Origin of the sequence: Roseibacterium elongatum DSM 19469 (genome assembly GCF_000590925.1) — a bacterium.
Classification (GTDB): domain Bacteria; phylum Pseudomonadota; class Alphaproteobacteria; order Rhodobacterales; family Rhodobacteraceae; genus Roseibacterium; species Roseibacterium elongatum.
In genome coordinates this window covers 230651-285276 of the sequence record NZ_CP004372.1, presented here as the reverse complement: position 1 = coordinate 285276, position 54626 = coordinate 230651, and the positions used below count along the sequence as shown (strand labels likewise).

54 protein-coding genes and 3 pseudogenes (2 of these 57 running past the window's edge) are annotated in these 54626 nt (G+C 65.5%); 35 read left to right on the top strand and 22 right to left on the bottom strand.

From position 1 onward, the window contains the following. The 4 genes from ROSELON_RS01430 to ROSELON_RS01415 form a co-directional block, all read left to right on the top strand. Positions 1-197 carry the final stretch of a DMT family transporter gene (locus ROSELON_RS01430; RefSeq protein ID WP_025310677.1) on the top strand. Its footprint begins 709 nt before the window's first position, so only the last 197 of its 906 coding nucleotides appear in the window; its start codon lies beyond the left edge, outside the window; its stop codon occupies positions 195-197. A 101-nt stretch (positions 198-298) separates the two neighbouring features. Beyond that, a complete protein-coding gene (locus ROSELON_RS01425) occupies positions 299-2080 on the top strand; it encodes an SLC13 family permease (protein WP_025310676.1) in 1782 nt (593 codons plus the stop codon). Between the two features lie 17 nt (positions 2081-2097). Beyond that, on the top strand, positions 2098-2481 hold the full coding sequence (locus ROSELON_RS01420; RefSeq protein ID WP_025310675.1) for a hypothetical protein: 384 nt from the start codon (positions 2098-2100) through the stop codon (positions 2479-2481). Positions 2482-2564: 83 nt separating this feature from the next. Continuing rightward, entirely contained in the window at positions 2565-3311 is a 747-nt protein-coding gene (locus tag ROSELON_RS01415; protein WP_025310674.1) for a YebC/PmpR family DNA-binding transcriptional regulator, read from the top strand. A 248-nt stretch (positions 3312-3559) separates the two neighbouring features. On the opposite strand, the gene ROSELON_RS18020 is transcribed toward ROSELON_RS01415, so the two are convergent. Next, entirely contained in the window at positions 3560-3730 is a 171-nt protein-coding gene (locus ROSELON_RS18020; protein WP_156945682.1) for a hypothetical protein, read from the bottom strand. Positions 3731-3815: 85 nt separating this feature from the next. On the opposite strand from ROSELON_RS18020, the gene ROSELON_RS01410 reads away from it, so the two are divergent. Together ROSELON_RS01410 and ROSELON_RS17690 are read left to right on the top strand one after the other, a co-directional pair. Next, on the top strand, positions 3816-4406 hold the full coding sequence (locus ROSELON_RS01410) for a BglII/BstYI family type II restriction endonuclease (RefSeq protein ID WP_025310673.1): 591 nt from the start codon (positions 3816-3818) through the stop codon (positions 4404-4406). Then, positions 4406-5068 carry an MT-A70 family methyltransferase gene (locus ROSELON_RS17690; RefSeq protein ID WP_084613589.1) on the top strand — a complete coding sequence of 221 codons (663 nt, stop codon included), beginning with the start codon at positions 4406-4408 and terminating at the stop codon, positions 5066-5068. Before ROSELON_RS01410 ends, ROSELON_RS17690 begins: the two co-directional genes overlap by 1 nt. Here ROSELON_RS17690 and ROSELON_RS01400 read toward each other — a convergent pair. Continuing rightward, positions 5052-5267: a class I SAM-dependent methyltransferase gene (locus ROSELON_RS01400; RefSeq protein WP_025310671.1), complete on the bottom strand. Its 216-nt coding sequence runs from the start codon at positions 5265-5267 to the stop codon at positions 5052-5054. The two genes, ROSELON_RS17690 and ROSELON_RS01400, sit on opposite strands and share 17 nt — an antisense overlap. 114 nt (positions 5268-5381) lie before the next feature. Here ROSELON_RS01400 and ROSELON_RS01395 point away from each other — a divergent pair, with 114 nt between their 5' ends. The 4 genes from ROSELON_RS01395 (at position 5382) to ROSELON_RS01380 (ending at position 8114) form a co-directional block, all read left to right on the top strand. Continuing rightward, positions 5382-5987: a LysE/ArgO family amino acid transporter gene (locus tag ROSELON_RS01395; RefSeq protein WP_038650039.1), complete on the top strand. Its 606-nt coding sequence runs from the start codon at positions 5382-5384 to the stop codon at positions 5985-5987. Between the two features lie 42 nt (positions 5988-6029). Then, on the top strand, positions 6030-6935 hold the full coding sequence (locus ROSELON_RS01390) for a DMT family transporter (RefSeq protein WP_038650036.1): 906 nt from the start codon (positions 6030-6032) through the stop codon (positions 6933-6935). A 152-nt stretch (positions 6936-7087) separates the two neighbouring features. Further along, positions 7088-7780 (top strand): HAD-IA family hydrolase, encoded by a 693-nt coding sequence (locus ROSELON_RS01385; protein WP_084613587.1) that lies wholly within the window; start codon positions 7088-7090, stop codon positions 7778-7780. 94 nt (positions 7781-7874) lie between these two features. Then, positions 7875-8114, top strand: coding sequence for a YdcH family protein (locus ROSELON_RS01380; RefSeq protein ID WP_025310667.1), 240 nt, complete (start codon positions 7875-7877; stop codon positions 8112-8114). 120 nt (positions 8115-8234) lie between these two features. Here the strand turns inward: ROSELON_RS01380 and ROSELON_RS01375 are convergent, their stop codons facing one another. The 3 genes from ROSELON_RS01375 to ROSELON_RS01365 all read right to left on the bottom strand — a co-directional run bounded on the left by ROSELON_RS01375 (position 8235) and on the right by ROSELON_RS01365 (position 11491). After that, positions 8235-8738, bottom strand: a complete 504-nt coding sequence (locus tag ROSELON_RS01375; protein WP_025310666.1) for a CoxG family protein — start codon at positions 8736-8738, stop codon at positions 8235-8237. 72 nt (positions 8739-8810) lie between these two features. Then, positions 8811-10205: a helix-turn-helix domain-containing protein gene (locus tag ROSELON_RS01370; protein WP_025310665.1), complete on the bottom strand. Its 1395-nt coding sequence runs from the start codon at positions 10203-10205 to the stop codon at positions 8811-8813. A 62-nt stretch (positions 10206-10267) separates the two neighbouring features. Further along, on the bottom strand, positions 10268-11491 hold the full coding sequence (locus ROSELON_RS01365) for a multidrug effflux MFS transporter (RefSeq protein WP_025310664.1): 1224 nt from the start codon (positions 11489-11491) through the stop codon (positions 10268-10270). Between the two features lie 238 nt (positions 11492-11729). Here ROSELON_RS01365 and ROSELON_RS01360 point away from each other — a divergent pair, with 238 nt between their 5' ends. The 7 genes and pseudogenes from ROSELON_RS01360 to ROSELON_RS01330 all read left to right on the top strand — a co-directional run bounded on the left by ROSELON_RS01360 (position 11730) and on the right by ROSELON_RS01330 (position 18269). Next, positions 11730-13262, top strand: coding sequence for an acyl-CoA carboxylase subunit beta (locus ROSELON_RS01360; RefSeq protein WP_025310663.1), 1533 nt, complete (start codon positions 11730-11732; stop codon positions 13260-13262). Between the two features lie 16 nt (positions 13263-13278). Further along, the gene (locus ROSELON_RS01355; protein WP_025310662.1) at positions 13279-14067 is read left to right on the top strand and encodes a hypothetical protein; all 789 of its coding nucleotides are present in this window, start codon (positions 13279-13281) and stop codon (positions 14065-14067) included. Continuing rightward, positions 14057-14473, top strand: a complete 417-nt coding sequence (locus ROSELON_RS01350; RefSeq protein ID WP_217520185.1) for a RidA family protein — start codon at positions 14057-14059, stop codon at positions 14471-14473. The genes ROSELON_RS01355 and ROSELON_RS01350 overlap by 11 nt, the downstream gene beginning before the upstream one ends. Then, positions 14470-14931 carry a DUF6497 family protein gene (locus ROSELON_RS17220; RefSeq protein WP_025310660.1) on the top strand — a complete coding sequence of 154 codons (462 nt, stop codon included), beginning with the start codon at positions 14470-14472 and terminating at the stop codon, positions 14929-14931. The genes ROSELON_RS01350 and ROSELON_RS17220 overlap by 4 nt, the downstream gene beginning before the upstream one ends. Before the next feature lie 256 nt (positions 14932-15187). Further along, positions 15188-15561, top strand: a pseudogene (locus ROSELON_RS01340) (hypothetical protein). A 313-nt stretch (positions 15562-15874) separates the two neighbouring features. Then, positions 15875-16078 (top strand): hypothetical protein, encoded by a 204-nt coding sequence (locus ROSELON_RS01335; protein ID WP_025310659.1) that lies wholly within the window; start codon positions 15875-15877, stop codon positions 16076-16078. A gap of 144 nt (positions 16079-16222) precedes the next feature. Beyond that, positions 16223-18269: pseudogene (locus ROSELON_RS01330) on the top strand (acetyl-CoA carboxylase biotin carboxylase subunit). 45 nt (positions 18270-18314) lie between these two features. On the opposite strand, the gene ROSELON_RS01325 reads toward ROSELON_RS01330, so the two are convergent. Beyond that, on the bottom strand, positions 18315-18821 hold the full coding sequence (locus ROSELON_RS01325) for a DUF4174 domain-containing protein (RefSeq protein ID WP_025310658.1): 507 nt from the start codon (positions 18819-18821) through the stop codon (positions 18315-18317). Positions 18822-18991: 170 nt separating this feature from the next. Here ROSELON_RS01325 and ROSELON_RS17215 point away from each other — a divergent pair, with 170 nt between their 5' ends. From ROSELON_RS17215 to proS, 8 genes are all read left to right on the top strand, one after another. Further along, positions 18992-19900, top strand: a complete 909-nt coding sequence (locus tag ROSELON_RS17215) for a hypothetical protein (protein ID WP_025310657.1) — start codon at positions 18992-18994, stop codon at positions 19898-19900. Beyond that, positions 19818-21962, top strand: a complete 2145-nt coding sequence (scpA, locus tag ROSELON_RS01315; RefSeq protein ID WP_025310656.1) for a methylmalonyl-CoA mutase — start codon at positions 19818-19820, stop codon at positions 21960-21962. Before ROSELON_RS17215 ends, scpA begins: the two co-directional genes overlap by 83 nt. 159 nt (positions 21963-22121) lie before the next feature. After that, positions 22122-23231 carry an AI-2E family transporter gene (locus tag ROSELON_RS01310; protein WP_025310655.1) on the top strand — a complete coding sequence of 370 codons (1110 nt, stop codon included), beginning with the start codon at positions 22122-22124 and terminating at the stop codon, positions 23229-23231. Then, positions 23231-23920 carry a P-loop NTPase family protein gene (locus tag ROSELON_RS01305; protein ID WP_025310654.1) on the top strand — a complete coding sequence of 230 codons (690 nt, stop codon included), beginning with the start codon at positions 23231-23233 and terminating at the stop codon, positions 23918-23920. Before ROSELON_RS01310 ends, ROSELON_RS01305 begins: the two co-directional genes overlap by 1 nt. 28 nt (positions 23921-23948) lie before the next feature. After that, positions 23949-26123 (top strand): RNA degradosome polyphosphate kinase, encoded by a 2175-nt coding sequence (locus ROSELON_RS01300; RefSeq protein ID WP_025310653.1) that lies wholly within the window; start codon positions 23949-23951, stop codon positions 26121-26123. Positions 26124-26178: 55 nt separating this feature from the next. After that, on the top strand, positions 26179-27756 hold the full coding sequence (locus ROSELON_RS01295) for a Ppx/GppA family phosphatase (RefSeq protein ID WP_025310652.1): 1578 nt from the start codon (positions 26179-26181) through the stop codon (positions 27754-27756). A gap of 373 nt (positions 27757-28129) precedes the next feature. Next, positions 28130-28339, top strand: coding sequence for a hypothetical protein (locus ROSELON_RS01290; RefSeq protein WP_025310651.1), 210 nt, complete (start codon positions 28130-28132; stop codon positions 28337-28339). Positions 28340-28409: 70 nt separating this feature from the next. Further along, complete coding sequence (gene proS / locus ROSELON_RS01285) at positions 28410-29765, top strand: proline--tRNA ligase (protein ID WP_025310650.1); 1356 nt, start codon at positions 28410-28412, stop codon at positions 29763-29765. 40 nt (positions 29766-29805) lie between these two features. On the opposite strand, the gene ROSELON_RS17210 is transcribed toward proS, so the two are convergent. After that, positions 29806-31032: a trypsin-like serine peptidase gene (locus ROSELON_RS17210; protein ID WP_025310649.1), complete on the bottom strand. Its 1227-nt coding sequence runs from the start codon at positions 31030-31032 to the stop codon at positions 29806-29808. Positions 31033-31282: 250 nt separating this feature from the next. Between ROSELON_RS17210 and ROSELON_RS17205 the strand changes: the two genes are divergently transcribed. The 3 genes from ROSELON_RS17205 (at position 31283) to ROSELON_RS18010 (ending at position 32671) form a co-directional block, all read left to right on the top strand. After that, a complete protein-coding gene (locus ROSELON_RS17205; protein WP_025310648.1) occupies positions 31283-31690 on the top strand; it encodes a BrnA antitoxin family protein in 408 nt (135 codons plus the stop codon). A gap of 86 nt (positions 31691-31776) precedes the next feature. Continuing rightward, a complete protein-coding gene (locus tag ROSELON_RS18015; RefSeq protein ID WP_156945679.1) occupies positions 31777-32283 on the top strand; it encodes a hypothetical protein in 507 nt (168 codons plus the stop codon). Then, positions 32273-32671 (top strand): hypothetical protein, encoded by a 399-nt coding sequence (locus ROSELON_RS18010; protein ID WP_156945676.1) that lies wholly within the window; start codon positions 32273-32275, stop codon positions 32669-32671. Before ROSELON_RS18015 ends, ROSELON_RS18010 begins: the two co-directional genes overlap by 11 nt. Positions 32672-32886: 215 nt before the next feature. On the opposite strand, the gene carB is transcribed toward ROSELON_RS18010, so the two are convergent. Further along, positions 32887-36216 (bottom strand): carbamoyl-phosphate synthase large subunit, encoded by a 3330-nt coding sequence (gene carB, locus ROSELON_RS01270; protein ID WP_025310647.1) that lies wholly within the window; start codon positions 36214-36216, stop codon positions 32887-32889. A 224-nt stretch (positions 36217-36440) separates the two neighbouring features. Between carB and ROSELON_RS01265 the strand changes: the two genes are divergently transcribed. Further along, on the top strand, positions 36441-37112 hold the full coding sequence (locus ROSELON_RS01265) for an HAD family hydrolase (protein WP_025310646.1): 672 nt from the start codon (positions 36441-36443) through the stop codon (positions 37110-37112). Positions 37113-37172: 60 nt separating this feature from the next. Further along, entirely contained in the window at positions 37173-37502 is a 330-nt protein-coding gene (locus tag ROSELON_RS01260) for a DMT family transporter (RefSeq protein ID WP_025310645.1), read from the top strand. A 91-nt stretch (positions 37503-37593) separates the two neighbouring features. Here the strand turns inward: ROSELON_RS01260 and ROSELON_RS01255 are convergent, their stop codons facing one another. After that, positions 37594-38820, bottom strand: coding sequence for an SAM-dependent methyltransferase (locus ROSELON_RS01255; protein ID WP_025310644.1), 1227 nt, complete (start codon positions 38818-38820; stop codon positions 37594-37596). Between the two features lie 182 nt (positions 38821-39002). Between ROSELON_RS01255 and bchE the strand changes: the two genes are divergently transcribed. Both bchE and bchJ read left to right on the top strand, forming a co-directional pair. Further along, positions 39003-40640, top strand: a complete 1638-nt coding sequence (bchE, locus tag ROSELON_RS01250; RefSeq protein WP_025310643.1) for a magnesium-protoporphyrin IX monomethyl ester anaerobic oxidative cyclase — start codon at positions 39003-39005, stop codon at positions 40638-40640. A gap of 6 nt (positions 40641-40646) precedes the next feature. Beyond that, a complete protein-coding gene (bchJ, locus tag ROSELON_RS01245; RefSeq protein WP_025310642.1) occupies positions 40647-41237 on the top strand; it encodes a bacteriochlorophyll 4-vinyl reductase in 591 nt (196 codons plus the stop codon). Positions 41238-41653: 416 nt separating this feature from the next. Here bchJ and ROSELON_RS01240 read toward each other — a convergent pair whose 3' ends face one another. The 6 genes from ROSELON_RS01240 to ROSELON_RS01215 form a co-directional block, all read right to left on the bottom strand. Beyond that, the gene (locus tag ROSELON_RS01240; protein WP_025310641.1) at positions 41654-42772 is read right to left on the bottom strand and encodes a peptidoglycan DD-metalloendopeptidase family protein; all 1119 of its coding nucleotides are present in this window, start codon (positions 42770-42772) and stop codon (positions 41654-41656) included. A gap of 145 nt (positions 42773-42917) precedes the next feature. Then, positions 42918-43556 carry a protein-L-isoaspartate(D-aspartate) O-methyltransferase gene (locus ROSELON_RS01235; RefSeq protein WP_025310640.1) on the bottom strand — a complete coding sequence of 213 codons (639 nt, stop codon included), beginning with the start codon at positions 43554-43556 and terminating at the stop codon, positions 42918-42920. After that, positions 43553-44341 carry a 5'/3'-nucleotidase SurE gene (gene surE, locus ROSELON_RS01230; protein WP_025310639.1) on the bottom strand — a complete coding sequence of 263 codons (789 nt, stop codon included), beginning with the start codon at positions 44339-44341 and terminating at the stop codon, positions 43553-43555. The genes ROSELON_RS01235 and surE overlap by 4 nt, the downstream gene beginning before the upstream one ends. A 265-nt stretch (positions 44342-44606) precedes the next feature. Beyond that, positions 44607-45365, bottom strand: a complete 759-nt coding sequence (locus tag ROSELON_RS01225) for a tryptophan-rich sensory protein (protein WP_245605390.1) — start codon at positions 45363-45365, stop codon at positions 44607-44609. Next, positions 45358-46650: a serine--tRNA ligase gene (gene serS / locus ROSELON_RS01220; protein WP_025310637.1), complete on the bottom strand. Its 1293-nt coding sequence runs from the start codon at positions 46648-46650 to the stop codon at positions 45358-45360. The genes ROSELON_RS01225 and serS overlap by 8 nt, the downstream gene beginning before the upstream one ends. A gap of 161 nt (positions 46651-46811) precedes the next feature. Beyond that, the gene (locus ROSELON_RS01215; RefSeq protein WP_025310636.1) at positions 46812-47090 is read right to left on the bottom strand and encodes a DUF2177 family protein; all 279 of its coding nucleotides are present in this window, start codon (positions 47088-47090) and stop codon (positions 46812-46814) included. Positions 47091-47129: 39 nt separating this feature from the next. Between ROSELON_RS01215 and ROSELON_RS01205 the strand changes: the two are divergent. After that, positions 47130-48196, top strand: a pseudogene (locus ROSELON_RS01205) (IS3 family transposase); the annotation flags it as partial. An 84-nt stretch (positions 48197-48280) separates the two neighbouring features. Here ROSELON_RS01205 and ROSELON_RS18005 read toward each other — a convergent pair. The 3 genes from ROSELON_RS18005 to thyX all read right to left on the bottom strand — a co-directional run bounded on the left by ROSELON_RS18005 (position 48281) and on the right by thyX (position 50264). Continuing rightward, entirely contained in the window at positions 48281-48445 is a 165-nt protein-coding gene (locus ROSELON_RS18005; RefSeq protein WP_156945673.1) for a DUF2177 family protein, read from the bottom strand. A gap of 104 nt (positions 48446-48549) precedes the next feature. After that, positions 48550-49347 (bottom strand): DUF3800 domain-containing protein, encoded by a 798-nt coding sequence (locus ROSELON_RS17685; RefSeq protein WP_084613585.1) that lies wholly within the window; start codon positions 49345-49347, stop codon positions 48550-48552. Positions 49348-49358: 11 nt separating this feature from the next. Next, complete coding sequence (gene thyX, locus ROSELON_RS01200) at positions 49359-50264, bottom strand: FAD-dependent thymidylate synthase (RefSeq protein WP_025310635.1); 906 nt, start codon at positions 50262-50264, stop codon at positions 49359-49361. A 227-nt stretch (positions 50265-50491) separates the two neighbouring features. On the opposite strand from thyX, the gene ROSELON_RS01195 reads away from it, so the two are divergent. Both ROSELON_RS01195 and ROSELON_RS01190 read left to right on the top strand, forming a co-directional pair. Continuing rightward, positions 50492-50920 (top strand): VOC family protein, encoded by a 429-nt coding sequence (locus tag ROSELON_RS01195; protein ID WP_025310634.1) that lies wholly within the window; start codon positions 50492-50494, stop codon positions 50918-50920. Next, positions 50917-51615 (top strand): DUF1194 domain-containing protein, encoded by a 699-nt coding sequence (locus tag ROSELON_RS01190; RefSeq protein WP_025310633.1) that lies wholly within the window; start codon positions 50917-50919, stop codon positions 51613-51615. The genes ROSELON_RS01195 and ROSELON_RS01190 overlap by 4 nt, the downstream gene beginning before the upstream one ends. A 137-nt stretch (positions 51616-51752) precedes the next feature. Here ROSELON_RS01190 and ROSELON_RS01185 read toward each other — a convergent pair whose 3' ends face one another. The 4 genes in view from ROSELON_RS01185 to secD are tightly spaced (at most 42 nt apart) and all read right to left on the bottom strand, a layout consistent with a single transcriptional unit that may run on beyond the window. Beyond that, a complete protein-coding gene (locus tag ROSELON_RS01185) occupies positions 51753-52106 on the bottom strand; it encodes an Mth938-like domain-containing protein (protein WP_025310632.1) in 354 nt (117 codons plus the stop codon). A gap of 42 nt (positions 52107-52148) precedes the next feature. Further along, positions 52149-52904, bottom strand: coding sequence for a sulfite exporter TauE/SafE family protein (locus tag ROSELON_RS01180; RefSeq protein ID WP_025310631.1), 756 nt, complete (start codon positions 52902-52904; stop codon positions 52149-52151). Beyond that, the gene (secF, locus tag ROSELON_RS01175) at positions 52897-53865 is read right to left on the bottom strand and encodes a protein translocase subunit SecF (protein ID WP_025310630.1); all 969 of its coding nucleotides are present in this window, start codon (positions 53863-53865) and stop codon (positions 52897-52899) included. The genes ROSELON_RS01180 and secF overlap by 8 nt, the downstream gene beginning before the upstream one ends. A 3-nt stretch (positions 53866-53868) precedes the next feature. Then, a protein-coding gene (gene secD, locus ROSELON_RS01170) for a protein translocase subunit SecD (RefSeq protein WP_025310629.1) crosses the window boundary here: on the bottom strand, positions 53869-54626 show its end. Its footprint extends 910 nt past the window's final position; 758 of the gene's 1668 nt are visible here — the last part of the coding sequence; its start codon lies off the right edge, out of view; it ends in the stop codon at positions 53869-53871.

Genomic DNA, 54626 nt, shown 5'->3' with positions numbered 1-54626 from the left:
TCTGGCTGGTGGGCCGCGCCGGGGCGGTCTTTGCCGCGCAGGTCAGCTATCTGGTGACGGGCTGCGGCATTCTCTGGGCCAAGCTGATCCTGGGCGAAAGCTATTCGCCCTGGGTCTGGGCGGCGCTCGCGCTGATGATGGTCGGCCTGTTTCTGGTGCAACCCCGCAAGGCGCAGCCGGTCGCAACCGCGGTCTGAGGCCGATTGGTCGCGCCGGGGAAGTCGCGTCTTGCAGCCACGGTTTTCCTCGTCAATGATGCGCGGCGGGTCGGGGGCATCCCCGGTGGCAAGGGACATACATGCTCGATCTCAACCTGTCTCAGACCGGCGAAGGGGTTCTGGCGCTTGTCGTCCTGCTGGTGATGTTCGGCCTGTTCCTGCGCGAAGTCTGGCCGACCGAGGTGGTCGCGCTTGGCGGCGTGGCCGGTTTGCTGACCCTGGGCCTGCTGCCCTATGACGCCGCGCTCGAGGTTCTGGCCAATCCCGCACCATGGACGATTGCCGCCATGTTCATCATCATGGGCGCCCTGGTGCGCACCGGCTCGCTGGACCGGCTGACCAAATTCGCCGAGGCCAATGCAGGCCGACGGCCAAGGCTGGCGCTGGCGACGCTGTTGGGGTTCGTGGCCATTGCCTCGGCCTTCATGAACAACACGCCCATCGTCGTCATCATGATCCCGGTCTTCGTGCAGGTGGCGCGCATTCTCGAACGCTCGCCTTCCAAGCTGCTGATCCCGCTCAGTTATGCCGCGATCATGGGCGGCACGCTGACCCTGATCGGCACCTCGACCAACCTGCTGGTCGATGGCGTCGCGCGGGTGCAGGGGCTGGAGCCGTTCACGATTTTCGAGATCACCCCCATCGGCCTCGTCGTTGTGGCTTGGGGCATGATCTACCTGCTGGTGGTGGGCCGGCACCTGTTGCCGGATCGCAGCTCGATGGCCTCGCTGCTGGGGTCGGGTCGGTCCAAGGCCAAGTTCTTCACCGAGGTGGCCGTCCCCGAGGGATCGGCCCTGATCGGGCAGAACGTGAACGAGGTGGACCTGTTCCGCCGCGAAGGCGTGCGCCTGATCGACGTGCTGCGCGGGGATGCGTCCCTTCGGCGCGACATGACGGGTGTCGTGCTGGAGCCGGGTGACCGCGTGGTTCTGCGCACCGACATGAGCGAGGTTCTGGGCCTGCAGCAATCCAAGGAGCTCAAGACCGTCGACAAGCTGAGCCAGGTGCGCACGACCACGGTCGAGGTGCTGATCACACCGGGCTGCAAGATGGTGGGGCGCTCGCTTGGCAACCTGCGACTGCGGCGGCGCTACGGGGTCTATCCGCTGGCCGTGCACCGCCGGAACCAGAATATCGGGCGGCAGCTCGACGACCTCGTGGTGCGGGTTGGCGACACGCTCCTGCTCGAGGGGGACCCGGCCGACATCCAGCGCCTCGCCGCCGATATGGAACTTGTCGACGTCACCACCCCGTCCGAGCGCGCCTATCGCCGGACCAAGGCGCCCATCGCGGTGGCGGCCATGGCCGGGATCGTCGTGCTGGCCGCCTTCGACGTGGCACCGATCCTGGCGCTGGCCGTCATTGCCGTTGCCGTCGTGCTGTTGACCGGCTGCATCGACGCCGAGGAGGCATTTTCTTTCGTCGAGGGGCGGTTGCTGGCGCTGATCTTTGCCATGCTGGCCGTGGGCGCGGCGCTGGACCACACGGGCGGCATCCAGTTGATCGTGGGCAGCGTGGCGCCATGGCTGCAGACCATGCCCCCGGTGGTCCTGATCTGGGCGGTCTATTTCATCACGACCGTCCTGACCGAACTGGTGTCGAACAATGCGATCGCGGTCATCATGGCGCCCATCGCCATCGCCCTCGCCGAGGCGACGGGGGTCGATCCGCGCCCGCTGGTCGTGGCGGTGATGATCGCGGCCTCGGCCTGTTTCGCCACGCCCATCGGGTATCAGACCAACATGCTGGTCTATGGGCCGGGCGGGTATCGTTTTACCGATTTCCTTCGCACGGGCATTCCGCTTAACCTCAGCCTCGGGGTGGTCGTCTGCCTGACGATTCCCTTGATCTGGCCGCTGTGAGGAGCACGTTCCGCCCCATGGTTCCAAAGCTGTCCGATACCATGCTGATGGGGGTGATCGTCATCCTTCTGACGGGCTGTGTCGCCTCGGGCCCGCGCCCCGTCGCGGTCGAGGTCGGCCGTGCGGCCATTGATGTGCGCCTGTCGGATGGCAGCCGCTGCACCGGCCCGGCCCCGGCGGGGGCGCCGGCCGCATGGTCGGGGCGACTGACGGGATGCAGCGCAAGCTACCCCTACGAGGTCGCGTTCGAGACCAACCCGAACATCCTGCGTCAGGGCGTCGAGGCCGTGGTCGAAGCAATCGGCGCTGACGGCCTGCTCTACCCCATGGCCGAGGTCGCGATCACTGGCCCCGAGGGGCAGACCTGGCGCTTTTCCTCGCCCCCGCCGCAGGTCGACTGACCCCCAGCACATGCAGCGCCTTGCGGTGGCGCGGGCGCACGGGTAAAACCCGCGCGATTGTCAGAACCGACCGGGAGAGACCCATGGCAGGCCATTCCAAATGGGCGAACATCCAGCACCGCAAGGGGCGTCAGGACGCCGCGCGGTCGAAACTGTTTTCCAAGCTCGCCAAGGAAATCACCGTGGCGGCCAAGATGGGCGACCCCGATCCCGACAAGAACCCGCGCCTGCGCCTTGCCGTGAAAGAGGCGAAATCGAACTCGGTGCCCAAGGACGTGATCGACCGCGCGATCAAGAAATCGCAGGGCGGGGATGCCGAGAATTACGAGGAAATCCGCTACGAGGGCTATGGCCCGAACGGCGTGGCGATCATCGTCGAGGCGATGACCGATAACCGCAACCGGACGGCCAGCACCGTGCGCTCGACCTTTGGCAAGCATGGCGGCAACCTCGGCGAGACCGGCTCGGTGTCGTTCATGTTCGACCGCAAGGGGCAGGTCAGCTACCCGGCCACGGTGGGCGATGCCGACACGGTGATGATGGCCGCGATCGAGGCCGGCGCAGAAGATGTGGAATCGGGGGACGAGGAACACATCATCTGGTGTGCCGATACCGATCTCAACGATGTCTCCACCGCGCTGGAGGCCGAGCTGGGCGAGTCCGACTCGACCAAGCTGGTCTGGCGTCCGACCACCACGACCGAGCTGGGGCTGGAGGATGCGCAGAAGCTGATGAAGCTGATCGAGGCGCTGGAAGACGATGACGACGTGCAGAACGTCACCTCGAATTTCGAGATCTCGGACGAGGTGATGGCGCAACTGGCGGGCTGAGCGGGCGACGGGCTTTTCCCGCCGTGCGGGTCGGCGGGACCAGTCCCGCCCTACGACAGCGGCATGTCACACCCGGTGCACAGGGCGTACACAGCCTGTGCATACACGGTTTTCACACACCGCGCGCCAAACCCCGGCACGCGGTGCTTTCATGCACAGGGCGCAACGGGCCGAAACCGGCACGGGGCAGGGCGGCGGCCAAAGGACAGACCGGGGACAGGGCCGGGGACAGGGCCGGGGCAGGGGCGTCAGATATCCAGCTTGCCCTGTGCGCCGCGATCTTCCTCGCGGGCGGCGCGCTTGAACGTGTCGTCGCGGCGGGCGGGCAGGCGCACGGCGCGGTCGCGCAACTCCAACGCGTCTTCGACGGTGACGATCTGGAAGCGCGGCACCGGGTCGAACCCAGTGCGCTTCATCAAGGGAAGGCTTTTGTGTGTTGCTCTTGATGCCCTGAGCGATCACAATGCACAACAAGTGGTACCAAGAGAAGTAAGAAGTTACTAAATGCTGAGTGATCGTCTCCCACCCTTTGTACTGGAAAACTACCATTGCGGCGAGTGGCACCATGCAAGCGCGATTATGGTCGGAGATCATCCCTCAGAATGGGACGATTTGGTTGAAGCTTTGACGAAGTTTCGCTTGAAAAAGTCCCACATAGACGCCGGCGGCGGACGGAAGACAAAACTTGCAGACGATTTCGATGCCCTTTTTTTGCGTCGTGGCTGGAAGGAAACGAAGTTCGATACCCGGGTAGTTGTGGATGACCTCGAATATATCACACCTACTCACAAAATCGATATGTTCAAAAACGGGGTTGCCATCGAGTTGGAGTGGAACAACAAGACCGAGTTCTATGATCGCGATCTGAATAACTTTCGGCTGTTGTATCAGTTGCGTACTGTAAGCGTTGGGGTAATTGTGACACGTGCTGATGCACTTCAAGACATCTTTAACGGTCTTGGTCGAGGATCGTCTTACGGTCCTTCGACTACAATTCTTTCTAAGCTGGTGTCGAAAATCGAAGGTGGCGGCGCGGGCGGTTGTCCCGTCTTGACGTTTGGCATCAAGCCAAGCCTCTACAGGGAGAACGAGTAATGACAAACGCAAGCGATGACCTGTTGCGCGAGCTTGGGGGAAAAAAATTCCAAACCATCCTCGCCGACCCACCTTGGCAGTTTCAAAACAGAACAGGAAAGATGGCGCCGGAGCACAAACGCCTCGCACGTTATCCAACAATGACGCTGGATGATATTTGCGACTTGCCAGTTGAAGCCATCGCCGGCGAGCCGGCGCATCTTTATCTCTGGGTTCCTAACGCACTTCTGCCTGAGGGCCTGAAAGTCATGGAACATTGGGGCTTCAAATACAAAAGTAACCTCATCTGGTACAAAATCCGAAAGGATGGTGGCCCAGATCGGCGCGGGGTCGGTTTTTACTTTCGCAACGTGACTGAGGTGCTGTTGTTCGGGGTAAGGGGCAAAAACGCTCGAACACTTAAACCCGGGCGTTCTCAGGAAAACATCATTTCGGCGCAGAAGAGGGAGCACAGCCGCAAACCCGATCAACAATATGATTTGATCGAGCGGTGTAGTTTCGGGGACAGGCTTGAGTTGTTTGCGCGTGGCCCGCGCAAGGGGTGGACTGTTTGGGGTAACCAGTCTGAACATTACGAGCCGACTTGGGAAACCTACGCAAACCATTCTCAATCCACGGTCGTGCCTTTCGACCGCGCTGCTGTTGTCAAGAAGGGAGCGTAGGTGCCGCATCCGTCCAGTGCCAGGTGTCGTCGAACGCCTCGATCTGGGCCGCAGACTCATTGCCGGACGGCCCCTTGAACAGCAGGTTGTAGGACGCGTTCGAGTTGAAGGGCGGGTCGAGATAGATCAGGTCGACGCTGTCGTCGGGGATGGACTCGCGCAGCACCGCGAGGTTGTCGCCATAGTAGAGGTGGTTCATCGCTGTCTCCGCCCGATGCTCGGCCTTGTGCCGGCCCGCCCGCCCGATTTCCTGTTTGCCAGCGCCACGTTAATGCGGGATTGAGAGGGCTGTCACGCCCCTCTCGAGCCGCCGATGATTGCCGCCTCTCTTGCCGGGTTCGCCCTGTCGTTTTCGCTGATCCTCGCCATCGGGGCCCAGAACGCCTTTGTCCTGCGTCAGGGACTGAGGCGCGCGCATGTGGGCGTGGTGGTGGCCACCTGCTGCCTGTCCGAGGCGGTGTTGATCGCGGCGGGGGTGGCGGGGTTCGGCGCGCTGGCCGAGGCCGCGCCCTGGGCGCTGGAGGCGATGCGTTGGGGCGGTGTCGCCTTCCTGACGGTTTACGGGGTGAAAAGCCTGCGCGCGGCGCTGGTGGTGTCCGAGGCGCTGACGGCGGGAAATGGCGCGGCGATGTCGCGGCGCGCGGCGATCGGCACCGCGCTGGCGATGACCTGGGCCAACCCGCATGTCTATCTGGACACGGTGGGCCTGCTCGGGGCGGTGGCCACGCAATACCGCCCCGATCAGTGGTCGTTCGGGGCCGGGGCGCTGTCGGCCTCGTGCGTCTTTTTCGTGCTGCTCGGCTATGGCGCGCGGGGGCTGGCGCCGGTCTTTGCGCGCCCGGCGGCTTGGCGGGTGCTGGACGCGGTGGTGGGTGCGACGATGCTGGCGCTGGCGGGCAAACTGGCGATCCTCGGCTGAAGGGTGCTTGCGGCGGGGGCGGCTTTGCGGTCTGTTCGCGGGATGGATGCCGACGCACCCCCCCCCAGACTGCCAGCTGTCCGCCCCGTGCTGGGGGTGGTCTGGATGATCGTGACCGGATTGTGCTTCGTCGCGGTGACGGCCACGGTCAAGATGGTGGGATCGGACGTGCCGGCGGCGCAGGCGGCGTTTTTGCGCTATGTGCTGGGGCTGGTCTTCCTGATCCCGATGCTGCCGGCGATGCGCGCCACGCGGCTGAGCGGGCGGGCCCTGCGCCTGTTCGGTATTCGCGGCGTGGCGCATACGGCGGGGGTGGTCTGCTGGTTCTATGCGATGACACAGATCCCCATCGCCGAGGTCACGGCGATGAATTACCTCAACCCGGTCTATGTCTCGGTTCTGGCGGTCTTCGTTCTGGGCGAGCGCATGGCGTTTCGGCGGATCATGGCGGTGGTGCTGGCGCTGGTGGGCGCGCTGATCATCCTGCGTCCCGGCTTTCGCGAGCTCAGCCCGGGCCATTTCGCCATGCTGTTCACGGCGGCCAGTTTCGCGGTGGGCTACCTGATCGCCAAGATCATGGCCGACGAGGTGCCACCGCAAGTGGTGGTCTTCATGCTGTCGGTGACGGTGACGATCGGCCTGGCGCCCTTTGCGGCGGCGGTCTGGGTCGCGGTCAGTTGGGCGAACCTGGGCTGGCTGTTCCTGACGGCGGTCTTCGCCACGGCGGGCCATTACACGATGACGCTGGCGTTTCGGGCCGCGCCGCTGACGGTGACGCAACCCGTCACCTTCCTGCAGCTTGTCTGGGCGACGCTGCTGGGGGCGGTGGTGTTCGGCGAACCGGCCGATATCTTCGTGATCCTGGGCGGCGCGCTGATCATCGCGGCGGTCAGCTACATCACCTGGCGCGAGGCCGTTTTGCGCCGTCGTGCCCAAACCTCTGGCTAGGGGCCGTTTTTTCCTGTCGCCTGCAAATTGTGCAGCGCGGGCCGCGCACGCCCAAGCCTGAGTCAAAGCGTCTTGCTGCACCGCCAAAATCGCCTTGGCCGCGCTTGTGCGGCGCCGCGTCGTTCGGTCCTGCTGGCTACACGGAGGACCCAATGACTTTGGAAGCAGTGATTTTCGGCGGCATGGGCAGTCTTGCGGAATGCGCCGAGATCGATCGGCGGGCATGGAATGCCGCCTTTCGCATCCATGACATTCCGTGGGACTGGTCCGCGGACACTTATGCCGAGCTGATGCGCCCCGGCGGCGATCGTCAGCTGGCGGCGCGCTATGCGGCACATCTGGGAAAGGTGGTCGAAGCCGATGCCCTGGATGTCACGCATCAGCGTCTGTTCGCGGCCATGCTGGCCGACGAGGTGCCCCTGCGCCGCGGTGTGGCGCGGGTGCTGACATGGGCCGCGCGCGGCGGCGTGAAACTGGCGCTGGTCAGCCGCGCCGAGGAAGGCCCGGTGCGGGCGGTGCTGAATGCCACGGCCCGCGCGCGGGCCGGGGTGGCCTTTGACGTCTCGGTCCTGCGGCCGGATGTCGAGCGCATGGCCCCCGATCCGCAGGCGATGGAGCTGGCCGTCGCACGCCTGGGCGTGGGCGCGGCGCGCTGTGTCGTCGTGGCTGACAGCGCCGTCGCGGTTCAGGCGGCGCGGTCGGCCGGTCTGCGGGTGCTGGCCTTTCCGGGCAGCGCGCCCGAGGTCGAGCAAGAGGCCTTTGGCCCCGTCCCGATGGCCAACGCCCTCAGCCCCGAGGCCGTGGTGCGCGCCTGGCGCGGGCCGGTGGATACCGCCGCGGAATAGGGCGCTTGCGCCTGTCGGGTTGATCTGGCTCAAGGTGGATGGCGCATCGCCACCGCTAGGGTCCGGGTCGGATCCGACAGGAAGGGAACACGCAATGTCGAACACACCGCATGAACTGGCCGAGGATTTCCCCAACGACGTGGACAAGATCCACGAGCTGAAGGTCTCGAACCCGCATTTCGCCAAGCTGATGGAAGACTATCACGAGGTGAACCGCGCCGTGCATCGGGCCGAAACGGGGATCGAGCCGGTGGAGCAGTCGGCCGAGAACGAGATGCGCAAGACGCGGATGCGCCTGAAGGACGAAATCGCCTCGATGTTGGCCAAGGCCTGATCGCAGCCCGCCCGCCGATCCGTCACCCTGCGCAGTCGCCTGCGCGGGGCTGTGGCGTGTGACACCGGCGTATCGGCCGCTGCGCCGGATCGGCCCGGAGGGTCCCGTCGCGCGCGGCGCTCAGCCGGTTGCGGGGCGGGCCGCATCCTCGGGATCCGTCTGCGCCAGCGGGTCGTCGTCGCGGCCTTCGACATGGGCCTGGAACCGCTCGAAGAACTGGTCGGCCATCTTCTTGGCGAAACTGTCGATCAGGCGCGATCCAAGCTGTGCCAGCTTGCCGCCGACCTTGGCATCGACGTCGTAATGCAGATCGGTGCCGCCGCCCTCGGCGTCCGACAGGATCACCTGGGCCGACCCCTTGGCAAAGCCCGCAACGCCGCCCTTTCCCTCGCCGGCGATGGTGTAGCGTTCCAGCGGGACGATGTCGCTCAGGGTCACGTCGCCCTTGAAGGTGGCCTTGACCGGGCCGACCTTCTGCTTGACCTCGGCATGGAACCCCTCTTCGGGCGAGCCGTGCAATTCCTGGCAGCCGGGGATGCAGGCCTCGAGCACCCGCGCGTCGTTCAACGCGGCCCAAACGGTTTCACGATCCGCGTTCAGCGTCCGTGTCGCATGCATTTCCATTGGCTGTCCTCCCTGTCCCTCGCGCCCCACAGGTGTAGGGGGGCACCTGTCGGGGCGTCAACGGCTTTGACCTCAGCCGCCGATCTCGTAGGGCAGGGTGCCGCGGTGGTCGGGGTCGACCCGCAGATGGCGTTCGAGCGGCGGAACCGAGCGCTGGTGGCAATGCGCGCGCTCGCAGATGCGGCAGGAGATGCCGATGGGCTGAAACGCCTCGTCCCGGTCGAGGTCGAGTCCGTCGGCATAGACCAGTTTCCGCGCGTGGCGCACCTCGCACCCCAATGAGATGGCAAAGCGGCGCGTGGGCGTGCCCCAGGCCCCGCCCGATTTCGACACGTCGCGCGCCAGGATGACGTAGCGCATGCCGTCGGGCGTCTCGGCCAGTTGGCGCAGGAACCGGCCCGGCGTCTCGAAGGCCTGATGCACGTTCCACAGCGGACAGGCCCCGCCGAAGCGGGCGAATTGCAGCCGCGTCGCCGAGTGGCGTTTCGTGACCGTGCCGGCCTGATCCACGCGGGCGAAGAAAAACGGCACCCCCTTGGCGCCGGGGCGTTGCAACGTCGAGAGGCGATGCGCGATCTGCTCGATCGAGGCGCCGAACTGGATCGACAGGCGCTCGAGGTCGTGGCGGGTTTCCTCGGCGGCCTCGGCAAAGCGGGTATAGGGCATCAGCACCGCCCCGGCGAAGTAGTTGGCCATGCCGATGCGCGCGATCTCGCGCGCGGTGTCCGTCTGGAACCGGGCCAGATCCAGCGTCGCCTCCAAAAGCTGGCTTTGGGCCAGAAGCGCGTATTGGTGCAGCAGTTGAAAGCGCTGCGTTTCCGGGGCGGCGCGCGGCGACAGGGTCAACGTGCGGCTGGCGCGGTCGTAATGGCGCACGCCTTCGCCGGCGGCGTGACGGATGCGGATGCCCATCCCCTCCAGCACGGTTTCGGTATGCTGGGCCAGATCGCCCTGGGCCTGCGCGGCAAAGCGTTCGGCGGCGCGATCCATGGCGTCGATGTAGTTGTCGCAATAGTGGAAGAAATCGCGCACCTCCTCCCACGGGCTGGAGGTGGCGCGCCCCTCGTGCCCCAGCGCCTCGTCCAGAGAGGCGAGGCGTTCATGGGTCTGGCGATAGGCACGGTGCAGATCTAGAAAGGCACGTGCCAGCGCCGGCGCGTTCGAAGCGGCCAGGCGCAGGTCGGCCAGGGGCGGGCTGGCCTCGGCGAAGACGGGATCGGCCAGCGCCTCGCGCATGTCCGAGACGAGGCGTTCGGTGTCGCCCGAGGAGAGTTCCGTGACATCGAGGCCGAATTCCTGTGCCAGGCCCAGCACCACCGTGGTCGAGACGGGGCGGTTGTTGTTCTCCATCTGGTTGAGATAGGGCAGCGAGATGCCAAGCTTGGCGGCGAAATCCTTTTGGGTCAGGCCAAGCCGGGTGCGCAACTCGCGCAGCTTGGCCCCGGCATAGAGTTTGCGGTTGGACATGGGTGCTCCCGGATCTTTGCAAAAGCATTATAGGGTTTTGCAAAGATCCGGAAGAGCGGCGGTCAGCCGGGGTTCACGTAGCGTTCGCGCCGGATCGTGTAGAGGATCGAGATCACGGCCAGGATCGAGGTGGCCAGCATGATCAGGATCAGCGGGTAGGCCCCGTTGCCGTCGGTCAGCAAGGCCCCCGCCAGCGCCGAGAGCGCGGCGCCGCCGCCGATCATGATCGCCCCGCCAAGGCCCGAGGCCGTGCCGGCCAGATGCGGGCGCACTGACAGCATCCCCGAGGTCGCATTGGGCAGGACCATGCCATTGCCCAGCCCGACAAAGGTCATGAAGCCGAAAAAGACGATCGCCGTCTTGAGTCCCAGCAGGAACAGCAGCAGCGACATCAAGAGCCCGACCGCCGACAGGATCGTGCCCCACAGGATCATGCCATTGATGCCGACGCGCACGGAAAACCGCCCCGACAGGAAATTGCCGAAGAAATAGCCCACCGCGGGCGCGCCGAAGTAGAAGCCGACCGCAGCCGCCGACAGGCCGAACACCTCGGAGCCGACATAAGGCGCCCCGCCGAGATAGGCGAAAAACGCGCCCGACGCGAAGGCCGCCGCAAGGCAGTAGCCCCAAAAGCGGCGTGCCGTCAGCAACTCGGGGTATTGCGCGACCTGGTCGCGGAAACTGCCCCGACCGGGGGCGGCCGTTTCGCCCAGGTCGCGCCAGGTCAGCGCCAGCACGGCCAGCCCCAGGATGGCCAAGAGCCAGAAATTCGCCTGCCAGCCCAGGGTTTCGTCCAGCGCGCCGCCGATGGCGGGCCCGATCATCGGAACCACCGCCATTCCCATGGTCACATAGCCGATCTGGCTGGCGGCCTGATCGGCGGGGTACATGTCGCGCACCACCGCACGGCCCAGCACCAGCCCCGCGACGATGACCGCCTGCACCATGCGAAAGGCGAGAAACACCTCGATCGTTGGGGCCAGAAGGCAGCCGATCGTCGCCAGCACGAAGATCACCAGACTGCCCAACAGGACCGGCCTGCGGCCGATCCGGTCCGAAATCGGCCCGATCAGGATTTGTAGAACGGCATTCACCGCCAGATACAGCGCCACGGACAGTTGCATCAGCCGGTAGTCGGTGTCGAAATAACTGGTCATCGCCGGCAGCGACGGCAGAAAGATGTTCATCGACAATGCGCCGATGCCGGTCAACACGATCAACGTGAAGATATGCGGCGGCGTGCTGTGGTCGAGGAACCGAACCGGGGCGGGGGTGCTGGTGGCCATGATCTGGGCTTAGGGCGATGATATGGGCTTGTCCATGTGCATGGCTGCACAGTCACTCATGGCAAGCGTGGGATTTGCTATTTCGCAAATTGCCAAGAAGCGCCGCAAATTGATTTGCAAATATTCCAGTTCGGACTCGCGCCCGCCCGTGCCATGCCCCTATGGTGCGCCGAAACGGCGGCCGCGGCCCGGAGGGGGTGGCGACGCCTTGTGTTTGCCAGCCATGGAAGGGGCCGAGATGAAAGACATCCTGCATCAGCTGGAGGAGCGTCGCGAAGAAGCGCGCATGGGCGGTGGACAAAAGCGGATCGACAGCCAGCACGCCAAGGGCAAGCTGACCGCGCGCGAGCGGATCGACCTGCTGCTGGATGAGGGCAGCTTCGAGGAATACGACATGTTCGTGACTCACCGCTGCGCCGATTTCGGCATGCAGGAAAACAAGCCGCGCGGCGACGGCGTGGTCACCGGCTGGGGCACGATCAACGGCCGCATGGTCTATGTCTTCAGCCAGGATTTCACCGTGCTCGGCGGCTCGGTTTCGGCCACCCACGCGCAGAAGATCTGCAAGATCATGGACATGGCGATGCAGAACGGCGCGCCCGTCATCGGCATCAACGACTCCGGCGGCGCGCGCATCCAGGAAGGCGTCGACAGCCTGGCGGGCTATGGCGACGTGTTCCAGCGCAACATCGAGGCATCGGGCGTGGTGCCGCAGATCAGCCTGATCATGGGGCCCTGCGCGGGCGGGGCGGTCTATTCGCCGGCCATGACCGACTTCATCTTCATGGTGAAGGACAGCAGCTACATGTTCGTCACCGGCCCCGACGTGGTCAAGACCGTGACGAACGAGCATGTCACCGCCGAGGAACTGGGCGGGGCCACGACCCACACGCGCAAATCCTCGGTCGCGGACGGTGCCTTTGAAAACGACGTGGAAGCGCTCAGCGAAATTCGCCGCCTCGTCGATTTCCTGCCGCTGTCGAACCGTGAAAAGCCGCCCGTGCGCCCCTTCTACGACAGCCCCGACCGGATCGAGGAAAGCCTCGACACGCTGGTGCCCGACAACCCCAACATGCCCTATGACATGAAGGAGTTGATCACCAAGATCGCGGATGAGGGCGATTTCTACGAAATCCAGGAGGATTTCGCAGGCAACATCATCACCGGCTTCATCCGGCTCGAGGGGCAGACGGTGGGCGTGGTCGCGAACCAGCCCATGGTGCTTGCGGGCGTTCTGGATATCGACAGCGCCCGCAAGGCCGCGCGCTTCGTGCGGTTCTGCGACTGTTTCGAGATCCCGATCCTGACACTGGTGGACGTGCCCGGCTTCCTGCCCGGCACGGGGCAGGAATACAACGGCGTCATCAAGCATGGTGCGAAGCTGCTCTTTGCCTATGGCGAGGCGACGGTGCCCAAGGTCACGGTCATCACCCGCAAGGCCTATGGCGGCGCCTATGTGGTGATGTCCTCCAAGCATCTGCGCGGCGATATCAGCTATGCCTGGCCCACCAGCGAGATCGCGGTGATGGGCGCCAAGGGCGCGGTCGAGATCCTGCATCGCTCGGATCTGGGCGACCCCGAGAAGACGGCGCTGCACACGCAGGAATACGAGGACCGGTTCGCCAACCCCTTCGTCGCGGCCGAGCGCGGCTTCATCGACGAGGTGATCCAGCCGCGCAGCACGCGCAAACGGGTCGCCCGCGCCTTCGCCATGCTGCGGCGCAAGGAAAAGAAGATGCCGTGGAAGAAGCACGACAACATCCCGCTGTAAGGCGGTGACTGGGGCGATGGGCGCGTTGGGAGCAAAACTGAAACTCGTGAGGAGCTTATTGCTGGTTGCGGCACTGAGCTCCATTCAGGGTGTTCAATTCGCTCAAGGCGCCAATGCGCAGACCTTGGATGGTGCAGTGCGGCTGTGGTCAAACGGGTTCTTTTGGGACATCAGCCAGATCCAATGGGTTGAGTTTCTAGGAACATATGATCTGCGGGTCTTGGCGACATTGGAGAGTCGTGACGACCGCAGTTCGATCCCTGAAGGACTGTCTAGCGAGGATGTCGTCAACGGGCTCTGCGCAACGTTGGTCGGTCACAGGCCCATGGCGCCAGCCGAAGTTTCAGGGCGCGGCGATATTTTCCGTGTCAGTCTGAACGTGGCAAATCATGATGGCCAAGGCGGATTGATGTTTGAACGACCTTATTCTCTGTCGGTGGTCGATGGCCTGTGCTCGCCAGCGCGACACGAGGGTGCACTCCCGTTGCAGTATTCGCGCTCGCTCGCGGGCTGGCAATTTGGAGGGTTTGCCTCGACGGAGATCGAAGCATTGCGGCCATGGAATATCGAAGCGGTGCCGTTTTTCGCTCCGGTTGATGTGATTGGCGGCCCCCCACCGCTCGACTTGTTGTGTGAAGCTGCGGCTTTCGAGGCACGGTTTTGGCGGCGTTTGGGCAGTTTTCGAGAAGGTGCGCGCATGGCGATAGGTCTGCAAACAGGCCCAGATTCGTACGACTTCTTTCTTGCCGTCCGATTTGGCGGGGAGTGCCAATTCCCTTCCGAGGGGGGCTTCGATGACACGTGACCCGACCTTCCACATGATCGCCGGCGGCCCGCGCCCCGTGGCACCCTTTTCCCACGCGGTCGAGGCCGATGGCTGGGTGATCCTGACCGGGCAGATGCCGACTGATCCGGCCGCCCCCGACGCGCCCTTGCCCGAGGGGGTGGCGGCGCAGACCGTGCGGGTGATGGAGAACCTGCGCGTGGTGTTGCGGGGTGTGGGGCTGGACCTGGAGCATGTGGTGCAGGTGCGCGCCTACCTGACCGAATTCGAGCGTGACTACGCCGCCTTCAACGAGACCTACCAGGGGTTCTTCCCGTCAGATCGGCGGCCGGCCCGCACGACCGTGGGTGTCACCGCGCTGGCCTTGGGGGCGTTGGTCGAGATCGACTGTATCGCGCGGCGACCGGAGGGGGCCGATGGTGCATGAGCGTGCTGTCCCGCATTCCGCTCAGCCCGGTGGGATGGGTGGCTTTGGGCGTGCTCGGCCTGGGCGCGACGGGGGCGGCGCTGCTGCTCTGGCCACGCGGCGCGGCGCCCTTCTCCTGCCCGCTGGATGCGGCGCTGAGCTTGCCCTCGGGGCAGGCGGCGATGCTGTGCGAGGTGCTGCCGGAACCGCAGCCCTTCACCGCGGATGTCTGGCTGGTTCTGCGGGTGCTGGTGCCGGATCTGCCGCCTGCGGACCTCGACGGAACCCATGCCGATCACGACTGGATTTGCCGCGACCTGGGCCTGCCACGCGCCGCGGCCATGGACGCGCCCCCCGACCGCATCGTCGTGCAGCTCATGTCGGCCCCGTTCCCGCGTGGCGAGGCCGCCCCCGGCATTCGGCAGTCGATCGAGGCTTATACAATCGCGACAGGCTCCTGCATGTGGGAGCTTTTGTGATGCACCTACAATATTTTGCGATCCATTCTTCATGTGAATGGAAATGTGATGCAGGTCGGTCACAGGCGCGGATTGCTTGTGGAAAAGCCTGTGGAACATTGGCCGCGCAAGGTATCTTGGTTCTCGGCTGCTCAACTGCAGCTGTACCTCGGGACGTGGCCGGGTCTGAGCGCCCGGTCACGCACCCAATGCCCTGTACGCGCGCCTGGGCAAATCGCGATGCGCCGCGCCGCGCCGGACCGATGGGGGCGCGCGCATGATCAAGCATCGCGGTTTCCCCTCGCGCCTGCCGGGCACGGATTCCAGTTCACCATCCGCCGCGAGAACAAGGCCGGGGCCACACGCCTGTCCGCCCGCGAACGCTACGCCGACAGACGGCCCGCCGATCGGCGCGCCGATGCCGCCTTCGTCGAGGCGCTGTGGCTGTTCTTCGGCGATGCGCCGTTTCAGCGCGGCAATCTCGATGCCGGGCGCTTGTCGTGGCTGTTCGGGCGCGAGGTTGTTGCCGCCGAGGACCCGTTCGACCCCGAAAGCTACGACGCGCTGCTGGTGATCGACGAAGCCAGGGCGCGCGCCGCCTTCCCCGAGGCGTTCGACGGCTCGGGCATCTGGCAGGATGGATCGGCATGAATTCGCGCACGCATATCGCGCTTGGGCGGTTTCGCGCGCAAGCGGCGCGTCCGGGCCATTGCCCCCTTTCGCGCCGGGCAGATCGTGTCAACGTGCCCTTGTCGGCTCTTGTCCCCAACACAGTCCGGGCCGACAGTGACAAGACGTGTTACCCTTCCCCTTTGACGCGGTCGGCCAGTTCGCTGTGCCGACCGCCTTTTTTCGCGCGCGCGGGGGCCTGTGCGCGGCGCGGCGCGGGCAAAGACCCTGTCGTTCCCGGTGCCGGGCGGATAGACTGCCGCCCACGAGGCATATCGACAGGAGACGACGCAAAATGCGCGCCAAACTCATTCTACCCACGACCCTCTTCGCCGCGGTCCTTGCGCTTTCGGGCTGCATGGCCAGCGACCTCGAACGCGCCGGCATCGGCGCCTTGGGGGGCGGTGTCACGGCCGCCGCGCTCAACGGCAGTATCGGCACGGGCATCCTTATCGGCGCGGCCGGCGGGGCGCTGTGCGACGACGTCAACCTGTGCTGATCGGGGCCGCGCGGCGCGTCTGACCGCCCGCGGACCCTGTCGCGTGATCCGGGATCAACGGGGCCGCCGCGCCCCGCTGGTCCCTTTTTGTTTGCAAGATGCCGCAGGCGTGCCGCGCCGGGCCAAATGGAAGGGACAGGACGCATGTTCAAGAAGCTGCTGATCGCCAATCGGGGCGAGATCGCCTGCCGCGTGATCAAGACCGCGCGCAAGATGGGCATCGAGACCGTGGCGGTCTATTCGGATGCGGACAAGCACGCGCTGCACGTCAAGATGGCCGACGAGGCGGTGCATATCGGCCCGCCGCCGGCCTCCGAGAGCTATATCGTGATCGACAAGATCATGGCCGCGATCAAGGACACGGGCGCCGAGGCCGTGCATCCCGGCTATGGCTTTCTGTCGGAGAACATGAAATTCGCGCAGGCCCTCGAGGCGGCGGGCGTGGCCTTTGTCGGGCCGCCGGCGGGGGCCGATCGAGGCGATGGGCGACAAGATCACGTCCAAAAAGATCGCGGCCGAGGCGGGCGTTTCGACCGTGCCGGGGCATATGGGTCTGATCGAGGATGCCGACGAGGCGATCAAGATCTCGGGGCAGATCGGCTATCCGGTGATGCTGAAGGCCAGCGCGGGCGGCGGCGGCAAGGGCATGCGCATCGCCTGGAACGAGGAAGAGGTGCGCGAGGGCTTTCAGGCGTCGAAGAACGAGGCCGCCAGCAGTTTCGGCGATGACCGCATGTTCATCGAGAAATTCGTCACCCAGCCGCGCCATATCGAGATCCAGGTTCTGGCCGACCAGCACGGCAACGCGATCTATCTGGGCGAACGCGAATGCTCGATCCAGCGCCGCAACCAGAAGGTCATCGAAGAGGCGCCCAGCCCCTTCCTTGACGAGGCGACGCGCAAGGCGATGGGCGAACAGGCCGTGGCCCTGGCCAAGGCCGTGGGCTATTCCAGCGCGGGCACGGTGGAATTCATCGTGGATGCCGACAAGAATTTCTATTTCCTCGAGATGAACACCCGTCTGCAGGTGGAACATCCGGTGACCGAGCTCATTACCGGCGTCGACCTTGTCGAGCAGATGATCCGCGTCGCCAGCGGCGAACCGCTGTCGATCACGCAAGAGGACGTCACGCTGACTGGCTGGGCGATGGAAAGCCGCCTTTATGCCGAGGATCCCTATCGCAACTTCCTGCCCTCGATCGGGCGTCTGACCCGCTATCGCCCCCCCGAAGAGGTGCAGGCCGGCCCCCTGACCGAGACCGGCAAATGGCAGGGCGAGGCGCCGGTGGGCGAGACCGCGGTGCGCAACGATACCGGCGTCTACGAGGGCGGCGAGATCAGCATGTATTACGACCCGATGATCGCCAAGCTGTGCACCTGGGCGCCGGACCGTGCCGGTGCGATCGAGGCGATGCGCGTGGCGCTGGACAGTTTCGAGGTCGAGGGGATCGGCCACAACCTGCCCTTCCTGTCAGCCGTGATGGATCATGAGCGTTTCACCAGCGGCAACATCACCACCGCCTTCATCGCCGAGGAATATCCCGACGGCTTCGACGGCGTGACGCTTGGCCCCGATGCGCTGCGCCGCGTGGCCGCCGCCGCCGCCGCGATGCACCGGGTGGCCGAGATCCGGCGCACCCGTGTCTCGGGTCGGATGGACAACCACGAACGCCGCGTCGGCACCGAATGGGTCGTCACCCTGCAGGACGCGGCGTTTCCGGTGAAAATCGCCGCCGATCCGGACGGGTCCACCGTGACCTTCGAGGATGGACATGCGATGCGCGTGACCTCGGACTGGACACCGGGCGATGCGCTGGCCACCCTCAGCGTCGATGGCGAGACACTGGTGCTCAAGGTCGGCAAGATCCCCGGCGGTTTCCGTATCCGCACCCGCGGGGCCGAGCTTAAGGTGCATGTCCGCAGCCCGCGTCAGGCCGAACTCGCGCTGCTGATGCCCGAGAAACTGCCGCCCGACACCTCCAAGATGCTGCTGTGCCCGATGCCCGGCATGATCGTGAAGGTCGATGTCGAGGAAGGGCAGGAGGTGCAGGAAGGTCAGGCGCTCTGCACCGTCGAGGCGATGAAGATGGAGAACATCCTGCGCGCCGAGCGCAAGGGCGTGGTCACCAGGATCAACGCCGGTCCGGGCGACAGCCTGGCCGTGGACGAAGTCATCATGGAGTTCGAGTGAGGCCGTGACGGGCCTTGCCGCATATCACGATCGCGGGGCGGCGGGTCACTGCCCGCCGCTGCGCAACTCTTCCTGCCGGAACGAGAAATTGTCGATGCCGCGCACGATCTCGCGCACGTCGCGGGGGCTGGGGCGGCGGAACCCGACACTGCCGTCCTTTTGCATCACCACCAGCGAAAAGCCACGCGGGCGCAGCGCCGTGCGAATGGCCGAGCTTGCGCTCGGGTCGGTGTCGACGATGATCACCACATCGCGTTCCAGAAGCGGGTCGGGCCGGTCGGCCAGCAGCTGCATCTGCTCGACAAAGCGCGGGTCGGCGGGCGTGTCGGCGAACACGATCACCGGCCGCGCGATCCACTGGAATTCCTCCAGCGTCACGTCGGCGGCCGCGCGCGGGGCCGTCGGATCGACGGCTTCGGCCTCGGAGGTTGCGGTCTCGGCGACGGCCACCAGCGCCAGGGCGTCATCGGCCTGTTGGGCCAGTGTCGCGGAAGGGGCCAGCATCACGGCGGCGGCAAGGGTCATGCCAAAGGTCACGGGGATTGGTCGCATCATTCCTCCTGTCCGGCCAGATATAGGGGCGGCGCGCGGAATTGCGAAGCCTTTTGGCCGCTTTCGCCGCGGCAATCCGACCGGCCAACGCCCCCCACTTCACGCGATCTTCACCGCTGTTCGGGCAGCCTGTGCGCCAGGCCCCCCGCACAGCGACCGGAGATCGTGACATGGACGTAATTCTGCACCTCGGTGCCCATCGCACGGCCGAGACCGGCCTTGCGGCCATGGCGACCCACCATGCCGCCGCCCTGTCGCAGGCGGGGTTGGTCTTTTGGGCGCGGGATGAGGCGCGTGCCGGCCTTTTCGACGGGCCTGTGGGGGCGCACCGCGCCCGACGGGCAGGCGGCCGGCTCGCGATGCGCGCCGCCGGGCTCGAGGCGGGCGGGGCCCGGACCCTTGTCGTCAGCGATGCGCGGATGCTGGGCCCGCTGCGGCACTGCGTCTCGCGGCTGCGGCCGTATCCCGATGCCGGCGCGCGGGTGGCGCGCATCGCCGGGGGGCTGGGGGCGCATCGGCTGACACTTGCGCTGGCGATCCGCTGCTATGATGCCTGGTGGGCGTCGGTCCTGGCCCGGCGCGAAAGCCTGCACGCTGACAGGCCCGCGGGCGATCTGGGCGACCGGCTGGTCACGCAACCGATGCGCTGGCGCCATGTCATTGCCGATCTTGCGCGGTCCGTGCCCCAGGCGCGCGTGGTCGTCTGGACGCATGAGGCGATGGCCGCACGCCCCGATCTGGTGCTTGGCCGTCTCGGCGGGGTCGATCCCGCGCTTTTCTCGCGGGCCATGCGCCCCTTATGCGGCGGCGATGGGCCCGCCGCCCCGCAGCACGAAGGGCGCATGCCCTTCGACGCCCATCACCGCGCCGCGCTGCGCGCGCAATATGCAGAAGACCTCGCCTGGCTATCCGCCGGGGGCGGGGGTCTTGCCGATTACATGGATGAGCCCGCCGAACAGATGCGGGCCGTGACAGCCGAAGGAAGAGGACACGCGAATGACCCAGAGCCCGAATGCACCCGGCCTCGACGCGTGGCGCGCGCGCGCCGAAAAGGAACTGAAAGGGCGCGACCCCGATAGCCTGACCTGGGAGACGCTGGAGGGTATCGAGGTCAAGCCGCTCTATACCGAGGCCGATACCGACGGGCTGGCGCATATGGGCACCCTGCCGGGATTTGCGCCTTTCACGCGCGGCCCCAAGGCGACGATGTATGCAGGGCGCCCCTGGACGATCCGCCAATATGCCGGGTTTTCCACGGCCGAGGAATCGAACGCGTTCTACCGCCGCAACCTGTCCGCCGGTCAGCAGGGTGTGTCGGTCGCCTTCGACCTGGCCACGCATCGCGGCTATGACAGCGACCACCCCCGCGTGGTGGGCGATGTGGGCAAGGCGGGTGTGGCCATCGACAGCGTCGAGGACATGAAGATCCTGTTCGACGGAATTCCGCTGGATCAGGTCAGCGTCTCGATGACCATGAACGGCGCGGTCATCCCGGTTCTGGCCAGTTTCATCGTCGCCGGCGAGGAACAGGGCCATGACAAGTCGCTTTTGTCGGGGACCATCCAGAACGACATCCTCAAGGAGTTCATGGTCCGCAACACGTATATCTACCCGCCCGAGCCGAGCATGCGGATCATTTCCGACATCATCGGCTACACGTCGGAAAACATGCCGAAATTCAACTCGATCTCGATTTCCGGCTACCACATGCAAGAGGCCGGCGCGAACCTGGTGCAGGAACTGGCCTACACGCTGGCCGACGGGCGCGAATACGTGAAGGCGGCGATCGATGCCGGGATGGACGTGGACAGGTTCGCCGGCCGGCTGAGCTTTTTCTTCGCCATCGGCATGAATTTCTTCATGGAGATCGCCAAGCTGCGCGCCGCGCGCACGCTGTGGTACGAGATCATGGAGGGATTCGGCGCGAAATCGGACCGCTCCAAGATGCTGCGCACCCATTGCCAGACCTCGGGCGTCAGCCTTCAGGAACAGGACCCCTACAACAACGTCGTGCGCACCGCCTACGAGGCGATGAGTGCGGTTCTGGGTGGCACGCAATCGCTGCACACCAACGCGCTGGACGAGGCCATCGCCCTGCCGACCGATTTCTCGGCCCGGATCGCCCGCAACACCCAGTTGATCCTGCAGGAAGAAACCGGCGTCACCAATGTGGTCGATCCGCTGGCGGGCTCCTACTACATCGAAAGCCTCACCAACGAGTTGATCGAGAAGGCCCGCGTCCTGATGGACGAGGTCGAGGAGATGGGCGGCATGACCAAGGCCGTGGCCAGCGGGTTGCCCAAGCTGCGGATCGAGGAATCGGCCGCGCGGCGCCAGGCCATGATCGACCGCAGTGAAGAGGTGATCGTCGGCGTCAACAAGTATCGCAAGGACAAGGAAGACCCGATCGACATTCTCGAGATCGACAATGACAAGGTCCGCGAAAGCCAGATCGCGCGGCTGGAGAAGATCCGCGCGACGCGCGACGAGGCCGCTTGCGCCGGCGCGCTGGCCGAGTTGGAGCGGCGCGCGACCGAGGGGGGCAATCTGCTCGAAGCGGCGGTCGAGGCCGCGCGTCACCGGGCCAGCGTGGGGGAAATCAGCATGGCGATGGAAAAGGTGTTCGGCCGTCACCGGGCCGAGGTCAAGACGCTGGCCGGGGTCTATGGCTCGGCCTATGAGGGGGACGAAGGCTTTGCCCAGATCCAGCGCGACGTGGACGCCTTCGCCGAGGAAGAGGGCCGCCGCCCGCGCATGCTGGTGGTCAAGATGGGCCAGGACGGGCATGACCGCGGCGCCAAGGTGATCGCCACGGCCTTCGCCGATATCGGCTTCGACGTGGATGTGGGCCCGTTGTTCCAGACCCCGCAAGAGGCCGCGCAGGATGCCATCGACAACGACGTGCATGTCATCGGCATCTCGTCGCAGGCGGCGGGACACAAGACGCTGGCCCCCAAGCTGATCGAGGCGTTGCGGGCCGAAGGGGCGGGCGACATCATCGTGATCTGCGGCGGCGTGATCCCGCATCAGGATTACGAGTTCCTGCAAAAGGCCGGGGTCAAGGCGATCTTCGGGCCGGGCACCAATATCCCCTCGGCGGCGCGCGACATCCTCGATTTGATCCGCGCCGCGCGGGGCTGAGCGGGCCGCCCGCAGGGCGGAGGCGCAAAACCCGGGTTTTGCGGGCAGGAAATCTCGAGATTTCCTGCCCGTTTTCCTTCAGGAAAACGGCCGCGATCCCCCGCTTTCCCCTTGCCCCGTGGCCGTGGCTGCCGCATCTATCCCGACAAAGGAGATGCCATGGCGCTGCCTGTCCGCAAACAGCTGCTCTACTGGGGGATCGCGCTCGGCGGGTTCTTCGCGCTTTTGTATTTGCTGGGCGACGTGATCCTGCCCTTCCTCGTGGGCGGCGCGATTTCCTACTTTCTCGATCCCGTGGCCGACCGGCTGGAAAAGATGGGGTTCAGCCGGGTCGCCGCGACGGTCGTCATATTCGTGATCCTCGTGCTGGTCGTCGTTCTGGCCATGCTGGTCGTCGTGCCGCTGTTGATCCAGCAGACCACCGACCTGATCCAGTCCGCGCCCGAACTGTTCAACCAGTTGCGGGCCTGGCTGACGGAACGCTTCCCCGACTTCATGGACGACACCTCGCCCCTGCGCCAGTCGCTCGGCTCGATCGGCGAGACGATCCAGTCGCGGGGCGCCGAGCTGTTGCAGGGCGTGCTCAGCTCGGCCCTGGGCGTGGTGAACGTGCTGGTCTTCATGGTGGTGGCGCCGGTGGTGGCGTTCTACCTGCTGCTGGACTGGGACAACATGGTCGAGCGCGTCGACCATCTGTTGCCGCGCGACCATGCGCCGACGATCCGCCGGTTGGCGCGTGACATCGACAAGACGCTGGCGGGGTTCGTGCGCGGGCAGGGCACCGTCTGCCTGATCCTCGGGACATTCTACGCCATCGCGCTGATGGTCATCGGCCTGCAATTCGGCCTTGTCGTCGGGCTGTTGGCGGGGCTCTTGACCTTTATCCCCTATGTCGGCGCGCTGGTGGGCGGGGTCTTGTCCATCGGTCTGGCGCTGTTTCAGTTCTGGGGCGACTGGTGGCTGATCGTGGCCGTCGCCGCCGTTTTCCAGATCGGCCAGATGGTCGAGGGCAACATCCTGACGCCCAAGCTGGTCGGCTCGTCGGTCGGGTTGCATCCGGTTTGGCTGATCTTTGCGCTCTCGGCTTTCGGCACGCTGTTCGGCTTCGTCGGCATGCTGGTGGCGGTGCCGGTGGCGGCCGCCTTGGGCGTGCTGGTGCGCTTCGGGATCGAGCGGTATACCGACAGCCTGCTCTACCGCGGGCTCGAGGGACGGCCGATCCCCGAGGAATACCGCGACGACCCGGACGAGGGTGGGGCGCAGCGCTGATGGCCGAACAGCTTGTTTTCGAGCTTGCCCTTCGTCCTGCGATGGGGCGCGAGGATTTCTTCGTGTCCGCGGCCAATGCCGGGGCCGTGGCGCAGATCGACGCCTGGCGGGACTGGCCCCATGGCAAGCTGGTGCTGGCCGGGCCGGAAGGGGCGGGCAAGACGCATCTGGCCCATGTCTGGGCGGGCATGACCGGCGCGGTCCTGGTCGAGGCCGGCGATCTCGACGACAGGGTGGCCGAAGAACATGCCGACGCGCCTGCCCTCGTGGTCGAGAATGCCCATCGCCTTGCGGGCCAGCCCGCGCGCGAGGCGGCGCTGTTTCATCTGCACAACGCCCTGATCCAGCGGGCGGCCCCGACCCTGTTCACCGCGACGGACGGGCCCGAACGATGGGGGTTGGGCCTGCCCGATCTGGACAGCCGGATGCGCCAGGCCGGGCTGGCGCGGGTGGCGCCCCCCGACGACGCGCTGTTGATGGCGGTGATGATGAAGCTGGCCCATGACCGCGCCCTGCCGCTGACGCCCAAGACGCTGGCACATGTCGCGCCGCGCATCGAGCGGTCCTTTGCCGCCGTGCGGGCCTTTGTCGACGCGCTGGACGCGCGCGCCCTTGCGGCGAAACGCCCGCCCCGGTTCAAGGATGCCAAGGCCGTTCTTGCCGAGATGAAACAGCCCGTGTCACGCTGATGTCACAGGTCCCACCCAGGTTACACCCATGAGCTTTGCCGATTTCCTTTCTGCCCCGATCCCCGAACCCGTCGATCTGCCCGAGGCGCAGGTCAGCGGGCCGCGGCGGTTCTTCAATCGCGAACTGTCCTGGCTGGCCTTCAACTGGCGCGTGCTGGAAGAGGCGGGCAACCCCCGCGTGCCCCTGCTGGAGCGGGTGCGCTTCGTGTCGATCTCGGCGGGCAATCTCGACGAGTTCTACACGGTGCGCGTCGCCGGCCTGCGCGAGCTGGCGCAGGAGGGCAACACCACGCCGTCCGACGATGGCCGCACGCCCGCCGAACAGCTCAAGCTGATCAATGCCGACGCGCGCAGCCTGATGCAGCACCAGCAGGCGGCCTGGGTCACTCTGCGCAAGGAACTGGAGGCCGAGGGGATCACCGTCGTCACGCGCTCAGGCCTCAAGGCCGCGGACAAGCGCCACCTCGAAGAGGTGTTCCTGAGCCAGGTTTTCCCGGTGCTCTCTCCTCTGGCGATCGACCCCGCCCATCCGTTCCCCTTCATCCCGAACGAGGGCATCGCCCTGGCGCTGCACATGAAGCGCGAGCGGGACGGGCGCGAGTTGCATGCGCTCTTGCCGATCCCCAGCCAGATCGACCGCTTTCTGCGGCTGCCCGCCCCCGAGGGGGAGGCGCGGTTTCTGCCGTTGGAAGAGCTGTTGCTGACCCATATCGGCGCGCTGTTTCCGGGCTACAAACTGGCCGGTCATTGCGCCTTTCGCGTGTTGCGCGACAGCGACCTTGAGGTCGAGGAAGAGGCCGAGGACCTGGTGCGCGAGTTCGAAACCGCGCTCAAGCGCCGCCGCCGGGGCGAGGTGGTGCGCCTGCAGATCAGTGCGGGCGCGCCCGAGGATCTGCTGGCCGAGATCGTGGACCAGATGCATGTGACCGGCGACGAGATCGTGCAGGTCAAGGGCATGATCGGTCTGGTCAGCCTCAAGGAACTGGTGATCGATGAGCGCCCCGACCTGCTGTGGAAATCCTTTACCCCGCGCGTGCCCGAACGGGTGCAGGACCATGACGGCGACATGTTCGCGGCGATCCGTCAAAAGGACATGCTGCTGCATCACCCCTACGAGACCTTCGACATGGTCATCCGGTTCCTCGCGCAGGCCTCGCGCGATCCAAACGTGGTGGCGATCAAGCAGACGCTCTACCGCACCAGCAACGAGAGCCCCATCGTCGAGGCGCTGTGCGAGGCCGCCGAGAACGGCAAATCCGTGACCGCGCTGGTCGAGTTGAAAGCGCGGTTCGACGAGGCCGCCAATATCCGCCAGTCGCGCAAGCTGGAACGCTCGGGCGCGCATGTCGTCTATGGGTTCATCACCTACAAGACCCATGCCAAGATCAGCACCGTGGTCCGGCGCGAGGGCGACCGGCTGGTGACCTATACCCATTTCGGGACAGGAAACTACCATCCCATCACGGCGCGCATCTATACCGACCTGTCGCTGTTCACCTGCGACGATGCGTTGGGACGCGATGCCACCAAGGTCTTCAACTACGTGGGCGGTTATGCCGAACCCGAGGGGCTGGAAAACCTGTCGATCTCGCCCCTGACGTTGAAGTCGACGATCATCGAGAACCTGCGCGCCGAGGCCGAGCATGCCCGCGCCGGCAAGCCCGCGATGGTCTGGGCCAAGATGAACAGCCTGATCGAACCCGACGTGATCGATGCGCTGTACGAGGCCAGCCAGGCGGGCGTGAAGATCGATCTGGTGATCCGCGGCATCTGCGGCATCCGCCCCGGCGTGAAGGGGCTGTCGGAAAACATCCGCGTGAAATCCATCGTGGGCCGGTTCCTCGAACACAGCCGCATCGTCTGTTTCGGCAACGGCACAGGGTTGCCGTCGAAAAAGGCGCGGGTCTTCATCTCGTCGGCCGACTGGATGGGGCGCAACCTCAACCGTCGGGTGGAAACGCTGGTCGAATGCACCAACAACACGGTCAAGGCGCAGATCGTCAGCCAGATCATGGCGGCGAACCTGGCCGATGTGGCGCAATCGTGGGTGCTGCAACCCGATGGCAGTTTCCTGCGCCCCGACCTGTCGCAGCTGGACAACCCGTTTTCCTGCCACCGTTTCTTCATGGAAAACCCGTCGCTGTCCGGGCGCGGGTCGGCCGGGGCCAAGGATGTGCCCGAATTGACGCATGGAGAGGATTGAGGCGCGCGCGCGTGACGATTGACGCGGTCCATGGCCCCGTGCAAACACTTTGCCCATGACGCAGCGCGCGATGGCTTCGGGCCCCACGAGCCCGGTTGGACTGCATCCCGAATGGGGGCCGTTCGGCGTGCCCCTGTTCGATGCGCCCGAGGCGCAGGCGCTCAAGCGGGTGGGCGTGATCGACATCGGGTCGAACTCGGTCCGGCTGGTGGTGTTCGACGGGGCCGCGCGCAGCCCGGCCTATTTCTACAATGAAAAGATCCTGTGTGGTCTGGGTGCGGGCTTTGCGCAAACCGGTCGGCTGAACCCCGAGGGGCGGGTGCGCGCGCTGGCCGCGCTACGCCGGTTTGCCGCGCTGACGCGGGGCATGGGGGTGGCGCCGCTCTTGACCGTGGCGACGGCGGCGGTGCGCGACGCCGAGGATGGCCCCGCCTTCCGCGCCGAGGTGCAGGCCGAAACGGGCCTGGACATCCGCATCGTCGATGGCGCGGAAGAGGCGCGGCTGTCGGCCCAGGGGGTGCTGGTCGGCTGGCCGGGGGCCGAGGGGTTGATCTGCGATATCGGCGGCTCGTCCATGGAACTGGCGCAGCTGACCGGCGACGGGCGGGTGGGCACGCGCAAGACCTCCGATCTCGGGCCGCTGAAGCTGATGGGGATCAAGGGCGGCAAGAAGGCCGTCCGCACCCATATCAAGGCCCGCGTGGGCGAGTTGGCGTCGCATTTCGACACCAAACCCAAACGCCTGTTCCTGGTGGGGGGCAGTTGGCGGGCCATCGCGCGGGTCGACATGGAACGCCGCGGCTACCCGCTCAAGGTGCTGCACGAATACCGGATGAAGCCCAAGGCCATCCTCGACACGATCAAGTTCATCGCCAAGACCGACCCCGATGCGCTGCGCAGCCGCACCGGCACCTCGGCCGAACGGATGCGGCTGGTGCCGCTGGCCTCCGAGGTGCTGAAACGCCTTGTGCGGGAACTCAGGCCGCAGGAGGTCGCGATTTCCTCTTACGGGATCCGCGAGGGGTTGCTTTATGAACAGATGACGCCGGCACTGCGCCAACGCGACCCGCTGATCGAGGCCGCGCGCCATGCCGAGGCGTCCTCGGCCCGGATGCCGGGGTTCGGCCGCGCGCTCTATTATTTCGTCGAGCCGCTGTTTCCCCGCGCCCGCCCCGAGAAACGCCGCCTGATCCGCGCCGCCTGCCTGCTGCATGACGTCAGTTGGCGCGCGCATCCCGATTACCGCGCCGAGGTCTGTTTCGACAATGCCACGCGGGCCAACCTGGGCGGGATGACCCATGCCGAACGCGTCTTTCTGGGGCTGGCCCTGCTGCACCGCTACAAGGGCAACCGCGCCAATACCAGTTTCGACGAGGCGCTGCTGGCGCTGCTGCCGGCCGCCAAGGTGACCGAGGCCGAGATCCTCGGCCGCGCCATGCGCTTCGGCGCGATGTTCACCGTCGAGAAACCGACCGATCACGGGGCGCTGCGCTATCGCCCGCAGCGGCACGAGTTGATCCTGACGTTGAAAACCGAGCAAGGCCGCGCCCTGTTCGGCGAGGTGACCGAGGCCCGGTTCAAGGCGCTTGCCGGCGCGCTCGGGGCCGAGCCCATCGTCGAAGGCGGCGCTTAACCGGGTGGTAGGGATTCCCCGCATAGTGTGCCCCGGCGCGCTGGCCTAACGTAAGGTCAGCACCTGGATTTGCACCAGTGCCGGAAATGATGCCATGACCTTGCTGAACTACCTCGCGTATTCCCTCGTCTTCGTGATTGTCGTGATGTTTTCGGTCATGGTGTTCGGCCCCTCGGCCGTTTCGGCGATGTCGATCTAGGTGTGTCTCTTCCGGGGCTGGCCGCTGTCCCCTTTCCCCTTTCACATGGCCGGCCCCGGATCCCCCTGCCTGATCCTGCGGGCCCGCTTTTGCGGCTGGATCGGGTTTGCCTGACTGTCGACGGATGGTCGTGCGGCGCAGGATCGGACCGTTCCTGAGAAACAGGAGGCCGCCATGTCGGTTCTGAAGACGCTTTCGATGGCCTTGATCGCCCTGATCGTCCTGGTCGCCGCCACGCTGTGGATCGGGATGCGCCCGGCCGAGGCCGGTGTGTATGGCACCCCCTCGGGCGGCTGGGGAATCGACCGCCCCCCGTCGCGCCCCGCGCCGGGACCGCGCGGCGGCGGCTCTGCCGCCCCGTCCGGCGGGGCGCCGAATGTCTGAGCACCGCTTGTGAGCGGTTTCGCCTTGGCTTAGACCCGTCTGGACACTCAGGTTTCAAAGGGTTCGCCAGATGCGCCTTTCCCGATACTTCCTTCCCGTTCTCAAAGAAACGCCCGCCGAGGCGCAGATCGTCAGCCACCGCTACATGCTGCGCGCGGGCATGATCAAACAGGCCAGCGCCGGGATCTATTCCTGGCTGCCGCTTGGCTACAAGGTTCTGCGCCGGATCGAACAGATCGTCCACGAGGAACAGGTGCGCGCCGGTCACATCCCGATGCTGATGCCGACCCTGCAATCGGCCGACCTGTGGAAGGAATCGGGCCGCTATGACGCCTATGGCCCCGAGATGCTGCGCATCCGCGACCGCCATGATCGCGACATGCTCTATGGTCCCACCAACGAAGAGCTGATCACCGATATCTTTCGCAGCCACGTGACCAGCTACAAGGATCTGCCGCTGACCCTCTACCACATCCAATGGAAATTCCGTGACGAGATCCGCCCGCGGTTCGGCGTGATGCGGGGCCGCGAGTTTCTGATGAAGGATGGTTACAATTTCGACCTGACCAAAGAGGACGCGCTGCACGCCTATAACCGCCACCTCGTCAGCTACCTGCGTACCTACGAGCGCATGGGCCTTCAGGCGATCCCGATGCGCGCCGACAGCGGCCCGATCGGCGGCGACGACACGCATGAATTCCTGGTGTTGGCCGAGACGGGCGAGTCCGAAGTGTTCTATGACAGCGAGATCACCGATCTGAAATTCGGCGACCGCACGATCGATTATGACAGCCACGACCAGTGCCGCGCCGTGCTGGAGGAATTCACCAGCCGCTACGCCCGCACCGACGAAACCCATGACGAGGCCGTTTGGGCCGACGTTCCCGAGGAACGCCGCCGCGTTGCGCGCGGCATCGAGGTGGGCCAGATCTTCTATTTCGGCACCAAGTATTCCGAGGCCATGGGCGCCGTTGTCGATGACGGGCAGGGTGGCCGCGTGCCGGTGCATATGGGGTCGCACGGGATCGGCGTCAGCCGCCTCGTCGGGGCGATCATCGAGGCCAGCCATGACGAGAACGGCATCATCTGGCCCGAGGGCGTGACGCCCTACCAGGTGGGGATCGTGAACCTCAAACAGGGCGATGCCGGTTGCGACGCGGCCTGCGAGGACCTGTACAAGGCGGTCACGGCCAAGGGGCTGGAACCGCTCTATGACGACCGCTCCGAACGGGCCGGTGCGAAATTCGCCACGATGGACCTGATCGGCCTGCCCTGGCGCATCACTGTGGGGCCGCGGGGCCTCAAATCCGGCATGGTCGAGTTGACCAGCCGCCGCACCGGCGAAAGCGAAGAGATGACACCCGAGGCCGCCATCGCCCGCCTCGCCGGGATCTACGCGCCGCATTACCCGCAGATCGCGGGGTAACCCGACGCTGGCCCGGCGCTGGTGACGCCGGGCCGCGGCCTTACTTGGTTTCGGGCGGGCGCGTGCCGCCACCCGACCCCGTCTGCGTTATCAGCGCCTGCAACTCGGCCAGCACATAGTCCGTGTGCATCGCGACGTTGCGGTCGAACTGCGCGCGCGGCATCGCGTCGGTGCGCGACTCCACCCCGATGATCCGATAGCGCCCGCCGGTTTCGATAAACAGCGGCGAGCCCGAGTCACCTTGCAGCGTGTCGCATTGGTGGATCAGCGTGTTCTGTCCGCCGAGTTCGATGAACGGGCAATCGAGGTTGCCGGTCAGCACGCCCTGTTGGTCATAGCTGTAGCCGGCCTGCATGATGTCGGGGCCGGTGCCCGCCAGTTCGGCGGCCACGTCCTCGGGCGTCAGTGGCCCGACATCCATCCAGCCGATCTGTTCGCCAATGGGATCGGCCAGGTACAGGAAGGCGAAGTCGTAACCTTCCTGTTCGCCCATCATCCACGAGGCTGGCACATGGTAGCCCGTGATGGCCGACCGGGCGACCGCGTCGCCCCGGTCATACCCGGCCAGGAACTCGACCGGCGTGCCCGTGATCGCGCCCTGGTCGGCCAGGCAATGCGCCGCGGTCAGCACGGTCTGCGGGCCGATCAGGGCGCCCGTGCAACTGGAGTCCGACAGATCGACGAAACCGATCATGTTCCAGGGGCTTTGGGTGGCGTCCATCACGATGCGGTCATCCTCGCCGAAGAAGGCGCGGGCGAAGGTGTCGGCAAAGGGCTCCAACTCGGTGATGCCGAGGATCGCGGCGGGGTAGGTGCCATTGCTGGCCTGGTAGGTGCCGACCCAGATATCGTATTGGCCCGGCTGCGGGCTGTCGAAGGTCAGTGACGGGTTCAGCCCCGAACTGTCATCGTTGCAATGCCACTGCGCGTCGGGGGTGTTGACGAGGAGGACGGTGTCGTCGCGGGATTCGACGTAGAAGGAGAGGGGGAGGCCGGAGCCGGGCTCGAAGAAGATGCGGAAATCGGGCGCCTCGGCGAAATGGCCGGCGCAGCGGTTGCCGGTATTGGCGTCGGGAAACTCGCGCAACGCCTCGCCGCCCGCGAGCACGTGAACCCAGTTGGGATCGGGCATGAACCCCGCGCTGACCGAGATTTCGCCGAAGGTCGACGGCAGGCTGAAATCCTGCGAAATCAGTGGCGTAGCGGAAATGGACAGGCCAAGAACAAGGCCCGTGGCAAGGGCGTGGCGGGCAAGGGGCAGGGGCATCTGGACCTCCGGGAGATGCGAGGGACAAGCGGCATGATCCAAAGCGTAGTCGCCGCACCCGGACCTGTCCACGACGCTGTGCGGGGAAAATCCGCCCGCCACGCACGCCGCCCGACGGGGCCAAAACCACTCGTCACACCCGGTACACAGCCTGTACACAGCCCGTACATACACGCGCCCTTTACCCGCCATTAACCGGCCCACGGCAGACTGGCCGCCTTCCACATCAGAGCGACAAGGGGGCCCGGAGATGACGACTCTGGACGAGGCCATGCACGGCAAGCCGCTGGGCATGGCGCAGCGCAAACACCACTTCTACCTCGCCGACGCGCTCAGGCGGTTCGAATGGGACATGCACTCGGCCATCTTCATGGACCAGCGCATCCCGATGGAATGGCGCGAGATCGCCACACGCCGCGAAAGCGCCAAGACGCGGATCACGGTGCGGCTGGACGAGGACGTGGTGAAATGGTTCCGCTCGATGGGGCCGGGCTATCAGCCGCGCATGAACGACGTGCTGCGGGCGTTCATGCACGCGCGCCTGGGCGGGCTGATCCGCGGCCACGACACGATCGAGCCGTTCAAGGAGACGGTGAAGAGCCAGACGCCACCCCCGCAGTGGGGCGAGGCGGCAAGGGTGATGGGGGAGGAGGAGTGAGGGGAAGACAACGAAAGTCTCTTGTCCTTCAATGAATATCCGATCAGAATAAGCAAGCTAAGGTATAGATTCCTGTCGGAGAGAAATTGGATTTCTGGACTCTTTTCTCCATTGCTGATGTTGTTGGTATTTCGGTGTCGATATTTGGTGCCGGAGCCACAGTATTTTTTTCTATACGAGCAAAAACCTCTGCAGATGCTGCACGTGTCGCTGCGATGGCTGCGCGGGAAAAATACTCTGGAGTGACAGTTCTTTCATCGCTAAATATTGCCGTAACTTTACTCAATGATCTAACAAATAGACTTTCGAGTGGTTCGTGGGAGTTGGCAGAAGAACGAAGTACGGCTCTTAGGACTATGATTGCACCTATTGCGATCAACCAGCGTGAACTTTTCTCGGATCAAACGCACAGGAAATTACTCGAATTTATTTCAAAGATGAAAAGTGTCGCCGAAGCATCGGATCGAGCGCAATTCACAAACTCCAGCCAGCCGAGCAGGCCTCGGCTTCTGGGAATTGTGCGTGAAGAAAAGCAAACGCTTGCGATCGCCATTGATGAAGTAAAGGAAAGGTTGGCGGCTGATGAACAATGATGCGCAGAAAAAATTAATCGAAAAGTGGTCGAAACTAGTTGACAAGCTCGTTGATCAAACAAGATCTGGAAGCTTGCAGTGGGCAGAGTCTGCGAAAAGTAATGAGTATATTCTAAATGTTGGTGACAACAATATTAAACTGGGTTCCGCGCAGAATCGAGATGAGCAAGTTCTTTACTATGTGAGAATTGAAAACGGCTTTGGGGAAGTGGTTGAGCAATTTGACGATGAGGATCTTGATGGGGTCATGGCGAAACCCTACCCAGAGAATTATTTTGGGAAATTGGAAGATCTACATTCAAAAGTCCGACGTCAAGTGACTGGCGCAGACGAAATCCTAGATGAAATTCTGGAATGGCTTCAAGAAAACGAACCCATTCCTTTCTAGATTGGTTCTATAATTCGGTATCAGAACGGAGCGCGACCACGAGACCCAGTTCTTGCACTTGGCATGGGGGCTTTGAGGCACGTTTTGCGCAATGTGCTTGAAGCTATAGCTCATCAAAGACCGCGCCGACGTGGGGACAAACTTGGCATAGTAGCTTAGTGGAATTGCGGATTGGAGGGTGTCCAAGTCTTAGGTTTGGCGGGACAAGTCCCGCCCTACGCCTGCAATGACCGCACGCCCAGCTTGCCGTCCTTGGCGGCGACCATGGCTTGGGCGGCGGCATGTGACCCTGCCAGCGTCGTGAAATAGGGGATCTTGTCGGCCAGCGTGACCGCGCGCATGGAGCGGCTGTCTTCCACCGCCTGTGCGCCCTCGGTCGTGTTCAGGACCAGTTGCACGCCGCCATCCTTGATGATGTCGACGATGCTGCGCCCGCCCTCGTAGGCCTTGTTGACCACGGTGCTTTCGATGCCGTGATCCGACAGGTAGGCCGCCGTGCCGCGCGTGGCGATCAGGGCAAAGCCGAGGCCGGTCAGCATCTGCGCCGTCTCGATCAGGATCGGGCCCTTGTCGGCGTCACGCACCGAGAGGAAGACCGTCCCGTCCTGCGGCAAATGCGTGCCCGCGCCAAGCTGCGCCTTGAGGAAGGCGCGGGGGAAGGTGCGGTCCCAGCCCATGACCTCGCCGGTCGAGCGCATTTCCGGCCCCAGCAGCGTGTCGACGCCGGGGAAGCGGGCGAAGGGCAGTACGGCCTCTTTCACCGAGAACCAGGGCGTGCGGAAATCGGCCAGCGCCATCGGGTCGCCGGGGATGATGGGCGTGTCGTCATCGACGGGCTGGTGCGGCGTGGCCATCGGGAAATCGGCCAGATTCTCACCCGCCATGAGGCGCGCGGCGATGGAGGCGATGGCGCTATCGGTGGCCTTGGCGACGAAGGGCACGGTGCGCGAGGCGCGGGGGTTGACCTCGATCAGGTAGATCTCGTCGTCCTTCACCGCGAACTGGACGTTCATCAGGCCGACGACATTCAGCGCGCGGGCGAGCGCGTGGGTCTGTTCGATGATGCGGTCCTGGATCGCGGGGGGCAGGGTGTGGGGCGGCAGGGAACAGGCGCTGTCGCCGGAATGAACGCCCGCCTCCTCGATATGCTGCATGATGCCCGCGACATGGACGGCCTGCCCGTCGCAGAGGGCGTCGACATCGACCTCGGTCGCGCCGTCGAGATAGCTGTCGAGCAGCACCGGGCTGTCGCCCGAGACGACGACGGCGTCGCGGATGTAGCGGTCGAGCTGGGCGGTGTCGCGGACGATCTCCATCGCGCGGCCGCCCAGCACGTAGGAGGGGCGGATGACCAGCGGGTAGCCGAGCGCCTCGGCCGCGGCCTTGGCCTCGGCGTCGGTGGTGGCGATGGCGTTCTCGGGCTGTTTCAGGCCGAGCTTCTGGACGAGTTGCTGGAAGCGCTCGCGGTCTTCGGCCAGGTCGATGGCGTCGGGGGTGGTGCCAAGGATCGGGATGCCGGCGTCATGCAGCGCATTGGCCAGTTTCAGGGGCGTCTGGCCGCCGAACTGGACGATGACGCCGTGCAGCGTGCCGTTATCCTGCTCGACGCGCAGGATCTCCATGACGTGTTCATAGGTCAGCGGCTCGAAATAGAGGCGGTCCGAGGTGTCGTAATCGGTCGAGACCGTCTCGGGGTTGCAGTTGACCATGATGGTCTCGTAACCCGCGTCGCTGAGCGCGAAACAGGCGTGACAGCAGCAATAGTCGAACTCGATCCCCTGGCCGATGCGGTTGGGGCCGCCGCCGAGGATAACGACCTTCTTGCGGTCGCTGGGGCGCGCCTCGCATTCCGGTTCGCCCATGACGGGGGTCTCGTAGGTGGAATACATGTAGGGCGTCTGCGCCTCGAACTCGGCGGCGCAGGTGTCGATGCGCTTGAACTGCGCGGTGACGCCCAGGTTCTTGCGGGCGCGGGCGATGTTGGCCTCGGACCGGCCGGTCAGCTTGGCCAGCCGCGCATCGGTGAAGCCCATCATCTTGAGGCGGCGCAGGCCGTCCTCGGTCATGGGCAGACCGTCGCGCCGCACCTCGTCCTCGGTGGCGACGATCTCGCGGATGCGCGACAGGAACCACTGGTCGAAATGGGTGACGGCCTGGATCGTGTCGTCGCTGAGTCCGTGGCGCATGGCCTGCGCGATCACGCGGATGCGGTCCGGCGTTTGGCGGCTGAGCGCCTTGATGATTGCGGCCTCGTCCGGCGCGCCCTCGATGGCGATCTCGTCGAACCCGGTCAGGCCGGTTTCCATCGAGGCCAGCGCCTTTTGCACCGACTCGTGGAAGCTGCGGCCGATGGCCATCGCCTCGCCCACCGATTTCATCGCGGTGGTCAGGTGCGGCTCGGACCCCGGGAATTTCTCGAAGGCGAAGCGCGGGATCTTGGTGACGACATAGTCGATGGTCGGCTCAAAGCTGGCCGGCGTGACCTTGGTGATGTCGTTGTCAAGCTCGTCCAGCGTGTAACCCACGGCCAGTTTCGCGGCGATCTTGGCGATCGGAAAGCCCGTGGCCTTGGAGGCCAGCGCCGAGGAGCGGCTGACACGCGGGTTCATCTCGATCACGACCATGCGCCCGTCGGCGGGGTTCACGGCCCATTGCACGTTGGACCCGCCGGTTTCGACCCCGATCTCGCGCAGCACGGCAATGCTGCCATTGCGCATGATCTGGTATTCCTTGTCGGTCAGCGTCAGCGCGGGCGCGACGGTGATCGAGTCGCCCGTGTGCACGCCCATCGGATCGACGTTTTCGATGGAACAGACGATGATGGCGTTGTCGGCGCGGTCGCGCACGACCTCCATCTCGAACTCTTTCCAGCCGAGCAGCGACTCGTCCACGAGGATTTGCGCGACGGGCGAGGCCTCCATGCCTGTGCGGCAATAATGCTCGTACTCTTCGCGGTTATAGGCCACGCCCCCGCCGGTGCCGCCAAGGGTGAAGGCGGGGCGGATGATGGCAGGCAGGCCGACATATTCGATGGCCTCGATGGCCTTTTGCAGACCGGCGGCGATGTCGTATTTGCCATCCGCACCCTTGGGGGCGCTGACGATGGTGGCCTTGGGGTTTTCCAGACCGATCCGGTCCATCGCCTCGCGGAACAGCTTGCGGTCCTCGGCCATCTCGATGGCATGGCGCTTGGCGCCGATCATCTCGACTCCGAATTTTTCCAGCACGCCCATCTCTTCCAGGGCGAGCGAGGTGTTCAGCCCCGTCTGCCCGCCCATCGTCGGCAACAGCGCGTCGGGGCGTTCCTTTTCGATGATCTTGGCAACGACCTCGGGGGTGATCGGCTCGATATAGGTGGCGTCGGCCAGTTCCGGGTCGGTCATGATCGTGGCGGGGTTCGAGTTGACCAGGATGACGCGATAGCCTTCCTCGCGCAGGGCCTTGCAGGCCTGGGCGCCGGAATAGTCGAACTCGCAGGCCTGGCCGATGACGATGGGGCCGGCCCCGATGATCATGATCGACTGGATATCGGTTCTTTTCGGCATGTCATTCCCCAGGGTCATCCGGCGTCGGTCGGGGACCGGGCCGGGGCAGCGCGCAAATTGGCTGCGTTATAGACAGGCAAGCGTTGCGCGCAAGGGGCGATGCGGCGGACGATGGGAGGGGGCGCGCTGTCCGCCCGTCGCGCCGCGGCGGGGGCGATTGTGAACCGTCGTGCAATGCGGGCCGTATCCCTGTAGGATGGACGCGAACCAGAAAGGGGTCGGCCATGGGTATCAAGGGAATTTTTTTCGGGGCCATCGGCACCTTGGCCGAAACCTCGGAGGTGCAGCGCGAGGCGTTCAACCTGGCCTTCCGGCAATCCGGTCTGGATTGGGTCTGGGACCAAGACAGCTATTTCCGGATGCTCGAGGAGCCGGGCGGTGCGCGGCGCATCGCCGATTACGCGCGCCAGACCGGGGACGTTGTGGATGCCCCGGCGATCTATTCGCGCAAGGTGGCGAATTTCCGGGCGCTGGTGCTGGACCGGGGCATTGCCCCGCGCGCCGGCGTGGTCGCCGTGATCGAGGCCGCGCGGCAGCAGGGCGTGCGGGTGGGCTGGGCGACCTCGACCTATCCCGAAACGGTGGATCTGATGCTGGCGGGGTTGGCGGGGGCGATCCCGCGCGCGGCCTTCGACTATATCGGGGACGGCACGCGCGTGAAGGCGCGCAAACCGGCGCCCGACATCTACCGGGACGCGCTGGCGCAGACGGGCGTTGCGGCTGCCGAGGCATTGGCCATCGAGGATACCCCGGAAAGTGCCGAGGCCGCCCTGGCCGCTGGCCTGCGCTGTGTGGCGTTTCCGGGCGAGGCGGCGCGGGAGCGGACCTTTCCGGCGGGGTGTCCGTTGCGCGATACGCTGTCGGCAGACCTGCTCAAGACCCCGTTGGCCGCCTGAGGCTTGCCGCCCGGCGCACGCCGGTCTAGGTCGGGCCTTGAACGGGCGCGGGGTGGTTTCATGATCTGGCTTTATCTTGTCATCGCGATTGCCGGCGAGGTGGTCGCCACCACCGCGCTCAAGGCCAGCGACGGGTTCACCCGTCTGGGCCCGGCGGTCGTGGTGGTCGCGGGGTACAGCGTGGCCTTCTACTTCCTCGCGCTGGTGCTGCGCAGCCTGCCGCTGGGGGTGACCTATGCGATCTGGTCGGGCCTGGGCGTGGCGCTGGTCACGCTGATCGGCTGGCTGGTCTATGATCAGCGGCTGGATGGCGCGGCGGTGCTGGGCATCGGGCTGATCGTGTCGGGGGTGCTGGTGCTGAACCTGTTTTCGGGCACGACGCCGCATTGATCGCGCGGGGCTGCCGGGGCATCGCCCCGGCCGGAAAACGCGCGTTTTCCGGCCCGTTTTCGCCGGCGAAAACGATCCCGCCCAACTCGGCCTATTCCGCCGCCATCCGTTGCGGGCGGTCTGCGGGGTAGAGGTAGTCGCGGGTCAGCGGCACGGCCTCTTGCCGGCGGGTCATCTGGTACTGGAAGACGCATTGCCCGTGGTGGCGGAAGGTCACTTCGCAAGCCTTCAGGTAATAGCGCCACATCCGGCAGAAACGGTCGTCATAAAGCGCGCGAGCCTTGTCCTCGTTCGCGACGAAACGGTCGTGCCAGTGGCGCAGCGTTTCGGCGTAATGCAGGCGCCAGACCTCGATATCGGTCGGGTAGAGGCCGGCCTTTTCCACCGCCGCCGCCATTTCCGACAGCGCGGGCACATAGCCGCCGGGAAAGATGTATTTCAGGATCCACGGGCTGGTCGTGCCGGGCGGGGTGGACCGCCCGATGGTGTGGATCAGGGCCACGCCATCGTCTTTCAGCCGGTCGTGGACGGTGTCGAAAAAGGTTCGGTAATGGGGCACGCCGACATGTTCGAACATGCCGATCGAGACGATCCGGTCGAATTGCCCGGTGACCGAGCGGTAATCGCGCAACTCGAACCGCACACGGTCCGACAGGCCCGCGGCGGCCGCGCGTTCGGTCGCGATCTTGTGCTGTTCCTCGCTGAGGGTGACGCCCAGCACCTTGACCCCGTAATCGCGCGCCAGCGTCAGCGCCATTCCGCCCCAGCCGCAGCCGATCTCGAACACCTCCATCCCCGACTTCAGCAGCAGCTTGGCGGCGATGTGGTGTTTCTTGGCCGCCTGCGCCTGCTCCAGCGTCATGTCGGGGGTGGCGAAATAGGCGCAGGAATACTGCCGGTCGGCATCGAGGAACAGGTCATAGAGCGCGCCCGACAGGTCGTAGTGATGCGCCACGTTCGCCCGCGCCCGGCCGGCCGGGTTCCACTGGTCGAAGCGGCGGCGCGCCCGGCGGAGGTTTTGCCCGATCTCGCGCCACCAGACCCTGTCCCTGCGGGCGGAGTTCGTCACGGCCAGCGCCAGCAGGCCCTCGATATCATCCCCCCCCACAGTCAGGCGGGCGTCCATATACGCCTCGCCAAGCGCGATTTCGGTGTTCAGCACGAGCTGCCGCGGCAGCGCCGGATCGGTCATGGTGACGCGCACCGGCCGTGCCCCGGCGTCGCCATAGCGGCGGGTGGTGCCGTCGGGGTAGGTGACCTGCAGCGCGCCGGTTGCGAACAGGTCGCGCAGCAGACGATCAAGGATTCTGTCCCACATCGCGCAACTCCCTGCGGTTGTCGGGTCGTCCCTTCCTGCGACAATCAGTCTGCCCCAATGCGACGATTTTTCAAGAGGGCGCCGGCAAAGCCGGGCTGACTGGGCGAAAACTTGACATGTGTCAATCCAAGTTGACACTTTTTGTGCTGAGTTGCGCGCATCACAACAGGGGAGTCGCCCGGATGCGCATCTGCTTTATCCACCCGAATTACCACTCTGGGGGGGCCGAGATCGCGGGCAACTGGCCTCCGGCCTGGGTCGCCTACCTGACCGGATCGCTCAAGGCCGCCGGGTTCGACGACATCCAGTTCATCGACGCGATGACCCATGACCTGAGCCCCGGTCAGTTGCGCGTGAAACTGGCCGAGATGCAGCCCGATGTCGTGGGCACCACCGCCATCACGCCGTCGATCTACGTGGCCGAGGAAACGCTCGACTTGGTGAAAGAGGTGCTGCCCGACGCGGTGACCGTGCTGGGCGGGATCCACGCCACCTTCATGTACCAGCAGGTGCTGTCGGAATCGCAGAACTTGGACGTGATCGTGCGCGGCGAGGGCGAAGAGATCATCGTCGAGCTGATGCGCGCCATCGCCGAGGGCCGCTGGCCCGCCGATCGCCACGCCATCAAGGGCCTTGCCTTCAAGGACGGGGACGAGATCGTGGCCACGCCTGCGGCCCCCACCGTCAAGGATATCGACGGGATCACGCCCGACTGGTCGATGCTGGAATGGGACAAGTACATCTACGTACCGCTGGGGCGTCGCGTGGCGATCCCGAACATGGCGCGCGGCTGTCCCTTTACCTGTTCATTCTGCTCGCAGTGGAAATTCTGGCGCGATTACCGCGTGCGCGACCCGCTGAAGGTCGTGGACGAGATCGAGGACCTGGTCGAGAACCACGATGTCGGTTTCTTCATCCTTGCCGACGAGGAACCCACCATCAACCGCCGCAAGTTCATCCAGTTCTGCGAGGAATTGATTCGCCGCGACCTGCCGAAAAAGGTGCAATGGGGCATCAACACCCGCGTGACCGACATCATGCGCGACAAGGATCTGCTGCCGCTTTATCGCAAGGCGGGCCTGGTGCATGTGTCGCTGGGCACCGAGGCCGCGGCCCAGCTGAAGCTGGACCAGTTCAACAAGGAAACCAAGGTCGCCGACAACAAGGAGGCCATCCGCCTGCTGCGCGAGGCCGATATCTTCACCGAGGCGCAGTTCATCGTGGGCCTGGACAACGAAACCCCCGAGACGCTGGAAGAGACCTTCCAGATGGCATGGGATTGGCAGCCCGATCTCGCCAACTGGGCCATGTACACGCCCTGGCCCTTCACGCCCCTCTTCCAGGAGATGAAGGACAAGGTCGAGATCTTCGATTTCTCGAAATACAATTTCGTCACGCCGATCATGCGCCCGCAGGCGATGGACCGCGCCACGCTGCTCGATCGGGTGATGCACAATTACCGCCGCTTCTATTCGCGCAAGGCGATGTTCCACTACCCGTGGCGCGGCACCGGGTATCGGCGGAAATACCTCTTGGGCTGTCTCAAGGCCTTTGCCAAGGCTGGCTTCCAGCGGCAGTTCTACGACCTGGGCAAGCACAATTACTGGGGCCCGCAATCCAAGGACAAGGTGGCGTTCAATTTCGACCGGACCCGCACCATCGCGCAGGCGCAACTGGACGATTGGCAATCCAAGCAGGACATCGCGGCGCAGAAACGGGCGCGCAAGGTGTCGCGCGACGAAAGCTTCAAGATGCCCAATGGCGTCGAGGTCAAGGCCTGCGGCGGCGGCGACCGGCAGATGATCGAAGCGGCGGAGTAGGCCGGCATGACCGCACAAGCCGGACAGATCGGACCCAATGCCATCCTGCAACTCGTTCCCGTGCTTGAGGAAGAGGCCGGGCCGGATGTGACGGCCCATCTTTTGTCGATGGCCGGGGTGATCCGCATGCCCGACCCGGCCGAAGGGTTGATCGACGAAGGACCGGCCGCCCGGCTGCACCAGGCCATGCGGGCCGAGATGCCCGAGGCCGCGCCGCTACTGGCGCGTGAGGCGGGCAAGCGGACGGGCGACTACATCCTGGCCCACCGCATCCCCGCCAAGGCGCAGGCGATCCTGCGGTTCCTGCCCGCGCGCCTGGCGGCCCCGATCCTGGCCAGGGCCGTGGCCAAACATGCCTGGACCTTCTGCGGCTCGGGCGCTTTCCGTCTGGTCTCGACCTGGCCGGTGGTCTTCGAGATCGGGGACAACCCGGTGGTGCGGGGCGAGCGGTCGGACGTGCCGCTGTGCCACTGGCACGCGGCGGTCTTCGCACGGCTGTTCTCGGAGCTGTGCGGGCCGGGATGGCAGTGTGAGGAAGTGGCCTGTTGCGCCCAGGGGGCCGAGGTCTGCCGCTTCGAGATGACGCGCGCGCGCTGATCCGAGGGTTTGCGCCGCGCTGACGCGCGTCGCCCGGCGGGGCCGCGCCCTCGGACCCCCTTTCGGGGGCCACTCGGGCGCGGCCGGGCGCGATGCGCCGTTGCATATTTGAAGGATAAAGACAGGGGGTGTGTTTACCCTTTCTTCACCTCGTCGCGCGATGATCGCGGCACGGTACAGGCAGGCATGCCGATGACCGTGGATGAAGATGCACGCCCTGCCTTGCGAAGCCGGTTCGGATAGCGGGGCGGGGCGTCGCATCGCGCATCCTGCCCCATCTTTATCCTGAAAATATGCCTCGCCGAGCTCGGCCCTGCTGCGCTTGGCCGGACAACCGGGTGCCACCGGCCGCAGGCGGCCGGGCGGCGCGGCGATGGCTTCCGAAGGAAGCTTGAGGCGCGGCGCGCCACCGCCCGTCAGGGCAGGAACTGGTTCGGGTCCACCGATTCGAAGCCGCGCCGCACCTCGAAATGCAGGAAGGACGGATCGGCTGCGCCCACCTCGGCGACATTCTGGCCACGGCTGACGGTGTCGCCGCGCGCCACGCGGATGTTCTGAATATTGGCGTAGACCGTCAGTAGCCCGTCGTCGTGACGCAGGACCAGGATCGGGATCTGGTCGGTGTCCTGGGTGATCGCGGCGACGGTGCCGTCCGCGGCGGCCCGCACCGGAGTGCCGGCGGGCGCGGCATAATCGATCCCTTCGGTCGAAGCCGAGAAATCGCGCAGCACCGTGCCGTCGATCGGGCGGATGAAGCGGGCCGTGCTTTCGGGTTCCGGGGCGGGGGCCGGCGCGGGTGCCGCCGGTCCGCCGCCAGTGGCGGGCGGCAGGGGGGCGGCCTCGATCGCGTTGGGCAGCGGGGTCGCGGCCGAGGGGGGCGGGGGCGCGATACTCTCGCCGGGGCGCTGTGCTTCGGTCACGGTGTCGGCGTTCTCGATGACGATGGGGATCAGCAGGACCTGCCCCTCGCGCACGGCGAGGTCGGGGCCAAGGCCGTTCCATTCGGCCAGGGCGCGCACCGAGACGCCGTAAAGCCGCGCGACCGAATAGGCGGTCTCGCCCCGCCCGACGCGGTGTTGCACCGGCTCGGCCCCCGGCAGCGGTGTCGGGCCGGACGCGGCCGTCCCCCGGCCGCTGGCTTCGGCGGCGTCGATGGCGCCCCGCGCGATGGCGGCGATATCCGTCCCGTCGCTGCCCGGCGGCGACACGCGCCGTGGCAGGGCCAAGACCTCGCCGTCGCGCAAGGCATCGCCGGGCATGCGGCCGTTGAAGCGGGCCAGTTCCTCGGCCGTCAGGCCCAGCCGGCCCGCCACGTCGGCCACGCTGTCGCCGCGGCGGGCGACGACCATCTGATAGCTTTCATAGGTGATCAGCCCGTTCGCGTCCGGTTCCGGCCGCGGGGCGGTTTCGGCGGCGACACCCGAGGAGATCGGGCCGTTCCGAAAGTCGAAATCGAGGTCGGAGATGGCGCCCACACAGCCCGTGAGCAAGGGCACGGCAAGGCCAAGGGCGAAGAGCGGAAAAGCGCGGGGCATGGGCGATCCTGTTCACGGGGTCCGGCGCGGCGGACCGGGCATGCTCGTCAGTGCGGGCGGGGTCAAACCCCTTTTTGCGCGGTTCTACACCGAAGGCGCCCTTGTTTTCCAGTCCCCGGGGCCGTTCATCGGCAGGCATGCGCCGTCAATCGGCGGCCAACCCCTCGACCAGCGGGACGAAGCGCACCGGCATCAGTTCCTCGTAGTCGAACCCCTGTTCGGTCCGCGTGACCTTGATCAGGCTCTGCACATGGTCGGATTGGCCGACCGGCAGCACCATGCTCCCGCCGATCTTGAGCTGCGCCAAGAGCGGCCCCGGCGGGTCCTCGGCCGCGGCGGTCACCAGAATCCGGTCAAAGGGCCCCTGCTCGGGCAGGCCGAAACAGCCATCGGCGGTCAGAACGGTGATGTTGGAATACCCGCCGCGGGTAAAGATCAGCTCGGCCGCGCGCGTCAGGCTGCGGTGGCGATCCACGGTATAGACCCGGCGCGCCAGATGGCTGAGCACGGCGGCCTGATAGCCCGACCCGGTGCCCACCTCGAGCACGGTGTCGCGCGGCTGCACGTTCAGCGCCTGGCTCATCAGCCCCACGACCGACGGCTGGCTGATCGTCTGTCCGCAGGAAATGGGCAAGGGCATGTCGTCATAGGCGCGGTCGGCGAAATGCCCGCGCACGAAATCGCCGCGATCGACCTTTTCCATAGCCGAGAGGACGCGGGCATCGGTCACGCCCTTCTGGCGCAACTGGAACAGGAACTGCATCTTGCGTTCGGCGTCGCTCATGTCTCCAGCGCCGCCCTCAGCCCGTCCAGCGCCTCGTGGGCGGTCAGGTCCGCGCGCAGCGGCGTGACCGATATGTAGCCATCCAGATTGGCATGGGCATCGGTGCCCGGCTGGGTCGGCACATCCTGCGGGCCGCCCTTGATCCACAGGAACCGGCGGCCATTGGGGGCCAGTTGCGGCGTCATGGAAAACCCGGTGCCGCGCCGGAACCCCTGTGCGGTGACGCGGGTGCCTTTCACCGCGGCGGCGGCGACGGGCGGGAAATTCACGTTGTAGAACACGCGGTAATCCTCGCGGTCCCAATGCCCCTGATCCCACAGCGCGCGCACCAGGGCCGCCCCATGCTGCGCCGCGGCCTCGAAACTGTTCTCCAGCCCGAGATTGCCGGGACCATAGTATTGCGACATGGCAATGGCGGGCAGGCCCTGAAGCGCGGCCTCCATCGCGCCGCCGATGGTGCCGGAATAGAGCACGTTTTCAGCGGCGTTGTTGCCCCGGTTGACCCCCGACAGCACCAGATCGGGCGGCGTGTCGGCCAGAACGTCACTCAGGCCCGCCAGAACGCAATCGGCCGGCGTGCCCTCGGCGGCAAAGCGGCGCGGGCCAAGCTCGGCAATCATGGTGGGATGCACATAGGAGATGCAATGCGCCACGCCCGATTGCTCGAAGGCCGGCGCGACGGTCCAGACCTCGCCCTGGGGGCCGGCGACCTCGGCGGCGATGGCCTCCAGCACCTTGAGGCCGGGGGCGTTGATGCCGTCGTCATTGGTGATGAGGATGCGCATGGGGTCTCCGGCGGGTCTGGCGGAAAAACGGGATCGCCTCCGCGTGTAGCCCGTGGACCTTGGGCGAACAAGGGGGCCACCCCGCCACGCCCGCAGGACGTGCGCCTTCGGTCACGCCCCGCCACGCACTGCACCGCGCCTGTGCATCTTTATCCTTCAAATATGCCCGCCGGAGGCGTCAGCGCGGCAAGGGGCCCCTTGCCCCTTGTCGCGCTTGCCCGGGCGACGCGGCAAGGCCGCGGCGCAACTCCCCCCCCAGCCGGGATCAGCCGCGCAAAGCCAGCCCCTGACGCGCGGCCTGCCCCAGCAGCAGAAGCGCGCCGGCCGCCGCAGCGAATCCGTAAAGCGTGGGCCAGTTCGCTACCACGATCCCCACGGCGGCCCAGCCGGCGGCAAAGGCGTAGGTCGGCGTGCGCAGACGTTGGCTCAGCGGCAGAGCGATGCAAAGCGCCAGCAGCAGCCCCGCCCAACTGGCGGCCATGGGCGGCAGGAGGCCATATCCCATGACGACGGTCGCCGTGGCCACCGAACTGGCCGCCGTCAGCCACCCGGCATAAAGGCCCAGCGGCCAGGCCAGCCAGCTCCGGTCCCGCGTCGGTGCGCGCAGGAGCGCCCAGACCGCCCCGGCCCACATCGCCCAGATCAGGATCGTGGCGAGCACGGGCGAGGTCAGCGCGATGGGGATCCACGACGCCCCGACCGCCAGCGACATGAACAGGGGCCAGCGCGTGGCGTCCCAGTCTTCGGCGGTGTCGCGCTTGATCAGCCCGAACAGCGCCGAGGCCACCAGCCACAGGTAGATCACCCCCCAAATGGCAAAGGCGTAGCCCGCGGGCGTCACCGGCGGCTCGGCCACCGCGACGGGCATCTGCCCCGGCTCGAACCCGGTGAACGGGTCGTTGAACAGCGGCGATACGAAAAAGGCCAGCGCCGCGATCACGACGAAGACGGCCTTCATCCGCGCCGTGTCGCGCGGGTCGTCGGGGTTTTCGGGCGGCGGGTCGGTGCGGTCGATCTCAGTCAAGGGTTCCCTCGGGCGTGATGCGGCTTCTCCCCCCCATGTAGGGATGAAGCACCTGCGGCAACAGGACCGAGCCGTCTTCCTGCTGCCCGTTTTCCAGAACCGCGATCAGGCAGCGCCCGACGGCCAGGCCCGAGCCGTTCAGCGTATGGACGAACTCGGGCTTGCCGCCGCCCGCGGGGCGGAAGCGCGCGTTCATCCGCCGCGCCTGGAAATCGCCGCAGGTCGAGACGGAACTGATCTCGCGATAGGTGTTCTGGCCCGGCAGCCACGCCTCGATGTCATAGGTGCGCCGCGCGCCGAAGCCCATGTCGCCCGTGCACAGGACGACCGTCCGGTAGGGGATTTGCAGCGCCTCGAGAATGCCTTCGGCGCAGCGCAACATGCGTTTCTGTTCCTCGTCCGACTGGTCGGGATGAGTGATCGAGACCATCTCGACCTTCTCGAACTGGTGCTGGCGCAGCATGCCCGCCGTGTCGCGCCCCGCCGAGCCGGCCTCGGACCGGAAGCACAGCGAATGCGCGGTGTAGCGGCGCGGCAGATAGCTTTCCTCGACGATCGTGTCGTTGACGATATTGGTCAGCGACACCTCCGAGGTCGGGATCAGCCACCAGCCATTCGTCGTCTGGTAGCTGTCTTCGCCGAACTTCGGCAATTGCCCCGTGCCATACATGATGTCGTCGCGGACGAGGACGGGGGCGTTGACCTCGGTCAGGCCGTTTTCCAGCGTGTGAATGTCGAGCATGAACTGCGCGAGCGCCCGATGAAGGCGGGCGACGGCGCCCGACATCAGCACGAAACGCGAACCCGACAGTTTGGCCGCCGTCTCGAAATCCATGCCACCCTGAACAGCCGCAAGCTCGTAATGTTCCTTGGGTTGGAAATCGAAGTCGCGCGGCTTGCCCCAGCGGTGGATCTCGACATTGTCGGCCTCGTCCGCGCCCTCGGGGATGTCGTCATAGGGCAGGTTCGGGATGCCCGACAGCAGGTCGCGCAGGGCGGCGTCCTTGTCCTTGGCCTCATCCTCCAGGCGTGCGATTTCTTCTTTCTTTTCAGACACAAGCGCGCGGAGGCGTTCGAACTCGGCCTCGTCGCCGCTGGCCTTTGCGCGGCCGACTGCCTTGGAGGCGGCGTTGCGTTCGGCTTGGGCGGCCTCGGCCCGCGCGATGCAGGCGCGGCGGGCCTCGTCGAGGGCGAGGATCGCGGGCGATTGAGGCGCAAGGCCCCGACGGGCCAGCGCGGCGTCGAAGGCGTCGGGGGTCTCGCGGATGGCGCGGATGTCGTGCATGGGGGCCTCGGCTGAGCGACTGCGGTCGCGCGCGGGTATGCCAGAGCAAGGGGCGGGGGAAAAGCCCGGATCAGGGCGTCACAGCGCGTACACGGGCCGTACACAGCCTGTACATACGCGCCGCACGCGCCCGGATGCCGACGGCGCCCGGCGCGCGCGGTCTACCCCGTCACCGCCCGCGCGATCATCACACCGCCCCAGGCCGACAGGGCCGTCACCGCTGTGCCCCAGGCCAGGTCGACCGCGACCATCTGCGGATGCCAGTCGCGCATCACGGCCCAGGACGTGAACTCGTAGGTGCCATAGGCGAAAAACCCCAGCGCCGCCCCGTTCATGAGCGCCTGCACCGGCACCCCGTCGCGCAGCGCGGGCCAGCCGGCGAAATAGAGCACGCCGAACATGTAGGTGAAATATGACCTGAGACCCGTTTCCTCATCCATTTTGAGGTAGAGTCCGTCCCAACGAAGGAGACGGACGGAATGAAGAGATCACGGTTCAGCGAAGAGCAGATTATCGCGATCCTGAAGCAGCAGGAGAGCGGCCTGGCGACGGCGGATGTGTGCCGGGAACATGGGATCAGCTCGGCCACGTTCTACAAATGGAAAGCGAAGTTTGGTGGGCTCGAAGTGTCGGATGCCCGGAAGCTGAAGGCGCTTGAGGACGAGAACACAAAGCTGAAGAAGCTGTTGGCCGAGCAGATGCTGGACAACGCGATGCTGCGAGACGTTGCATCAAAAAAATGGTGACGCCCGCGGCCAGGCGGGAAGCCGTGGCGCATCTGTGCGAAGCGCACCAGGTGAGCCAGCGGCGGGCGTGTTCAGTTGTCGGGGCGGATCGGTCGAGCGTACGCTATCAAAGCGTGCGCCCGGACGATGCCGATCTACGCAAGGCGATGAAGGCTGTGGCGGCCGAGCGCCGTCGGTTCGGCTATCGGCGGGTGCATGTGATGCTGGAACGACAAGGCTGGCAAGTGAACCTGAAGAAGCTGAGGCGGCTTTACCGCGAGGAGAAGCTGCAGGTGAGGAAGCGCGGCGGTCGCAAACGGGCGCTCGGGACACGCAGGCCGATGCTGGTTCCGGAACGGCCCAATGAGCGCTGGAGCCTGGATTTCGTCTCGGACGCCTTTACAGATGGACGCAGGTTCCGGGTTTTGGCCATCGTGGACGACTTCAGTCGCGAATGTCTGGCATTGGTTGCGGACACTTCGCTTTCGGGGCTGCGGGTCACACGAGAGCTGTCAGCGATCATGGCCAGACGCGGACGACCCAGAACGATTGTCAGCGACAACGGCACGGAACTAACCAGTATGGCGGTGCTCAGATGGTGCCAGGAAACGCGGATCGGCTGGCACTACATCGCGCCGGGAAAGCCGATGCAGAACGGCTTCATCGAATCGTTCAACGGCAGCTTCCGGGACGAGCTCTTGAACGAGACCCTGTTCTCAACGCTGGCCGAAGCCCGTGAAAAGATCGGCGCATGGAAGGAGGACTACAACCGAAACAGACCCCACTCATCCCTGGGCAATCTCACGCCGCAGGAGTTTGCAATGAAATCGAGACTGGAAACGAAGGCCGCATGAGGCCAGAAATCAACCGACGGATTCTCCTGAAGGCTGGACGGAAGTCGGGTCTCAGGTCAAATAGAACAGCACCGCCGGCAACAGGCGAAACCCGCCCTCATAGAGCGCATCGCCCAGATGCCGCGCAAAGACCGGCTGGATCACCGAGCGCAACATGACCGCATCGGCGATCAGGAAGATAAGCGAGGTCGCGACGAAGAGGATGACGAGGGACATGGGCGCTCCGGCGGTTGGTGTGGAGCGGAGGTAGGGCGGTGGGGGGAGGTGTCGAGACCCGTAGGGCGGGACTTGTCCCGCCATGGCGCAACCGAGGAGTGCTTTTAGATAGGCGGCGGTGCCTTTGCCCTTTGGAATACTTCTTTAACGTTGCTATCCAACTCCAGCGCATCGAGCGAATGGATACACTTCAATCCTGCACCCAAAACTCGCCCAGCATCATCGGCAGCAAACCTTGAGGACAACTCTTGAAAATAGCGATACTCAGGAATGTAGTAGTTTGCCTTTGATTTGTTCACGCATTGAAATAGAGCATGAGACACAAGATCAGAAACTTCTAAAATATCTTCTTCACCCTTCAACCTTGTGGAAATACCGAAGGGGTTTAGGTGCTGTAGCGCCTTTGACTCCGGGAAAAATGGGTTGTCTTTAACCTTTGCGAGAAAACGTATCATGCGATCATAGTCATGATTCCTATTTTCAAGAATAACAGACACTTCTTCAGACGAAGAGATTCTCGGAGACAAGTATGTGAAGACTCTCTCCAATAGATATTGAAGACACTTATTATAGTAATGTTGCGGGTCTGACCCAATCTGCGACTTGTAATCCTTCAGGGTTGATTTTTTCGAAACCAACCCAAAGAATCGCACGGGCAATGTGGACACTGAACGGCAAAAGAAGACTTTCTGAGAGTGATTGAGGTCTGTGGCGTGTTTCCAGTTTTTCTTACCGATCGCGGACCTAAAAGCCTCAACCGCCTTCCTCACCTGAATTGCGGACGCGGGTTGGACAACACACGCCGCCAAAACAAAATAGGGTGAGGAGCCGGGTTGCTCTTCGTCGCGAACCCGGACGATGCCGGCATCACCACTCTCATCAATGTAAACTGAGAACGGCATCTATCCTCAGATCACCCAAACACCTCAACAAACTCCCGCCATTCCCCCTTGCTCATCCCGCTATTCTCCTGCGTCACGTCTTCCCCCGCCAGACGCCGCTTCAACACCTCGACCCCTTTCGCGCTCAGCGCCACGCCGCCCATGCGGTAATCCTCGAAGGCGCCATAGGCCGCGGGCACCCAGTCCTTCACCATGTCGGCAATGGCCTGCGCATAGACGCGGATCTCGTATTGCGCGTGCTCGTCCGCCCGCAGCCGCAGGAAGTGAAACAGGTTGTGCAGGTCCACCTTCCAATACCATTGCGTGTAGATATTGGCGGGCAGGTTCATCCGCGCCAATTCGCGCGCCAGCCCCTGCTGCCCGTCCTGTGACAGCATCGCCTCGTAATTGTTATAGGCGCGGCCCGCGTCGGATTTCAGGATCTCCAGCACCCGCGCAGCCTCTTCCCCCTGCAGCACCTCGCCCCGGCCCTGGTTGTTGACCGTCGATTGCGCGGCCAGCGCGTCGGGTTCGGGGATGTAGAACTCCCGGTCGAGGATCGAGTAGCGCGCGGAATACTCGTTCACATTCGCCGTGCGGTGCCGGATCCACTGCCGCGCGACGAAGACGGGCAGTTTGACGTGCAGCTTGATCTCGCACATCTCGAACGGGGTCGAGTGCCAGTGCCGCATCAGGTAGCGGATCAACCCGCTGTCATCGCGCGTCTTTTTCGTCCCCGCGCCGTAGCTGACGCGCGCCGCCTGCACGATGGCCGCGTCGTCGCCCATGTAGTCGATGACCCGCACGAACCCGTGGTCCAGCACCGGCACCGCCTTGTAGAGGTGCTGCTCCATCCCCGGGGCAACGGCGCGCAGCGTCGGCTGGGGGGTGGCGCGGGCGGCCTCGATCTCGGCCAGTTGGTCATCTGTCAGGGGCATGGGGGCGGGCCTTTCCTTGGCATGGGATTCGCTGGGGCGCGTTCACTACATTTTGCATCACTGGGCGGGCGGGCCGCAAGATGAAGGGGGGTCGATGGCATGGGGTGCCGTGTCGCATCGGCCCCCGCCGCCCCCGGCCACGTGAAATTTACCGCGCGGGCGGGCTGTGTTCGCGGTAGTCTCGCGCTAAGCTTCGCCCAGAGCGAGTCCGACGAAAGGGGAGCGGTATGGGACTGAAATACCTGCACACGATGGTGCGCGTGAAGGATCTGGAAAAATCCATGGCCTTCTACGAATTGCTGGGCCTGCGCGAAACCCGCCGGATGGAGAACGAGCCGGGCCGCTTTTCGCTGATCTTCATGGCCCCCCCGGGGCAGGAGGAGTGCCCGGTCGAATTGACCTACAACTGGGACGGGGATGAGGGGCTGCCCTCGGACAGCCGCCATTTCGGCCATCTCGCCTATGCGGTCGACAATATCTACGAGACCTGCCAGCACCTGATGGACAACGGCGTGACCATCAACCGTCCGCCCCGCGACGGGCGCATGGCCTTCGTCCGCTCGCCCGACAACATCTCGGTCGAGCTGTTGCAGGCCGGCGAGGCGCTGGCCCCGGCCGAACCCTGGGCCTCGATGGAGAACACCGGGCATTGGTGATCCGCCGCGCCCTTTTGGCTCTGGCGGTCGCGGCGGGCCTGGCCGCGCCCGCGCCCGCTACCGCACAAGAGCAGTGCCGCCTGGCGCTGCTCTTGGGTCTGGACGTGTCGGCCTCGGTCGATGCCGAGGAATACGCCCAGCAGATCCAGGGGCTGGCCGCCGCCCTGATCGACCCCAACGTGGTCGAGGCCGCCCTTTCGGGCAATGGCCCGGTGGCGCTTTCGATCTACGAATGGTCGGGGCGCTTTCAGCAGGACATCCTCGTCGACTGGACGATGATCCGCTCCGAGGCCGACCTGACCACCGTGGCCGAACGGGTGCTGCGCGCCACCCGCGCGCACGAGGATTTTCCGACCGCACTGGGCTATGCGCTCGGCTTTGCCGCCTCCCATTTCGCCGAGGCGCCCCCCTGCCTGTTCCAGACCCTCGATATCTCGGGCGACGGCCAGAACAATGACGGCTTCCCCCCCGAGGCCGCCTATGCCCATTTCCCGCTGGCCGGCGTCACCGTGAACGGGCTGGCCATCGGCGGCGCCTCGCGCGAGATCGAGCAGTATTATCTCGACGAGGTCATCCAGGGCCCCGGTGCCTTCGTCGAATTCGCCCGCAGCCATGACGAGTTCGCCGAGGCGATGCGCCGCAAACTCGAACGCGAATTGCGTGTCGTGATCCTCGGCCAGCTCGACCGCGACTGACCCCCGCGCATCCCGCCCCCATCTTTATCCTTCAAATATGCACCGTGCGGGACGCGCGCGCCGCGCAAGGGGCTCAAGGCCCCTTTCGCGGCGTCACCCCGGCGCCGCGCACAGCGCGGCGCAATCCCTCGGCGGTCTCAGACCGGCAACAGGGCCGCGCCCACGCGGCGTCCCTCGGCGATCAACACGTTGTAGGTGCGGCAGGCGGCGGGGCTGGCCATCGCCTCCACCCCGATCCCCGCCTCTTCCAGCCGCGTCCGCAGGTCGCCGGGCAGATGCGCGATCTCCGCCCCGGTGCCCACCAGCAGCACGTCGATTTCGTCCGCCCCCTCGAGGATCGGCTGGATCTCGGCATAGCCCAGCCAGGCCCGCACGCCCGTGGGCATCAGCAGCACGGCCCCCTCGATGCGCTCGCCGCCCAGCCGAAAGAACCCCGGCCCATAGCCATCCACGGGCTTGCTGTCGTCATAGGTGATCTCGGTGATGCGCATGGGGGCCTCCCGTCGGGTCGCTCGCGGTGCGTGTCTCGTGTCTCAGGTCCAGATCGGCAGGCCGGCGATCCCCGCCGCCCCGATCAGCAGATAGGCCGCGCCGCGGTAAAATCCCGCCCGCTCGGGCCGGAACAGGCGCGCCCCGATCCACGTCCCCATCCCATAGGGGATCAGAAGCAGCACGCCAAGGGCCAGCGCCCGCGCCGGCAACAGCCCCTGCAGCCAGAGCTGCGGCAGAAAGCTCAGCGAGGTCAGCGTCAGGAAGACCGCAAGATTGCCCCGCGTGACCGCCACCGGCTGCCCCGCCGTCCCGAGGTTGAACAGGATCACCGGCGGCCCGTTCAGCCCCGTCGCCCCGCCGGTCACGCCGGCCAGCGCGCCCACCCCCGCCCGCATCACCGGGCCGGGGGAAACCGGCATCCGCCATCCCATCACCAGGGCCGCCAGGGTCAGCAGCGTCAGCACGCAGACCGCCGCGCGGATCGCGTCCCCCGGCGCCAGGCGCAGGGCGGCCACGCCCAAGGGCGTCGCGACCAGACAGGCCAGGATCATCAGCCCGGTGGCCCGGCGGTCGGCCACCTTCCACGCGCCGGGCACCACCGTCACCAGCGAGGCCAGCGCCGATAGCGAAAACGCCGCCACCGCGATGGGGGGCGGCACGAAGATGGTCGCAAGCGGCATGAAGATCAGCGCCGAGCCGAACCCGGCAAAGCCGTAGATCAGCCCGGCGAGCGCCGAGGCCCCGCAGACCCAGATCACCCCCGGCTCGGACAGAGCCAGGGCCAGCCAGTCAGGCATCGATATCGGCGAATTGCGTGCCCCCGCCCGAGGACGGCTTGGACCAGTCGCGCTTGACCCCGATCATCAGCACCACGTTCTTGGCCACGTAGATCGAGGAATAGGTCCCCACGATCACGCCCCAGAAGATGGCGAAGACAAAGCCCCGAATCACGTCGCCCCCCAGCACCAGCAGCGCGATCAACGCGATCAGCGTCGTTCCGCTCGTCATCAGGGTCCGGCTCAGCGTTTCGTTGGCGCTGAGGTTCATCACGTCGCGCAGCGCGCGCTGCTTGTACTTGATCAGGTTCTCGCGCAGGCGGTCGAAGATCACCACCGTGTCGTTGATCGAATAGCCGATGATCGTCAGCAGCGCGGCGATGGTCGCCAGATCGAAGCGGATCTGCAGCAGGCTGAACAAGCCGATCGTCAGCACGATGTCGTGCACCAGCGCCGCGATGGCCCCGACCGAGAACTGCCATTCGAAGCGCAGCCAGATATAGACCAGCAGCGCGGCCAGCGCCGCCGCCACGGCCAGAAGGGCGGTCTGGATCAACTCGCCCGAGACCTTCGGCCCCACGGACTCGACCGAAGGGAAGGTCATCTCGGGGTCCAGCCCGCGCAGCGCCTCTTCCACGGCCAGGATGATCTCGGGCGTGACCGATTCCGCACCTTCCTGCGCCTGGATACGCACCATAGCCACGTTCTGATCGGCGGCGAAGGTGGGGTCGAACACCTCGGTGATCGTCACATCGCCGAGGCCCAGCGGCTCCAGCACCGCGCGATAGGCGCCCACGTCGATCTGTTGCGCCGACTCGGTGCGGATCGTGGTGCCGCCGAGAAAGTCGATGCCGAAATTCAGCCCCATGCTCAGCCAGATCCCGATGGACAGGATCATCGCGACCACCGAGGCCCCGAAGGTTGCCTTGGCGTATTTGAAGAAATCGAAATTCGTGTCCTGGGGAACCAGTTTCAGGCGCATGGCTCAGACCTCGATTGTCTTGGGGCGGGCCCGGTCGAACCAGGTCACGATCAACAGGCGGGTGACGTAGATGGCGGTGAAGACCGAGGTCATGATCCCGATCCCCAGCGTCACCGAAAAGCCGCGCACCGGCCCCGAGCCCAACGCGAACAGGATCACCGCGATGATGAAGGTCGTCAGGTTGGCGTCGATGATCGCACTCAGCGCGCGCTCGTAGCCCAGCTCGATCGCACGGGCCGGGCCGCGCGCGGTCTTCAACTCTTCGCGGATGCGCTCGAAGACAAGCACATTGGCGTCCACCGCCATCCCGATGGTCAGAACGATCCCCGCGATGCCCGGCAGGGTCAGCGTCGCCCCGATCAGGCTGAGCACGCCGAAGATCAGCCCCACGTTCAGGATCAGCGCGGTCGAGGCGAAGACCCCGAACAACCCGTAACTGGCGATCATGAAGACCAGCACGGCGGCGAAGGCCACCAGCGCCGCCATCTCGCCGGCCGCGATGCTGTCCGCGCCCAGTTCCGGCCCGATGGTGCGTTCTTCGAGGAAGGTCATCTCGGCCGGCAGCGCACCCGCGCGCAGCAGCACGGCCAGTTCGGTCGAGCTTTCCACCGTGAAGTTGCCGCTGATCTGGCCCGACCCGCCGGTGATGGCCTGCCGGATCACGGGGGCCGAGATCACCTCTTCGTCCAGCACGATGGCAAAGGGCGCGCCCACATTGGCCGCCGTGTATTCGCCAAAGGCCCGCGCCCCGGTGGTGTTGA

What these genes read in the sequence shown, in the direction of transcription:
- ROSELON_RS01235 (WP_025310640.1), bottom strand. Translation starts at nt 43,556, where the DNA reads ATGAGCGACGCCGAACGCAAGATGCAGTTCCTGTTCCAGTTGCGCCAG.
- ROSELON_RS01260 (WP_025310645.1), top strand. Translation starts at nt 37,173, where the DNA reads ATGATCTGGCTTTATCTTGTCATCGCGATTGCCGGCGAGGTGGTCGCC.
- ROSELON_RS01410 (WP_025310673.1), top strand. Translation starts at nt 3,816, where the DNA reads ATGCTGAGTGATCGTCTCCCACCCTTTGTACTGGAAAACTACCATTGC.
- ROSELON_RS01375 (WP_025310666.1), bottom strand. Translation starts at nt 8,738, where the DNA reads ATGGAAATGCATGCGACACGGACGCTGAACGCGGATCGTGAAACCGTT.
- ROSELON_RS01310 (WP_025310655.1), top strand. Translation starts at nt 22,122, where the DNA reads ATGGCGCTGCCTGTCCGCAAACAGCTGCTCTACTGGGGGATCGCGCTC.
- scpA (WP_025310656.1), top strand. Translation starts at nt 19,818, where the DNA reads ATGACCCAGAGCCCGAATGCACCCGGCCTCGACGCGTGGCGCGCGCGC.
- bchJ (WP_025310642.1), top strand. Translation starts at nt 40,647, where the DNA reads ATGACCGCACAAGCCGGACAGATCGGACCCAATGCCATCCTGCAACTC.
- ROSELON_RS01385 (WP_084613587.1), top strand. Translation starts at nt 7,088, where the DNA reads ATGACTTTGGAAGCAGTGATTTTCGGCGGCATGGGCAGTCTTGCGGAA.
- ROSELON_RS01400 (WP_025310671.1), bottom strand. Translation starts at nt 5,267, where the DNA reads ATGAACCACCTCTACTATGGCGACAACCTCGCGGTGCTGCGCGAGTCC.
- ROSELON_RS01355 (WP_025310662.1), top strand. Translation starts at nt 13,279, where the DNA reads ATGGGCGCGTTGGGAGCAAAACTGAAACTCGTGAGGAGCTTATTGCTG.
- ROSELON_RS01335 (WP_025310659.1), top strand. Translation starts at nt 15,875, where the DNA reads ATGCGCGCCAAACTCATTCTACCCACGACCCTCTTCGCCGCGGTCCTT.
- ROSELON_RS01295 (WP_025310652.1), top strand. Translation starts at nt 26,179, where the DNA reads ATGACGCAGCGCGCGATGGCTTCGGGCCCCACGAGCCCGGTTGGACTG.
- ROSELON_RS01415 (WP_025310674.1), top strand. Translation starts at nt 2,565, where the DNA reads ATGGCAGGCCATTCCAAATGGGCGAACATCCAGCACCGCAAGGGGCGT.
- carB (WP_025310647.1), bottom strand. Translation starts at nt 36,216, where the DNA reads ATGCCGAAAAGAACCGATATCCAGTCGATCATGATCATCGGGGCCGGC.
- ROSELON_RS17685 (WP_084613585.1), bottom strand. Translation starts at nt 49,347, where the DNA reads ATGCCGTTCTCAGTTTACATTGATGAGAGTGGTGATGCCGGCATCGTC.
- ROSELON_RS18010 (WP_156945676.1), top strand. Translation starts at nt 32,273, where the DNA reads ATGAACAATGATGCGCAGAAAAAATTAATCGAAAAGTGGTCGAAACTA.
- serS (WP_025310637.1), bottom strand. Translation starts at nt 46,650, where the DNA reads ATGCACGACATCCGCGCCATCCGCGAGACCCCCGACGCCTTCGACGCC.
- ROSELON_RS01370 (WP_025310665.1), bottom strand. Translation starts at nt 10,205, where the DNA reads ATGTCCAACCGCAAACTCTATGCCGGGGCCAAGCTGCGCGAGTTGCGC.
- ROSELON_RS01255 (WP_025310644.1), bottom strand. Translation starts at nt 38,820, where the DNA reads ATGTGGGACAGAATCCTTGATCGTCTGCTGCGCGACCTGTTCGCAACC.
- ROSELON_RS01300 (WP_025310653.1), top strand. Translation starts at nt 23,949, where the DNA reads ATGAGCTTTGCCGATTTCCTTTCTGCCCCGATCCCCGAACCCGTCGAT.
- ROSELON_RS01265 (WP_025310646.1), top strand. Translation starts at nt 36,441, where the DNA reads ATGGGTATCAAGGGAATTTTTTTCGGGGCCATCGGCACCTTGGCCGAA.
- ROSELON_RS17215 (WP_025310657.1), top strand. Translation starts at nt 18,992, where the DNA reads ATGGACGTAATTCTGCACCTCGGTGCCCATCGCACGGCCGAGACCGGC.
- ROSELON_RS01240 (WP_025310641.1), bottom strand. Translation starts at nt 42,772, where the DNA reads ATGCCCCGCGCTTTTCCGCTCTTCGCCCTTGGCCTTGCCGTGCCCTTG.
- ROSELON_RS01305 (WP_025310654.1), top strand. Translation starts at nt 23,231, where the DNA reads ATGGCCGAACAGCTTGTTTTCGAGCTTGCCCTTCGTCCTGCGATGGGG.
- bchE (WP_025310643.1), top strand. Translation starts at nt 39,003, where the DNA reads ATGCGCATCTGCTTTATCCACCCGAATTACCACTCTGGGGGGGCCGAG.
- ROSELON_RS01180 (WP_025310631.1), bottom strand. Translation starts at nt 52,904, where the DNA reads ATGCCTGACTGGCTGGCCCTGGCTCTGTCCGAGCCGGGGGTGATCTGG.
- ROSELON_RS01185 (WP_025310632.1), bottom strand. Translation starts at nt 52,106, where the DNA reads ATGCGCATCACCGAGATCACCTATGACGACAGCAAGCCCGTGGATGGC.
- surE (WP_025310639.1), bottom strand. Translation starts at nt 44,341, where the DNA reads ATGCGCATCCTCATCACCAATGACGACGGCATCAACGCCCCCGGCCTC.
- ROSELON_RS17210 (WP_025310649.1), bottom strand. Translation starts at nt 31,032, where the DNA reads ATGCCCCTGCCCCTTGCCCGCCACGCCCTTGCCACGGGCCTTGTTCTT.
- ROSELON_RS01390 (WP_038650036.1), top strand. Translation starts at nt 6,030, where the DNA reads ATGGATGCCGACGCACCCCCCCCCAGACTGCCAGCTGTCCGCCCCGTG.
- ROSELON_RS01215 (WP_025310636.1), bottom strand. Translation starts at nt 47,090, where the DNA reads ATGGATGAGGAAACGGGTCTCAGGTCATATTTCACCTACATGTTCGGC.
- ROSELON_RS01420 (WP_025310675.1), top strand. Translation starts at nt 2,098, where the DNA reads ATGGTTCCAAAGCTGTCCGATACCATGCTGATGGGGGTGATCGTCATC.
- proS (WP_025310650.1), top strand. Translation starts at nt 28,410, where the DNA reads ATGCGCCTTTCCCGATACTTCCTTCCCGTTCTCAAAGAAACGCCCGCC.
- secF (WP_025310630.1), bottom strand. Translation starts at nt 53,865, where the DNA reads ATGCGCCTGAAACTGGTTCCCCAGGACACGAATTTCGATTTCTTCAAA.
- ROSELON_RS01325 (WP_025310658.1), bottom strand. Translation starts at nt 18,821, where the DNA reads ATGCGACCAATCCCCGTGACCTTTGGCATGACCCTTGCCGCCGCCGTG.
- ROSELON_RS01195 (WP_025310634.1), top strand. Translation starts at nt 50,492, where the DNA reads ATGGGACTGAAATACCTGCACACGATGGTGCGCGTGAAGGATCTGGAA.
- ROSELON_RS01350 (WP_217520185.1), top strand. Translation starts at nt 14,057, where the DNA reads ATGACACGTGACCCGACCTTCCACATGATCGCCGGCGGCCCGCGCCCC.
- ROSELON_RS17690 (WP_084613589.1), top strand. Translation starts at nt 4,406, where the DNA reads ATGACAAACGCAAGCGATGACCTGTTGCGCGAGCTTGGGGGAAAAAAA.
- ROSELON_RS01290 (WP_025310651.1), top strand. Translation starts at nt 28,130, where the DNA reads ATGTCGGTTCTGAAGACGCTTTCGATGGCCTTGATCGCCCTGATCGTC.
- ROSELON_RS01395 (WP_038650039.1), top strand. Translation starts at nt 5,382, where the DNA reads ATGATTGCCGCCTCTCTTGCCGGGTTCGCCCTGTCGTTTTCGCTGATC.
- ROSELON_RS01425 (WP_025310676.1), top strand. Translation starts at nt 299, where the DNA reads ATGCTCGATCTCAACCTGTCTCAGACCGGCGAAGGGGTTCTGGCGCTT.
- ROSELON_RS01380 (WP_025310667.1), top strand. Translation starts at nt 7,875, where the DNA reads ATGTCGAACACACCGCATGAACTGGCCGAGGATTTCCCCAACGACGTG.
- ROSELON_RS01360 (WP_025310663.1), top strand. Translation starts at nt 11,730, where the DNA reads ATGAAAGACATCCTGCATCAGCTGGAGGAGCGTCGCGAAGAAGCGCGC.
- ROSELON_RS17220 (WP_025310660.1), top strand. Translation starts at nt 14,470, where the DNA reads ATGAGCGTGCTGTCCCGCATTCCGCTCAGCCCGGTGGGATGGGTGGCT.
- thyX (WP_025310635.1), bottom strand. Translation starts at nt 50,264, where the DNA reads ATGCCCCTGACAGATGACCAACTGGCCGAGATCGAGGCCGCCCGCGCC.
- ROSELON_RS01365 (WP_025310664.1), bottom strand. Translation starts at nt 11,491, where the DNA reads ATGGCCACCAGCACCCCCGCCCCGGTTCGGTTCCTCGACCACAGCACG.
- ROSELON_RS17205 (WP_025310648.1), top strand. Translation starts at nt 31,283, where the DNA reads ATGACGACTCTGGACGAGGCCATGCACGGCAAGCCGCTGGGCATGGCG.
- ROSELON_RS18005 (WP_156945673.1), bottom strand. Translation starts at nt 48,445, where the DNA reads ATGTCCCTCGTCATCCTCTTCGTCGCGACCTCGCTTATCTTCCTGATC.